Source organism: Streptomyces sp. CC224B, assembly GCF_030010595.1.
Lineage (GTDB): Bacteria > Actinomycetota > Actinomycetes > Streptomycetales > Streptomycetaceae > Streptomyces > Streptomyces longispororuber.
The window spans coordinates 1-53243 of record NZ_JASCXL010000060.1 but is presented as its reverse complement, the minus strand read 5'-3'; the positions used below and the strand labels follow the sequence as shown (position 1 = coordinate 53243).

At 70.7% G+C, this 53243-nt stretch carries 69 protein-coding genes, 3 tRNA genes and 1 pseudogene (1 of these 73 running past the window's edge); 20 read left to right on the top strand and 53 right to left on the bottom strand.

All coding sequences use genetic code 11. The annotated features are described in order from the left end of the window. The 4 genes from QK440_RS23695 to QK440_RS23680 all read left to right on the top strand — a co-directional run. Window positions 1–535, top strand: partial view of a DUF3566 domain-containing protein gene (locus QK440_RS23695; RefSeq protein ID WP_282795199.1) — the 3' portion only. The gene continues 347 nt to the left of window position 1, outside the view; 535 of the gene's 882 nt are visible here — the last part of the coding sequence; its start codon lies off the left edge, out of view; it ends in the stop codon at window positions 533–535. A 358-nt stretch (window positions 536–893) separates the two neighbouring features. Beyond that, window positions 894–967 (top strand) — tRNA-Ile (locus QK440_RS23690). Between the two features lie 630 nt (window positions 968–1597). Then, entirely contained in the window at window positions 1598–2572 is a 975-nt protein-coding gene (locus tag QK440_RS23685) for a hypothetical protein (RefSeq protein ID WP_282795198.1), read from the top strand. 358 nt (window positions 2573–2930) lie between these two features. Then, entirely contained in the window at window positions 2931–3350 is a 420-nt protein-coding gene (locus tag QK440_RS23680) for a hypothetical protein (protein ID WP_282795206.1), read from the top strand. On the opposite strand, the gene QK440_RS23675 is transcribed toward QK440_RS23680, so the two are convergent. The 3 genes from QK440_RS23675 to QK440_RS23665 are packed head-to-tail and all read right to left on the bottom strand — an operon-like array spanning window position 3343 to window position 4510. Then, complete coding sequence (locus QK440_RS23675) at window positions 3343–3849, bottom strand: hypothetical protein (RefSeq protein ID WP_282795197.1); 507 nt, start codon at window positions 3847–3849, stop codon at window positions 3343–3345. The genes QK440_RS23680 and QK440_RS23675 overlap by 8 nt on opposite strands. Next, on the bottom strand, window positions 3846–4055 hold the full coding sequence (locus QK440_RS23670) for a hypothetical protein (RefSeq protein WP_282795196.1): 210 nt from the start codon (window positions 4053–4055) through the stop codon (window positions 3846–3848). The genes QK440_RS23675 and QK440_RS23670 overlap by 4 nt, the downstream gene beginning before the upstream one ends. Beyond that, window positions 4052–4510: a hypothetical protein gene (locus tag QK440_RS23665; protein ID WP_282795195.1), complete on the bottom strand. Its 459-nt coding sequence runs from the start codon at window positions 4508–4510 to the stop codon at window positions 4052–4054. Before QK440_RS23665 ends, QK440_RS23670 begins: the two co-directional genes overlap by 4 nt. A 230-nt stretch (window positions 4511–4740) precedes the next feature. Here QK440_RS23665 and QK440_RS23660 point away from each other — a divergent pair, with 230 nt between their 5' ends. From QK440_RS23660 to QK440_RS23650, 3 genes are read left to right on the top strand one after another with little or no spacing between them, the layout of a single operon-like run. Then, entirely contained in the window at window positions 4741–4992 is a 252-nt protein-coding gene (locus QK440_RS23660) for a hypothetical protein (protein WP_282795194.1), read from the top strand. Further along, window positions 4967–5482: a DUF6879 family protein gene (locus QK440_RS23655; RefSeq protein WP_282795193.1), complete on the top strand. Its 516-nt coding sequence runs from the start codon at window positions 4967–4969 to the stop codon at window positions 5480–5482. Before QK440_RS23660 ends, QK440_RS23655 begins: the two co-directional genes overlap by 26 nt. Window positions 5483–5488: 6 nt before the next feature. Beyond that, window positions 5489–6343, top strand: coding sequence for a helix-turn-helix transcriptional regulator (locus QK440_RS23650; RefSeq protein ID WP_282795192.1), 855 nt, complete (start codon window positions 5489–5491; stop codon window positions 6341–6343). Between the two features lie 52 nt (window positions 6344–6395). Here QK440_RS23650 and QK440_RS23645 read toward each other — a convergent pair whose 3' ends face one another. From QK440_RS23645 to QK440_RS23600, 10 genes and pseudogenes are all read right to left on the bottom strand, one after another. Next, complete coding sequence (locus QK440_RS23645; RefSeq protein WP_282795205.1) at window positions 6396–6593, bottom strand: hypothetical protein; 198 nt, start codon at window positions 6591–6593, stop codon at window positions 6396–6398. A 58-nt stretch (window positions 6594–6651) separates the two neighbouring features. Beyond that, complete coding sequence (locus QK440_RS23640) at window positions 6652–6882, bottom strand: holin (RefSeq protein WP_282795191.1); 231 nt, start codon at window positions 6880–6882, stop codon at window positions 6652–6654. Window positions 6883–6989: 107 nt separating this feature from the next. Further along, window positions 6990–7604, bottom strand: a pseudogene (locus tag QK440_RS23635) (N-acetylmuramoyl-L-alanine amidase); the annotation flags it as partial. A 2-nt stretch (window positions 7605–7606) separates the two neighbouring features. Continuing rightward, a complete protein-coding gene (locus tag QK440_RS23630; RefSeq protein ID WP_282795190.1) occupies window positions 7607–7825 on the bottom strand; it encodes a hypothetical protein in 219 nt (72 codons plus the stop codon). 69 nt (window positions 7826–7894) lie between these two features. Then, complete coding sequence (locus QK440_RS23625; protein WP_282795189.1) at window positions 7895–9526, bottom strand: right-handed parallel beta-helix repeat-containing protein; 1632 nt, start codon at window positions 9524–9526, stop codon at window positions 7895–7897. 14 nt (window positions 9527–9540) lie between these two features. Beyond that, on the bottom strand, window positions 9541–12867 hold the full coding sequence (locus QK440_RS23620; protein WP_282795188.1) for a hypothetical protein: 3327 nt from the start codon (window positions 12865–12867) through the stop codon (window positions 9541–9543). 1 nt (window position 12868) lies between these two features. Continuing rightward, complete coding sequence (locus tag QK440_RS23615) at window positions 12869–15160, bottom strand: hypothetical protein (RefSeq protein ID WP_282795187.1); 2292 nt, start codon at window positions 15158–15160, stop codon at window positions 12869–12871. A 765-nt stretch (window positions 15161–15925) separates the two neighbouring features. After that, the gene (locus tag QK440_RS23610; RefSeq protein ID WP_349239315.1) at window positions 15926–16432 is read right to left on the bottom strand and encodes a hypothetical protein; all 507 of its coding nucleotides are present in this window, start codon (window positions 16430–16432) and stop codon (window positions 15926–15928) included. Continuing rightward, entirely contained in the window at window positions 16432–16905 is a 474-nt protein-coding gene (locus tag QK440_RS23605) for a hypothetical protein (RefSeq protein WP_282795186.1), read from the bottom strand. The genes QK440_RS23610 and QK440_RS23605 overlap by 1 nt, the downstream gene beginning before the upstream one ends. Before the next feature lie 11 nt (window positions 16906–16916). Further along, the gene (locus tag QK440_RS23600) at window positions 16917–17348 is read right to left on the bottom strand and encodes a minor capsid protein (protein WP_282795185.1); all 432 of its coding nucleotides are present in this window, start codon (window positions 17346–17348) and stop codon (window positions 16917–16919) included. 102 nt (window positions 17349–17450) lie between these two features. On the opposite strand from QK440_RS23600, the gene QK440_RS23595 reads away from it, so the two are divergent. Continuing rightward, window positions 17451–18038, top strand: a complete 588-nt coding sequence (locus QK440_RS23595) for a hypothetical protein (protein ID WP_282795184.1) — start codon at window positions 17451–17453, stop codon at window positions 18036–18038. 4 nt (window positions 18039–18042) lie between these two features. Here the strand turns inward: QK440_RS23595 and QK440_RS23590 are convergent, their stop codons facing one another. Genes QK440_RS23590 through QK440_RS23560 form a run of 7 tightly spaced genes read right to left on the bottom strand, consistent with a single transcriptional unit; the run spans window position 18043 to window position 21736 of the window. After that, entirely contained in the window at window positions 18043–18393 is a 351-nt protein-coding gene (locus tag QK440_RS23590) for a hypothetical protein (protein ID WP_282795183.1), read from the bottom strand. Further along, window positions 18390–18704: a hypothetical protein gene (locus QK440_RS23585; protein ID WP_282795182.1), complete on the bottom strand. Its 315-nt coding sequence runs from the start codon at window positions 18702–18704 to the stop codon at window positions 18390–18392. Before QK440_RS23585 ends, QK440_RS23590 begins: the two co-directional genes overlap by 4 nt. Continuing rightward, window positions 18698–19111, bottom strand: coding sequence for a hypothetical protein (locus QK440_RS23580; RefSeq protein WP_282795181.1), 414 nt, complete (start codon window positions 19109–19111; stop codon window positions 18698–18700). Before QK440_RS23580 ends, QK440_RS23585 begins: the two co-directional genes overlap by 7 nt. A 13-nt stretch (window positions 19112–19124) precedes the next feature. Continuing rightward, complete coding sequence (locus tag QK440_RS23575) at window positions 19125–19634, bottom strand: hypothetical protein (RefSeq protein ID WP_282795180.1); 510 nt, start codon at window positions 19632–19634, stop codon at window positions 19125–19127. Then, window positions 19634–19969 (bottom strand): hypothetical protein, encoded by a 336-nt coding sequence (locus QK440_RS23570; protein WP_282795179.1) that lies wholly within the window; start codon window positions 19967–19969, stop codon window positions 19634–19636. The genes QK440_RS23575 and QK440_RS23570 overlap by 1 nt, the downstream gene beginning before the upstream one ends. A 10-nt stretch (window positions 19970–19979) precedes the next feature. Beyond that, window positions 19980–20960, bottom strand: coding sequence for a DUF5309 family protein (locus tag QK440_RS23565; RefSeq protein WP_282795178.1), 981 nt, complete (start codon window positions 20958–20960; stop codon window positions 19980–19982). Window positions 20961–21010: 50 nt separating this feature from the next. Beyond that, entirely contained in the window at window positions 21011–21736 is a 726-nt protein-coding gene (locus QK440_RS23560; RefSeq protein WP_282795177.1) for a hypothetical protein, read from the bottom strand. Window positions 21737–21834: 98 nt separating this feature from the next. Between QK440_RS23560 and QK440_RS23555 the strand changes: the two genes are divergently transcribed. Continuing rightward, the gene (locus tag QK440_RS23555; RefSeq protein WP_282795176.1) at window positions 21835–22080 is read left to right on the top strand and encodes a hypothetical protein; all 246 of its coding nucleotides are present in this window, start codon (window positions 21835–21837) and stop codon (window positions 22078–22080) included. On the opposite strand, the gene QK440_RS23550 is transcribed toward QK440_RS23555, so the two are convergent. The 30 genes from QK440_RS23550 to QK440_RS23405 all read right to left on the bottom strand — a co-directional run bounded on the left by QK440_RS23550 (window position 22077) and on the right by QK440_RS23405 (window position 43137). Continuing rightward, a complete protein-coding gene (locus QK440_RS23550) occupies window positions 22077–23198 on the bottom strand; it encodes a phage minor capsid protein (RefSeq protein ID WP_282795175.1) in 1122 nt (373 codons plus the stop codon). The two genes, QK440_RS23555 and QK440_RS23550, sit on opposite strands and share 4 nt — an antisense overlap. Beyond that, the gene (locus QK440_RS23545) at window positions 23158–24732 is read right to left on the bottom strand and encodes a phage portal protein (protein ID WP_282795174.1); all 1575 of its coding nucleotides are present in this window, start codon (window positions 24730–24732) and stop codon (window positions 23158–23160) included. The genes QK440_RS23550 and QK440_RS23545 overlap by 41 nt, the downstream gene beginning before the upstream one ends. Beyond that, window positions 24719–24892, bottom strand: a complete 174-nt coding sequence (locus QK440_RS23540) for a hypothetical protein (protein WP_282795173.1) — start codon at window positions 24890–24892, stop codon at window positions 24719–24721. The genes QK440_RS23545 and QK440_RS23540 overlap by 14 nt, the downstream gene beginning before the upstream one ends. Next, entirely contained in the window at window positions 24889–26139 is a 1251-nt protein-coding gene (locus tag QK440_RS23535) for a PBSX family phage terminase large subunit (RefSeq protein WP_282795172.1), read from the bottom strand. Before QK440_RS23535 ends, QK440_RS23540 begins: the two co-directional genes overlap by 4 nt. Continuing rightward, window positions 26126–26623, bottom strand: a complete 498-nt coding sequence (locus QK440_RS23530; protein WP_282795171.1) for a helix-turn-helix domain-containing protein — start codon at window positions 26621–26623, stop codon at window positions 26126–26128. The genes QK440_RS23535 and QK440_RS23530 overlap by 14 nt, the downstream gene beginning before the upstream one ends. Before the next feature lie 69 nt (window positions 26624–26692). After that, window positions 26693–26944, bottom strand: coding sequence for a hypothetical protein (locus QK440_RS23525; RefSeq protein ID WP_282795170.1), 252 nt, complete (start codon window positions 26942–26944; stop codon window positions 26693–26695). Window positions 26945–27739: 795 nt separating this feature from the next. Further along, window positions 27740–28123, bottom strand: coding sequence for a hypothetical protein (locus QK440_RS23520; protein ID WP_282795169.1), 384 nt, complete (start codon window positions 28121–28123; stop codon window positions 27740–27742). Between the two features lie 155 nt (window positions 28124–28278). After that, the gene (locus tag QK440_RS23515; protein WP_282795168.1) at window positions 28279–28680 is read right to left on the bottom strand and encodes a hypothetical protein; all 402 of its coding nucleotides are present in this window, start codon (window positions 28678–28680) and stop codon (window positions 28279–28281) included. Between the two features lie 162 nt (window positions 28681–28842). Next, window positions 28843–29214 (bottom strand): hypothetical protein, encoded by a 372-nt coding sequence (locus QK440_RS23510; RefSeq protein ID WP_282795167.1) that lies wholly within the window; start codon window positions 29212–29214, stop codon window positions 28843–28845. A gap of 154 nt (window positions 29215–29368) precedes the next feature. Beyond that, a complete protein-coding gene (locus QK440_RS23505; RefSeq protein ID WP_282795166.1) occupies window positions 29369–29578 on the bottom strand; it encodes a hypothetical protein in 210 nt (69 codons plus the stop codon). Window positions 29579–29592: 14 nt separating this feature from the next. Then, window positions 29593–29727: a hypothetical protein gene (locus tag QK440_RS23500; protein WP_282795165.1), complete on the bottom strand. Its 135-nt coding sequence runs from the start codon at window positions 29725–29727 to the stop codon at window positions 29593–29595. 132 nt (window positions 29728–29859) lie between these two features. Next, on the bottom strand, window positions 29860–30459 hold the full coding sequence (locus QK440_RS23495) for a hypothetical protein (RefSeq protein WP_282795164.1): 600 nt from the start codon (window positions 30457–30459) through the stop codon (window positions 29860–29862). Further along, window positions 30456–30965, bottom strand: a complete 510-nt coding sequence (locus tag QK440_RS23490) for a hypothetical protein (RefSeq protein WP_282795163.1) — start codon at window positions 30963–30965, stop codon at window positions 30456–30458. The genes QK440_RS23495 and QK440_RS23490 overlap by 4 nt, the downstream gene beginning before the upstream one ends. Beyond that, window positions 30962–31543: a hypothetical protein gene (locus QK440_RS23485; RefSeq protein ID WP_282795162.1), complete on the bottom strand. Its 582-nt coding sequence runs from the start codon at window positions 31541–31543 to the stop codon at window positions 30962–30964. The genes QK440_RS23490 and QK440_RS23485 overlap by 4 nt, the downstream gene beginning before the upstream one ends. 62 nt (window positions 31544–31605) lie before the next feature. After that, window positions 31606–32379, bottom strand: coding sequence for a hypothetical protein (locus QK440_RS23480; RefSeq protein WP_282795161.1), 774 nt, complete (start codon window positions 32377–32379; stop codon window positions 31606–31608). A 206-nt stretch (window positions 32380–32585) separates the two neighbouring features. Further along, window positions 32586–32921, bottom strand: coding sequence for a hypothetical protein (locus tag QK440_RS23475; RefSeq protein WP_282795160.1), 336 nt, complete (start codon window positions 32919–32921; stop codon window positions 32586–32588). Window positions 32922–33026: 105 nt separating this feature from the next. Further along, window positions 33027–33719 (bottom strand): hypothetical protein, encoded by a 693-nt coding sequence (locus QK440_RS23470; RefSeq protein ID WP_282795159.1) that lies wholly within the window; start codon window positions 33717–33719, stop codon window positions 33027–33029. A gap of 99 nt (window positions 33720–33818) precedes the next feature. Beyond that, complete coding sequence (locus QK440_RS23465) at window positions 33819–34340, bottom strand: hypothetical protein (RefSeq protein ID WP_282795158.1); 522 nt, start codon at window positions 34338–34340, stop codon at window positions 33819–33821. Between the two features lie 85 nt (window positions 34341–34425). Next, entirely contained in the window at window positions 34426–34719 is a 294-nt protein-coding gene (locus QK440_RS23460; RefSeq protein ID WP_282795157.1) for a hypothetical protein, read from the bottom strand. A gap of 66 nt (window positions 34720–34785) precedes the next feature. Continuing rightward, a complete protein-coding gene (gene ssb, locus QK440_RS23455) occupies window positions 34786–35262 on the bottom strand; it encodes a single-stranded DNA-binding protein (protein ID WP_282795156.1) in 477 nt (158 codons plus the stop codon). A 25-nt stretch (window positions 35263–35287) separates the two neighbouring features. Further along, window positions 35288–36604, bottom strand: a complete 1317-nt coding sequence (locus tag QK440_RS23450; protein ID WP_282795155.1) for an AAA family ATPase — start codon at window positions 36602–36604, stop codon at window positions 35288–35290. Then, window positions 36604–37443 carry a hypothetical protein gene (locus QK440_RS23445; RefSeq protein WP_282795154.1) on the bottom strand — a complete coding sequence of 280 codons (840 nt, stop codon included), beginning with the start codon at window positions 37441–37443 and terminating at the stop codon, window positions 36604–36606. The genes QK440_RS23450 and QK440_RS23445 overlap by 1 nt, the downstream gene beginning before the upstream one ends. Before the next feature lie 83 nt (window positions 37444–37526). Beyond that, window positions 37527–37775, bottom strand: coding sequence for a WhiB family transcriptional regulator (locus QK440_RS23440; protein ID WP_282795153.1), 249 nt, complete (start codon window positions 37773–37775; stop codon window positions 37527–37529). Further along, on the bottom strand, window positions 37772–39250 hold the full coding sequence (locus tag QK440_RS23435) for a UvrD-helicase domain-containing protein (RefSeq protein WP_282795152.1): 1479 nt from the start codon (window positions 39248–39250) through the stop codon (window positions 37772–37774). Before QK440_RS23435 ends, QK440_RS23440 begins: the two co-directional genes overlap by 4 nt. An 83-nt stretch (window positions 39251–39333) precedes the next feature. Next, the gene (locus QK440_RS23430) at window positions 39334–40566 is read right to left on the bottom strand and encodes an AAA family ATPase (protein WP_282795151.1); all 1233 of its coding nucleotides are present in this window, start codon (window positions 40564–40566) and stop codon (window positions 39334–39336) included. Continuing rightward, the gene (locus tag QK440_RS23425) at window positions 40563–40859 is read right to left on the bottom strand and encodes a hypothetical protein (RefSeq protein ID WP_282795150.1); all 297 of its coding nucleotides are present in this window, start codon (window positions 40857–40859) and stop codon (window positions 40563–40565) included. The genes QK440_RS23430 and QK440_RS23425 overlap by 4 nt, the downstream gene beginning before the upstream one ends. Further along, the gene (locus QK440_RS23420; RefSeq protein WP_282795149.1) at window positions 40856–41218 is read right to left on the bottom strand and encodes a hypothetical protein; all 363 of its coding nucleotides are present in this window, start codon (window positions 41216–41218) and stop codon (window positions 40856–40858) included. Before QK440_RS23420 ends, QK440_RS23425 begins: the two co-directional genes overlap by 4 nt. Beyond that, complete coding sequence (locus QK440_RS23415; protein ID WP_282795148.1) at window positions 41215–41955, bottom strand: BN159_2729 family protein; 741 nt, start codon at window positions 41953–41955, stop codon at window positions 41215–41217. Before QK440_RS23415 ends, QK440_RS23420 begins: the two co-directional genes overlap by 4 nt. Then, window positions 41952–42554, bottom strand: a complete 603-nt coding sequence (locus QK440_RS23410; protein ID WP_282795147.1) for a sigma-70 family RNA polymerase sigma factor — start codon at window positions 42552–42554, stop codon at window positions 41952–41954. The genes QK440_RS23415 and QK440_RS23410 overlap by 4 nt, the downstream gene beginning before the upstream one ends. A 79-nt stretch (window positions 42555–42633) precedes the next feature. Continuing rightward, window positions 42634–43137 (bottom strand): hypothetical protein, encoded by a 504-nt coding sequence (locus QK440_RS23405; protein ID WP_282795146.1) that lies wholly within the window; start codon window positions 43135–43137, stop codon window positions 42634–42636. A gap of 236 nt (window positions 43138–43373) precedes the next feature. On the opposite strand from QK440_RS23405, the gene QK440_RS23400 reads away from it, so the two are divergent. The 5 genes from QK440_RS23400 to QK440_RS23380 all read left to right on the top strand — a co-directional run bounded on the left by QK440_RS23400 (window position 43374) and on the right by QK440_RS23380 (window position 45810). Continuing rightward, complete coding sequence (locus QK440_RS23400; protein ID WP_282795145.1) at window positions 43374–43799, top strand: helix-turn-helix transcriptional regulator; 426 nt, start codon at window positions 43374–43376, stop codon at window positions 43797–43799. A 199-nt stretch (window positions 43800–43998) separates the two neighbouring features. Continuing rightward, window positions 43999–44232, top strand: a complete 234-nt coding sequence (locus QK440_RS23395; RefSeq protein ID WP_282795144.1) for a hypothetical protein — start codon at window positions 43999–44001, stop codon at window positions 44230–44232. A gap of 17 nt (window positions 44233–44249) precedes the next feature. Next, on the top strand, window positions 44250–44936 hold the full coding sequence (locus QK440_RS23390; protein WP_282795143.1) for a hypothetical protein: 687 nt from the start codon (window positions 44250–44252) through the stop codon (window positions 44934–44936). Window positions 44937–44938: 2 nt separating this feature from the next. Beyond that, window positions 44939–45628, top strand: a complete 690-nt coding sequence (locus tag QK440_RS23385; protein WP_282795142.1) for a tyrosine-type recombinase/integrase — start codon at window positions 44939–44941, stop codon at window positions 45626–45628. A gap of 83 nt (window positions 45629–45711) precedes the next feature. After that, window positions 45712–45810, top strand: a tRNA-Leu gene (locus tag QK440_RS23380). 73 nt (window positions 45811–45883) lie between these two features. Here the strand turns inward: QK440_RS23380 and QK440_RS23375 are convergent. Further along, window positions 45884–46219: a DUF6344 domain-containing protein gene (locus QK440_RS23375; RefSeq protein ID WP_282795141.1), complete on the bottom strand. Its 336-nt coding sequence runs from the start codon at window positions 46217–46219 to the stop codon at window positions 45884–45886. Between the two features lie 324 nt (window positions 46220–46543). Between QK440_RS23375 and QK440_RS23370 the strand changes: the two genes are divergently transcribed. Together QK440_RS23370 and QK440_RS23365 are read left to right on the top strand one after the other, a co-directional pair. After that, a complete protein-coding gene (locus QK440_RS23370; protein ID WP_003999697.1) occupies window positions 46544–46672 on the top strand; it encodes a DLW-39 family protein in 129 nt (42 codons plus the stop codon). A gap of 315 nt (window positions 46673–46987) precedes the next feature. Next, complete coding sequence (locus tag QK440_RS23365) at window positions 46988–48451, top strand: hypothetical protein (protein ID WP_282795140.1); 1464 nt, start codon at window positions 46988–46990, stop codon at window positions 48449–48451. Between the two features lie 92 nt (window positions 48452–48543). On the opposite strand, the gene QK440_RS23360 is transcribed toward QK440_RS23365, so the two are convergent. Beyond that, window positions 48544–50214: a serine/threonine-protein kinase gene (locus QK440_RS23360; RefSeq protein ID WP_282795139.1), complete on the bottom strand. Its 1671-nt coding sequence runs from the start codon at window positions 50212–50214 to the stop codon at window positions 48544–48546. Window positions 50215–50266: 52 nt separating this feature from the next. After that, window positions 50267–50815, bottom strand: coding sequence for a DNA-binding protein (locus QK440_RS23355; RefSeq protein ID WP_282795138.1), 549 nt, complete (start codon window positions 50813–50815; stop codon window positions 50267–50269). A 185-nt stretch (window positions 50816–51000) separates the two neighbouring features. Between QK440_RS23355 and QK440_RS23350 the strand changes: the two genes are divergently transcribed. The 4 genes from QK440_RS23350 to QK440_RS23335 all read left to right on the top strand — a co-directional run bounded on the left by QK440_RS23350 (window position 51001) and on the right by QK440_RS23335 (window position 52936). Further along, window positions 51001–51073 (top strand) — tRNA-Ala (locus QK440_RS23350). A gap of 612 nt (window positions 51074–51685) precedes the next feature. Next, window positions 51686–51925 (top strand): hypothetical protein, encoded by a 240-nt coding sequence (locus QK440_RS23345; protein ID WP_282795137.1) that lies wholly within the window; start codon window positions 51686–51688, stop codon window positions 51923–51925. A gap of 199 nt (window positions 51926–52124) precedes the next feature. Then, complete coding sequence (locus QK440_RS23340) at window positions 52125–52412, top strand: hypothetical protein (protein WP_282795136.1); 288 nt, start codon at window positions 52125–52127, stop codon at window positions 52410–52412. Window positions 52413–52654: 242 nt separating this feature from the next. Continuing rightward, window positions 52655–52936, top strand: coding sequence for a hypothetical protein (locus QK440_RS23335; protein WP_282795135.1), 282 nt, complete (start codon window positions 52655–52657; stop codon window positions 52934–52936). Window positions 52937–53243: the final 307 nt, after the last annotated feature.

Here is a 53243-nt window from a genome sequence, read left to right as displayed (position 1 = left end):
CGCGGGCGAGACCCGGGGAAGCGGTGACGCCGCCGCCAGCGCGCTGCCCACCGAGCGCCCGTCCCAGCAGCAGGGCGCGCAGCCGTACCACCCGCCGCAGGCCTACCAGGCGGCTCCGGCCGGGGCGGTCCGCCGCCCGCGTACGGGGGCGCGCACGACCCCGCGCACGCGCAAGGCCAGGCTTCGGGTCGCCAAGGCCGATCCGTGGTCGGTGATGAAGGTCAGCTTCCTGCTCTCCATCGCGCTGGGCATCTGCACGATCGTCGCGGCGGCGGTGCTGTGGATGGTCATGGACGCGATGGGCGTCTTCTCCACCGTCGGCGGCACGATCTCGGAGGCCACGGGCTCGAACGAGTCCAACGGCTTCGACCTCCAGGCGTTCCTGTCGCTGCCCCGCGTGCTGACGTTCACCACGATCATCGCGGTCATCGACGTGGTCCTCGCCACGGCGCTCGCGACCCTCGGCGCGTTCATCTACAACCTCTCCGCCGGTTTCGTGGGCGGCGTGGAGCTGACACTGGCCGAGGACGAGTAACACCGTCCCCGGCCCGCACCCGCGCCACAGGGCCCCTGCCGTCGTCCGTACTCCGGACCGACGGCAGGGGCCCTTCGGCGTGTACGGACGGGCGGCGGCGCGCGGGGACCCGGGTGCGCCCGGGGGGAGCATCCTGAGCCCCTGAGCCCCTGAGCCCCTGAGCCCCTGAGCCCCTGAGCCCCTGAGCCCCTGAGCCCCGGCAGAGCCCGGGAGCATGCCCGGAAGGAGGGCGCCGAGCGGGAGCGGGGCGGCGAGACTCCCCGGGCCCAGGGGCCCAGGGGCCATCGATTTTGGGACTGGCCGCCACGTGCGCTAATCTTCAGTGGTCAGCGCGCGGGACAACCCCGCAGAGCGCGGCGGGGCTATAGCTCAGTTGGTTAGAGCGCATCCCTGATAAGGATGAGGTCACTGGTTCAAATCCAGTTAGCCCCACAGCGGCCCAAGGCCAGGTCAGAAGCCCGGTAGATCCCCAGGATCTACCGGGCTTCTACATGTGACGATCTTGATAATCCAGAATCCGTCCAAAAGCAGTAGCAGGAACCTGTTGGTGCGGAATGAGGCGCGCCGCCTCTACCCTGACAACACCACGGCCCCCTACCGCGTCGATCGGTAGGGGGCCGCTGGCATCCGACTGGAGCCCTCCCGAGCAACTGGCCGACGAACCGGGGCCTCCCGAGCACCCAGCCGCGGGCAGCACTCTGCCGGGCATCCAACCGGGGTCTGTGTCACCCCCAGCCAGGGTCACCCAGCGGAGCAGGCACCGGCGCGGGCGCCGGCGGCTCCTGGACGACATCCTCGGCCGCGCTCGCCACGGCCGGAGACGCCGACGCCGTCGCGCTGAAACCCACGGACGCCGCGACGGCCAGCAGAACAGCCGCGCAGAGCGAACGGACCCTGAACATGTGGCACCTCCGTGATGACCGTGAGGATTCAGGAGGAACGTTCCGTCCCCCCTGTCACCACCGTAGGCTGACATGATCCTGACCCCAGCCCAAGGGGGGCGCGCGCGGGAAAACCTGCATCTGCGGGAAGTTGCACTGTGAACGAACAAGGGGTAGCTGGGTGGACGACGAAACAATCAGAGCCCTGGCCGAGCTGGGCCTGACACAGAAGGATCTTGAGGCCTACGCGGCGATCTCCGCCGGAGCAACCCCGCCCCGACGGTGGACACCGCACCGCCTCCTCAACCTCGGCCTGATCGAGGACAGCCCCGAGGGCTACATCGCCTGCGACCCGCGCGCCGCCGTACGCCGCCTCCTCACCGCCGAGCACGAGATGCTCAGCCGTACGGTGCAGCGGCTCGCCCTCCTCCCCGCGCTGGAGCAGCTCGCCGCGCACTTCGAGCCACACCGCATGTACAGCGGGCCCGGCTCCGAGTTCCTGCCGACCGGCGACGAGATGAACACCCGCATAGGCGAGATCCTGAAGGCGGCTACACGGGAGCTGTGCACGGCGCAGCCCGCTCCGCCCGAAGAACGGGACCCCTCGGTGCGGCAGATGGGACGCCAGCGGGGCAGGGCCGCGGTCAGCCACGGCGTGGTCCACCGGGCCCTGTACAACAGCGCCGCCCTCAAGGACGAAGCCACCGCGGAGTACGTCGCCGAACTCCTGGAGGCCGGAGGCGAGGCGCGCGTCACCGCGGCCCGGATGCCCCGCATGGTCATCGTCGACGGCGCCCACCTGTTCATCGACAACGTCCTGAGCGGGGAGCACAGCGAGCCGGACGCGGGCTGGCACGTCACCGACCGTGCGATCGTCGCGTGGGCGAGATCCGTCTACGACATGTTCTGGTGGCAGGCGACCCGCTGGCAGGACCTCGCCCCCGCAGCCAGCGACGCCACGAGCACCCAGCTCCAGCGCCGGATTCTGCGCGAGCTGGAGGCCGGCGCCTCGCAGTCCCAGGTGGGCCCGAGGTTGGGGCTGGCGGAGCGCAGCGTGCACAAGGCGCTCGCGGACCTGCGCGAGGCGCTGGGGATGATGTCCATCTACCAGGTGATGACCTGGTGGGGGCGAACGCCGGAACGCGAACTTCCCTGACACCCACACGTGTTGATGTAGTGCGCGTGCTATAGATCGGCCCCTGCGCTGGGTACAGTGCCTGGTGGGGAGGCCGACGTGGCCATTCCGTCGGCCTGACGCACTACCCCAGGCGAGCCCGGTCAGCAAGCTCGGAAGGCACGCTGGCCGGAAGAGCGCCCCCTGCCGAATCACGCGGCAGGGGGCGTCTGCGCGCACAGTAAACCGCCCCGCCCCCCATACGGGGGACGGGGCGGGCGCGCTCAACCGGATGGCTGAGCGCAGCGGAGGCGGCGGACGCACATCACACCGACTCCGCGGTCCTCGTCAATACCCGAACTCGCTCGGGCAGGGCAGAAACAGGATGACCAGCGTGGACATGCAGAGGGCCATTGAAGACGTGGCGCTGGAAGCCGAACGATTGATCCGCGATCAGGTGTGGGTACTGACCCCCGCCGAGCGTCTCGTCGTGGCGAAGGCCGCCACCGAGTTGGAAGCCGCCGTGGGCACCCCGCAGTCCCAGCAGTCCCTGCCCGCCGTCGATCGGCTGGAACACCTTCGAGAAGCGCTCGCTGCTGTGGCTATCGCTCTCGCCCACGTCCACGGACGCCTAGCCTGGTTCCTTGGCGCGGCAGCCACTGCCCTCACGCCAGTCTTGCACTGGCGCGCCTTGTCAGCCGAAGACGGCCCCACCTTCGGCGCCGTCTCGCCAACCCTCCAGCAGTACACGGATGCCGAAGAGGCGATCCGCCGACTCCGAAGTGCCCTCGCCAGCATGGCCGACATTGTCATCACCTGATGCCGTCCGGCTCGGCCGACGAAGCTTCATGCTCGCTCGGACGAGACCTGGGTGAGCACGAGCCGGTGTGCCGGTAGTCGAGTTCGGGGCCGCGGCGGCTCTGCCAGAGGTGTGGCTCCCACACCGCGCCCGGTCGCATGATCGTCAGGCAGTTCATGCACCAGACCGACGGTCGGCCGACGGCGGTCCGCGCTTGGACGTGTGCCTCGCGTAGTGTCCGCGCGGAGTCGCAGGGGGCGCCCTGGAGGCACGTGGTGCAGGTGAGGAGGTGGTCGTTCCAGTCGGCATACGTGGCGATGACTTGGGTGCGGGCGGCGTGGCAGGGCGGGCAGGCGTGTGGGCACCAGTAGGCGTCGCCGCCGAGGCTGATGCCCTTGCCGGTGTGCAGCGTCGTCGGGCACCAGATGCAGGCGTTGCCCTGGGCCTGTGGAACGGTGAGCGCGGGCCCGTGCTCCACGGTCGCCAGGAGCAGGCGTGCGACGACGTCTGGGGAATTCACCGGCGCCTCGGCTGTCGCGGGTGTGGCTCGTACCGCAGCACGGCTGCCCGGGCTCGGCGTAGATCGTCGCGCAGGTAGGCGGCGCCGCGGCACCGTTCCTTGGTCCAGCCCGTGCCGCAGCGGGGGCAGGTCCGCAGGTGCTCCATGTAGATCAGGTAGGCGGCTTCGGCGCGCCGCTCCAGCGGGGACTGGTCACGGGTGATCACGTCCCCACCCCCTTCATCACCTCGTGCGCGGCCAGGTAGGCGGCGCGCAGCTCGTCGGGATCCGTGAGGAACAGGGGCGCCGTCGGGGCCACGATCCAGGAGCGGGTGCGGGCGGTGAGCGGGGCGACGACGGCCGGGTCCGGGGCGGAGACGAAGTCACCGCGGGCGAGCGTCGTGGTCTGCGGGGCGTACCAGGACCGCGCCGTGTCCGCGGGCACGAGGGCCTCGACGTGGGTCACGGTGTGCAGCACGGGCCCGAGCAGAGCGCCGTCGGCGCGCAGACGGTGGACAGTGCGCCAGCCGACGCGCTGCGGCATGCGCACCACGTCCCAGGCCACCCCGGCGGGGACCGGCGCGAGGTCTCCGCGGTCCCAGGCGGCGAGCGCTCTGCGCACGTCGGCACGCGCTCCCGTGAGCCAGGTGACAGCGCCCGCGGTTGCCGTACTCTCGCCCATGTCGACTCCATTCAGTCGGCCACGCCCCGGGGCCGTGACAGCGGTCGCCGGGGTCTTGTCGTAACTACCGACGCTAGAAACTGACGTGGAGCCAGCGCCACGAAGTTGCACCGAATTACAGGCGTGTTGAGGCTCATGAGGTGCGGGTGCACGCCCCCTTGACCGCACGACGCGTGGGGATGAACGTGGTGCAAATCTCTGCAACCGAGTAGCGCGGAAAGCGGGGCACCATGACCATTCACTTCGTCGGTATCGACCCTGAAACGGATGAGGACGGATGCCCAACGGTATGGGTCGACAGTGCGACGTCAGACCTGCTGATCCAGGGGTACGAGGCCGACGAGAGGACGGTCACCCAGTGCGAGGCCCTGTCGCCTGCGCGGGTCCCGATCCCACCCGGCGAGGGGATCATCAGGGTCCCGGCCCGTATGGTCTCGATCATCAGGAAGGCGTGCGATGAGCTTGATCCCGGAGTTCGCTGAACTTCTCGTCGGCACCACGAAGTCGGCCGTCCACCTGGAGATGCGGGATGCCTACTACAGCAACCCTCGCTTCGAGGCTTGGCAGGAAGGCCGCCGAGTCGACTGGTCTGACCGCGCCTCGTGGTGGCGGCCCTATCATCAGAGCGTCGCGGATGCTGTCGCCCGCGGCGTCCAGGTGCGCCGGGCCCGAATCATCTCAGAGCCGGTCAGCGCGTACATCCGGTGGGAGCACTACCAGACCCGCGCCAACATCGAGGCGGGCGAGCAGGTCCGCTGGCTGCCCCGCCACCGCACGTGGGACATGCTGCTCCCCGGCACCGATCTGTGGATCTTCGACGAGCGGCTGATGCGCGTCCACCACTTCTCGGGCGACGGCGAGTGGATCACCAAGGAGCTGCGCGACGAGCCCGCCGTGGTCGGCCAGCACGCAGCCGCGTTCGAACGGGTCTGGGAGCGAGCCGTGCCGCACGACCAGTACGAGGTCAAGTAACCGCCGATGCCGCCCTTCCCGACGTCCAGCGCGCAGGAAGCGCGCGCAGCTCTCGCGGGCCGCCTGCGGGAGCTGCGCCTGGACGCGGGGATCACCGGCAGGGAACTCGCCCGACGCTGCGGCTGGTCGGTGGCCAAGTCGTCCCGCATCGAGAACGCCGTCACCGCCCCGTCGGACGCAGACGTCCAGGCCTGGTGCACGGCCTGCGACGCCGTCGACCAGGCCGCGGACCTGATCGCGGCCAACCGCCAGGCCGACTCCATGTACGTTCAGTGGAAGCGCCTCCAGCGCAGGGGCATGAAGCAGTTGCAGGAGGCTTCGACCGCGCGGTACGAGCGCACCCGCCACTTCCGGGTGTACGCCTCCCACGTGGTGCCCGGCTACCTTCAGACCCCTGGCTACGCCACAGCCCTCATGGGCACCATCGCGGCCTTCCGCGGCACCCCCGACGACGTGAGCGAGGCCGTGAAGGCACGCATGGAGCGCGCGCGGCTACTGCACGAGGGAGATCACCGGTTCGCGACCCTCATTGAGGAGCACGTCCTGCACCACCGCGTCGGGGACACGGACGTGATGGCGGGCCAGCTCGGGGCGCTGCTCGCTGCGATGGCGTTGCCCTCCGTGTCCCTGGGGGTCATCCCCACCACGGCACCACGGGAACAGGTCATGTGGCCGCTGGAACAGTTCACGATCTTCGATGACGCGCGTATCCACGTGGAACTGCTCGCCGCGAAGGTCACTGTCACGGCACCGGGCGAGATGGACATCTATCTGCGGGCGTTCGCGCGGCTCTTCGATCTGGCCGTTCATGGGGCAGAGGCGCGCGCCCTGATCTTGCGGGCCATCGAGGCCCTGCACTGACCAGGCAGGCCGAAGGCCCCCTCCCGCCCGAAGGCGGGAGGGGGGAAGCGTTTTAGCGGGCCAGCAGAGCGAACAGACCCGACCCGGCACCGATCACCCCGGCCAGCGCGGCGATCGTCGGCAGCGGCCACCGGCCGCGCTCCAGCGCGTCCAGGCGCCGCTCGTGCTCGTCCAGCGTCTTGTCCGTCTGGTCGCCGCGCTGCACCAGGAGCGCGAGCTGCCCGCGCTGCTCGGCGAACCCAACCTCCATCGTCCGCCGCAGCTCGGACAGCTCCAGCGCGACGTCACGCGACTCCGGCAGCGTCACGTCACTCCCGCCTCCGCACCGTCTCCAGAACCCCCGGCCCCTCGGCGCCGCCGCTCGTCGCAACCGCGGTCAGGAGCGCCAGGACGGCGGCGAGGCCGGCAGTGCTGAGCGCGGCCGTCCAGGGCGCGTCGAGGATGCCGAAGCTCCCCGCGCCGAGGACGGCGAGGAGGGCCTGGGCGAAGGTGCGCACGACGCGTTCAGCGGTCGCCTTCCAGAATGCGGCGGTGTTCACGAGGGCCTCTTCTCCAGCGCGGTGACGCGCTTCTCCAGGGTGGCCAGCCGCTCCTCCACGGTCGGAGGCTTCGGCTTGGGGGTGTCCGGCTTGCCCGGGGTCCAGCCCGCGGGGTGCTTCAGGCGTTCGGCGACGCGGGCCCGCATGGCGGGCATGGTGAAGCCCTTGGGGTCGATCTTGTCGGCGGACCACTCCAGGTGCCCGATGACCGACTTCGCTCCCCAGTTGTGGATGCGGCACACCGCCGCGGTGGCGCGCTCGATCGCGTCGAGCTGTGCGTCTGTCCAGGGGTCGCGTCCGTCGCCGGCGTTCTCGCACTCGAAGCCGTAGAAGCGCGCGTTGCCGTCCAAGCCGTTCGCGTTGCCGCGGGTGGGGGCCGGTGGGCGGGTGCCGTAGTCCTCGGCGATGACGCGGTCCAGGACCTTCGGGTCCCCGCCGCCCGCGTGGTTGGTACGGCCGTAGCCAACGAGGTGGACACGCCCGTCCTTGGTGATCACGCCGTGGCAGAGCGGGCCGGGCAGAGTGGCGTAGCCGGTGCGGCAGAGGGCGACGGGGTCGGTCGGCCGGCGGGTGACGGTGTGATGGACCAGGACGCCGTGCACGGGCCCCCAGAGTCCCTTGTGGTTGCGGTTGTGGGTGCGCCAGTTGCCGACTTCCACCACGGTCAGGCCCTCATCGCGCAGGGCATCGAGGAAGCGGGCGGCGGACGGTGGCTGGGCCATCGTCAGGCCTCCTTCGCGGGGAGGGCGGCACGCACGGCCGCGTCCTTGGCCTCCAGGAGCTTGCGGAGCGCCACGGTCAGCTCCGGCCCGTCCAGGCTGCGGCGGGCCAGCTCGGCGGCCAGGTCCTCGAAGAGGCCGGCGACTTCCGCCAACGGCGGGGGGAGGTGGGTGGTGTCGAAGTACCGCAGCACATGGCGCGCGGCGGGGTGGAGATCGGCCATGAGGGCCTCCAGACATGAGAAAGGCCCCGGGCCGGGGTGGCGCGGGGCTGAGGGGAAGCGCGGTGAGGGTCAGGTGGTGACGTCGGCGGCCGAGGTGTTGGAGGTGACCCCGGACCCTTCGGCGACGGGCGCGACGGTCCAGGAGCCGCGCCAGTCGTTGCCGTAGCGCTGGATCAAGGTCACGGGGTTGGTGCCGCCCTCGGCCGAGAAGGCGTGACTGGCTTCGTTGCCCGAGCCGTGGGGGCGGACCTTGTTGCCGGACAGGGAGATGGAGGAGCTGCCGCCCTGGAGACGGATGCCCCAGGCGTCGCCGTTCTTCGCGCGGCTGGGGCTCTTGATGTAGTTGTCCCGCAGGTGGATGTTGTTGCTGTTGGCCGTGACGAGGATGCCGCTGGCTCCGGGCTCGCGGACCTGGTTGGCGACGGCGCTGGAGTGGTCGCAGCCGGTGAAGGTGATGCCGTTCGAGCCGACCAGCCACACCTCGTTGCCGGTGATGACCAGGTTGCCGCTGTCCTCGGTGCTGATCCCCGTGCCGTCGATGTTCGCGATCACGTTCCCGCTGATCGCGGCACGGGAGACCTGCTGGAGGCGGATGCCGTTCTGCCCGCCGCTGCTGCCGTCGATGCTGTTCCCGGCCACCGTGAGGTTCAGGATCTGCCCCGAGGTCTCGCCGAGCGCGACGATCGGTTCGTCGTAGCCGCCGCCCGCCCGGAAGGTGTTGCCGGTGATCGACAGGTTCCGCATCACCTGGCTGGCGCTGGTCTGGGTGCCGTCGGGGAGCTTGGTGTCCTCGGTGTCGGAGACGATCACGGTGCGCAGGCGTACCCCTGAACCGCAGCTCAAAAAGGTGTTGCCGGTGATCGTCGTGTCCTCCCAGTTGTACGCGCTGACCGCGTACTGGAGGAGGTTCTCGAAGGAGCAGTCCGAGATGCGCACCCGCCGGTGGTACTTCGTGATCGTCGCGGAGTGCGAGCCCACCCCGCGCGGCCATGCCGTCGTACCGGGGGTCCCGGACGCACCGACGTGGCAGCCCGTGATCAGCACGTCCTCACACGGCGTGTGATCGTAAGGCCCAAAAGCGCCGAATGCCCCCGATGATTTTGCGAGATCCATCTGGATGGCCTCGCTGAAATCTCTTCCACCCGGGTCCGAATAGCCCCGGAATTTGCAATTTCGGATTACCCCGTGACTGGTGCTGTTCAACTCAATAGCGTGATATCCCGGGGTGTCGCGCACCTCCAAATCCTGAATAGTGATGTCCGTGGCGTGGCCGATGGAAATACACATCGCGCTCCCGGTAAGGCCGGGAAAGGTTCCGCGCATGTTCCACAAGCCACCCTCGATCGTGATCCGCGAGTGCCCGGTGTAGCCGGGGAAGGCCTGCCCGAAGTCCCCGTTCACGATCATCGTTCCGGCATGAGCACGGCGGAACTCGGCACCCGCCATCAAGGTCAGCCGCGTGTTCGAGTAGATCCGCAGCGTCTGCCCGATCAGGTACACCCCGGGCGGGACCAGGACCCAGGCACCCCCGAGGTCACGCGCGTAATTCAGCGTGGCCTGGATGCCGGGCGCGGCGTTCGTCGCCCCGCTGCTGTCGGCCCCCAGGTTGGTGACCATCAGCCAGGAGCGCTGAGCCATCGCCTCCAGCCGACGCGCGGTGACGTCCATCCCCGGCAGCCACTGCTCGAAGGGAGTAGACACGCAACCCTCCTCTCCTACAGTGATGCGATCGCGGGATAGGCCAGCCGCACACCGGTGCCGACCGGGTGCGCTTTCACGACGCCGTTGAGCGAGCGGGTCACGGTCAGGCGCTGTCCGCCGACGACCTCGAAGGCGCCGAAGCGGATCGTGGGAGCCGTGTTGGTGTTGCCGGAGAACCCGGAGGCGCCGAGGCCGACGGCGCCCTCAGCGATCGGCGCGTCCGTGACCGTCGCCTCGTGCTGCCACGCCGCGGGCTCGGGCGAGCCGGTCTTCCAGGCCCGCATGCGGATGCGGTGCCCCTCGATCCGCACCCTGAGTTCGACCTCATCGCCTGGCGCGTAGGTACCAGGCACCTGCGGGGCGCCGCCGATCTGCGTGGCTCCCCGGGTGATCGACAGGGCCAGGTCGCCGCCGGGGGCGAAGTGCAGGCGGGCCCGGTAGCTGTTGGTGACGCTCGCGTACCGGAGCAGGACGGCCGGGGTCAGGCTGGCGCCGGTGGACACCTGCCCGGCTTGGACCCGCACGCGGACCTCGCAGTCCCGGACGCCCCCGAGCAGGGTCTGAGCGCGCAGCGTGCTGACCGCCGAAGGCAGGGTGACGACGCCGCGGGCGCCGTTCACGGACCGGTCGGCGGCGGCCCCGCCCGCTGTCGCCCAGGGCAGGCCGCTGGAGGTGGTGCCCCAGCCGTCCGTCACCGAGCGCGTGAACGTGTCGGCGAGCGCTGACACCGACGTCGCGTGCACGACTTCCCCACCGAGCCGCAGCGGAATCGGCATCTCCGCCGGGTCGCTCGTCCACGGCAGGCCCGCGCTCACCACCTCCAGCACGGGCGCCGTTGAGGTGGCCGGGACCAGCAGCGCGCAGCCGTCCGTGTCGGCCTTCCCGTACAGGGGGTGGTCGGCCTTGGCGGTCATCCACGGTCCGGCCGCCTCGCACGTCAGCGTTCTCTCCCACGTGCGCGGGCGGAACGTCTCAGTCCAGCCGGTGACGATCAAGTCCACCTCGTCGTGGGAAACCCACGGCGGGAGTCCGGTGAGGCGTACGACATCCCCCTCGCGCAGGGCGAGCACCGCCGGGATCAGGGACGGAGCGCGGTGCAGGAGAATCCGCACGGACGGGTACCGTGCGGCGTCGTGCGTGCCCAGGTGCAGCCGCCAGTAGGCGTGCTGGGTCGGCTGGAGGTCGTCGTCCAGGGCGAGCGTCACGGCCTCGTCGTACCGACCGATCCCCGCAGGCGGCACCTGCACGGACAGCGGCCCCTCCTCGAGGACCGCGCGCGCCGAGCTGCCGCCCTGCCTGGTGATCGTGATGTCGTTGCGGGTGCTCGTGTCGTCGTCCACAGGCTCCAGCGGCGGAGCCAGGTGCCCCGCCCGGTAGTCCAGGACGAGGGCGGGCTCCTGCGTGTAGAGGCTGGAGCGGTCGCGGTAGACCAGGCCGAGCCGGGCCCGGTCTTCGACGAGGAGTCCGCCGTCCACGTCGGCCGCCGCCTGGAGCAGCGCGAGCAGGGTCTCGGGCCGCTGCGGGCCGACCCGCTCAGGGGTGAGCGGGCCCGCGATGCGCCCCAGCGGGATGGACTCCTCGGAGGCCAGGCGCAGCATCCGCGCCCACGCCGTCTCGCCCGCGTAGCCGTCATCGCTGCCCGTGTACAAGCTGGAGTTGGCGGTGCGCAGGACGGCCAGGTGGCCGATGGACCACCCCTCGGTGGCCGGGCCCCAGGTGGCGGTAACGGCGGTGACCCGGCCCGCCGACGCGGAGGCGAGGGTGCCGCCGATGCCGCCCGCATCGCCGCCGACGTCCTGAAAATCGAGGCGCCACTCGGTCTGCCCGGCGCCGGTGTCGCGCGCCCACAGGCGAAGACGCACCCAGCCGTGGAAGACATCGCTCCCCAGCCCGACGACCGTGAAGATCACGTCGGTGCCGGAGGAGTCGTAGCCGTAGATGCGGGCGGCGCCGGCCCGCATGGCGATGACCCAGCGGCGCACCGTGCCGGTGGTGGAGATGCCGATCACCTCCGCCCACGGGCCCGTGCCAGCGGGCGCCTTGTCGTCGGCGGTGTACACAAACTCCACCTGCCACTGCCCGGCCGCCTCGTGGGCGGGAACGATCGCGGACAGGGTCGCGGCCGCGGTCAGGCGCGGCAGGGCACGGGAGCTGGGGAGGGTGTCGGCGGCGCCGAACTCCACGCCTGTCACGGCGGCCGGCCGGATGCCGGGGATGGGCGAGTAGGCGCGGGTGGCCTCCCGCTCTTCTTCCATCGGCCAGTACGCGATCGGACGCCCGGAGGGGATGCGCCGCCGCAGGGTGGAATCGAGGGCCTTGGCGCCCTGGCCGTAGCGGCGCAGGATGCCCGCGGCCTGGACCGGGGACCAGACGTCCTGGCCGGACGGCGCCCAGCGCTGCGGCCAGGAGGAGATCTCACCGACGAAGAGTTCCTGCCGGTCGGCGACGGCTGCGGCTCCGCTGTAGGACCACGTCCGCCCGGCGGAGTCCGTGAAGGCCACAGCGCCGAGGGGCTGGGCACTGAACACGGGGCTGGCAACCACGGGGCCGTCGATGCCCGAGCGGACCTCGGCCGCGTAGACGCGACCCTCGACGGGCCGTCGCGGCACGGCCGCAGTCAGGTCGGTGGGGCCCACGGCGAGCGGCGCCGTCCCTGAGTGGAGGCTGATGGTGCCGGTGAGGGTGGAGGTGGTGCCGAACCGAACCCACGGCCCGGCCAGGGTCTCCGCCCAGTAGAAGCGCACGTCCCGGCCACCGCTGCCGTTGTCGGCGTCAAGGGTGGCGCGCAGGGCCGCGCGGCGCGGCAGCGCGGGCAGCGCGCGGGAGTGGAAGAACGCGGTGGAGCGGTCCCCGCCGGTGGTGTAGGTGAAGTACAGCAGGCCGTCGACCACCTGGAGCAGGTACGACCGCTGGTCCCCGGCCGTCTCCCACTTGCCGATCAGGGTGTGGGTGCCCGGCGCGTACCAGGACGTCTCCGCCTCAACTCGTAGGTCCAGGTCGCCGGTGAGGTCCAGGGCAGCCGTGGCGGGAGTGGACGCGCAGGTGCCCGGGGTGCCGTCAAGGTTGAGGAAGCGGGGGCCGCCGGGCAGCCAGAGCCGGACCGGGGTGTTGCGGCCGATGAGCCCGAAGTACGGGCTCATCGCGTTGCGCGGCGAGTACCGGCCGTCGCGGTTGTTGATCGTCAGCGGCACGGAGGCCGGGTCCGCGCCCGTGCTGCTGTTCCGGATGCCGCGCGCGTGCGTGATCGGATCGCGGGTGCGGACGTCGCCCGTGATGTCCGTCCACACCCCGCCCACCTGGATCTCGATCCGCAGCCCCAGCGGCGTCTCCGGGAAGGCCATGTCACCTCCCGAGGACGAGCTGGACGTCGCCGCCGCGCACCGCGACCGCGTCGCGGAGGATCTCCAGCAACATGTCGTCGACCCGGCTCCCGCTGGAGCGCAGCTCCACGACCGTCCGGCCGCCGCCCGCGGCCGGGGCGCCCGCGCGCGTGCCGGCGGCCGTGCCTGCCTGGCCCGGCGGAGGCGTGGTCACGAGGTTGGCCAGGCCCTTGTTCATGGCGGGCGCCTCGGCCTCGGCGCCCTGGAGGATGCCGGGCGGAATCCACCGGCCGATCTGATCGGCCATGAGCTTGGACGGCGAGCCGATGCGCAGGGCGCGCGCGATCGGGCCGGGGATGATCCGCTTGGCGAAGGACATCAGGCCGGACTTCAGCCAGCCGCCCATCGAGCGCACCCCCGCCATCAAGCCCCTGACCAGGTCCTTTCCCTTACCGACGAGGAGGTCCTTGAGGGAGCCGATCGCGGACGAGATACGGCTGGGCAGGGTGCGCATCCAGCCGAGGAACGAGGACACGCGCGCCGATGCCGCGCTGCGGAAGGCGTTGAACCCGGTGGTGGCCGCGCCACGCAGGACGCCGAGCAGGCCCGAGATCGCGGAGCGGACCCGGCCGGGAAGCCCGGCGAGCCACGCGACGAGCGACCGCATGGCGCCCACGGCCCCGTTCTTGGCGCTGGTGAACCAGCCCAGAATCCAGCCGGGGACCCGGCCGAGCCAGGCGACGACGGCCAAGACGCCCTGGACCGCCGTGGCGACGCCGGTACGCACGGCCGTCCAGGCGATCACGGTGTACTGCTTGACCAGATCCCACTTCGCGATGACCAGCGCCACCAGGGCGGTCACGGCCAGGATCACCCAGCCGATCGGGCCCATGGCAATCAGCCACTGCGCGGCCATGACCGCGGCCCAGGCGACCGCCCGCGCGGCCATCAGCACGAACTGCGCGATGGTCACCGCGGCGACGCGGATCACCTGGGCGGCGAACGCCGCCATGGACCGCAGTGCCGCGCCCGCCCACGCGGCCGCGGTGCGGGCCGCCGAGAGGACCGCGGCCTTCGCAATCCGCGCGTAGGCCAGCACGCCGACGGCCATCATCCGCAGCCAGCCCGCGATCGCCGTCCAGGTCGAGGCCGCCATGAGCCGGTTGGCGACCGCGACAACGCGGGCGCCCACCGCCCACGCCTTCATCCCGACGACGACCAGGACGATCGCGGTCGCCAGCGCGCTCAGCACGCCCGGCGGCAGCGCGTTGACGACCCGCGCCAGCACGAGCGCCACCTGCGTGGTCAGGCCGATCAGCGGTCCCAGCGCGATCAGCAGCCTGCCGGCCGCGATGGCGAGCTGCCCCAAGGTGGCGCCGCCCTCGCGCGCCATCTCCAGGAACTCGGCGAACCCCTCGCTGTCTTCCAGCGAGGTGCCCCAGCGGGCGAACGCCGCCGACATGTCCACCAGCCCGCCGGTCACCCCGGCCGACATCGGGAGGAAGGCGTGCAGGACCCCGGCGAAGCCGACCACCAGGTTCCGTAGGACCGTCAGGAAGTTGCGGAGCGCGGGCCCGGCCGCCGCCGCGGTGTCGGCCACCCACTCCTTGAAGCGGTCAGACCTCACCCCTTCTTCGAGGTCGTCGAAGAAAGACGAGAACGCGCCCGCCGCCGCGCGGACGAAGGGCGTCAGGCTCGGCAGCAGGCTCCGCAGAAGCTCGATGCCGCGCGTGACCAGCGGCATCGTGGTCGGCGCCAGGCTGTCCGACCAGGCCTTGTAGTCGTCCTTCAGGCCGATGAAGGCCTTCGCGGTCGCGCGCGTCGCGGGCGGAAGCTCGGCGAGGGCGTCCGTGTACGCCTTCTGCTTCTCGGCCGCGTCCGCCGCGCCGGACGCCGCGGCCTTCTGCGCCTCCTCGGCGAGCTTGGCGACCTCAGCGACGCCCTCCATCTGCGGGCCGACCGCGAGGCTGAACGCCTTCACGGCCAGCCCGGCCGCCACGGCGCCTGCGGCGATCGCCCCCAGGACCGTGACGACGGCGGCCCCCGCGGGTGCGGCGGCCCCGATCGCGGCCACTGCGGGAGCCACCTTGCGCAGCGCGGAGGCGGCGAGCTGAGCGTGCGCGCGGATGCCGTCCGACAGGCCCCGGCCCGCGGCCTCACCCTCGGAGACGAAGCGCCCGCGAAGGTCGCGCAGCGTGCCGTCAGTGGAGCGCTGGAGGCCGCGCAGGCGCAGCTCGGCGGAGGACAGGCCCGCGCGCCAGCCGGAGTCGTCCGCGCGGATGAAGCCGACCAGCTCGCCGAGGCGCAGGGCCATGGCGCCCACCTCCCGTCGTGCGTGGTGGTGGGCGGGGCGCGCTTGCCGTGAGGAGGCGCTGGGTACGCTGTGCGCCTATGGCGGTGGCTGGGTGTGGCACCGCGTGCTGTTGGATAAGTGCCGGTGTTCAGCCGCCGGTTGGGGTGTGCGCGAGGTGGCGGGGTTGGTTCTTACTTGTCTGGAGTGCCGGTCTCACAAGAAGTGAGGGAAAAGTGGGCAGCGGCCGGGTAACGTCCCTGGTCGGGGCCTGTGGTCCCCGCGCACGCGGGGGTGGTCCCAAGTACGAGCTACAGCCACTTGACGAAGTTTTGTGGTCCCCGCGCATGCGGGGGTGGTCCCACGCACAGCGCAGCGGTGAAGGGGTCCTTGCCGTGGTCCCCGCGCGTGCGGGGGTGGTCCCGTCAAGAAGTCGCTCAACGACTTGACGGCGAAGTGGTCCCCGCGCGTGCGGGGGTGGTCCCACGCCGACCTCGGGCGGCGTATCCGCCAACTGGTGGTCCCCGCGCGTGCGGGGGTGAGGACTCAAGCAGAACCGCTAACGCCCTGATCGGCCTCGTGGCCGGTCAGGCAGCGGCAGCCGGCCCCGGTCGTCCGCGGGCGCGAAGTGCCGGGCCAGCCGAGACTCGGTGCTGAGCAGGCCAAGGATACGGATCTTCAGCCAGCGCCAGGAGCGGGCCCGTAGCAGGCCGGTGCCGACGTCGATGCCGTACACCTCGTGGAGGTCCGCCTCGATGAGCGGCCACTGCTCCAGAAGCCTGGCCCAGGTCAGTCCTTCGAGGCCTTTCGGGCGCGGCTGGTAGCCGGGCGGACGCTCGTACCACTCGTGGAGCCCCGTCGCGGGGTCGACTTCGCCGCGCCCGATCCACCCTTGGTGGCCTTCGCCGTCGCGCGCCGCGTCTCCCGGTTCGGGGCCCTGCGAGAAGGGTCGCCAGCCGCCCTCCAGTACGCCTGTGCCTGCTCCACGTCAGCGATGATCCAGAACATCGCGGTCAGGCCCGCGTGCCTGATCCAGGCCCAGTCGACACCGTCGGCCAGGAGCTGCTCGTACACAGGTCCCAGGCACATCTCCAGCAGGTCGCGCTCCTCGGCGTCGTCGAGCTGCTCGGCATCGAGGGCCTCGCCCCCGGCGATCAGCCGCGCCGCCGTGGTGGTGATGCGCTGGACCCTCAGCCCGTCCTCGCCGGACGGGGACGGGATGCGGTACGTCTTGCCCTTGATCGGCAGAGTCAGGCTGTCGTCGAACAGCTCGTCCAGGGCTTCGAACGTGGCCATCAGGCGGCCACCGGGTTCGTGATCGGCATCAGCGGCCCGGCCCCGGTGAGGGTCACCTCGACCTGGTCCAGGTCGTTCTTCTCGCCGCCCTCTGGCGCCCAGGTGACCAGCGCCCGCCCCTGGTAGGCCTCGGGCAGACCGTCGCGGTCCATCCACCGGACCGGGATCTTCGACTCGGCACCCCAGGCGAACGCGGTCAGGCGCAGCCTCTCGTGGACCGGGTGGTAGACCGTGGAGTCGGCCGACTTCTTGCGGTTGAACTTCACGGTGACCGTCCAGCCCATGCCGGTCTTGTCGTTGTCGTCCCAGCCCTCGTCGTCGTAGGTGCCGGAGTCCTCGTGGTTCGGCTCGAACTCGGGCTGGAACTCCACAACGGCCGGACAGAGCTGCCAGTCCGGCGTGGCCTCGCTGCCCATGTTGACCTCCAGCCGCCAGCGGCGGGCGAGAGCGGTGACATCGGTCGGCGTCGACATGACGCGGCCTCCTATTCGTACAGGTGGGGTGAGGGCCGCGTGGCCCGGAGGTAGTAGGTGGCGGCGATCTCCTGGCGGCCGTGGACGTCCTGGCCCATCGGGGCCTGCGCCTGCCGCCAGATCAGCGCCACGTGGACGCCGTTGAGGACCAGGCCGCGGCGGTTGTGGAGCAGGTCGAAGACGCCGTCGGCCAGGTCCTCCACGTCGCGCGGGTCCCGGCCGCGCCGCATGCGCACCTGAACGCCTGTCACGACGTCCGTCAGGTCGGTGTCCTCGACCGGGTACGCGGTAAGTACGACGGCGCCGTCCGGGGCGTCCGGCAGAACGGAAAAGAGGAGCCCGGTCTCGCTTGCCGTGTACACGCCGTCCGCCCGGTACACGGCCAGCCCGGCCTCGGCGATGAGAGCGGCGAGGCCATCCAGGAGCGCGGTCGTGTAGCGCACGGTTCACCTGCTTTGGGGGAAGAAACCGTTCACGGAGGGGGACTTGTGGCCGTCCGTCGCCTAGCGTCTATGGCGTTGATCCGGTCTTGGCTGAGGAGGGGCATGGAGTCGCACCGGGGTGTGATTTCCGTCGATTACAGTCAGTTTTATGTGATGGAGGAGCCCGACTCGGATTTTGATGTCCCTCAGGTAGATCGTGATTTCGCCAGCGGGAAACCAGTTCTGGTTACACCTGGAGAAATAACGATTTGCAGTAAGGTGCAGTGGCACTATGCGCCTGTAACTCTTTGCTCGGCATCCGTCGGCGTCGAATCGCCGCCCATTGCCGATGAGTGGGTACACCTTGATTCAGTGGAGTACCGACCGGTGTATCGCGGCGCAATGAGGGTCTTCGGGTGTACTACAGGCCCGGCGACCCCAGAAGTGCGACTGGAGTTATCCCCGAACCGGACTTACACGGTGCACGTATATGCCAAGGGGCGTGAAGATGCGCATGCCCGGTGGGATGAATACCTGGCCAACGACGTATCTGCTGACGATGACGAGGACACCGACGATGACGATGACGAGTACGGCGAGGTAGACAACTTCCACGAGCAAGTTTTTGAAGAGTACCTGATCGCTTTTGTCCCTCTCGGCTACCAGGAATCACCGCAGCCAGCCGAAAGGCCTTGGCGACGTCAGCCATGAAGCGCTAGCCCCGTAGCCAGCGGCGAAGCGGGACCGCCATGAGCCGGAGCATGGCCTCCCTGGAGTCGTTCATCGCCGACTCCAAATACTTCGCCTGGCGTCCGGGCAGGTGCCGCCAGGTCAGCTCCTCGTGCTGGCGGACCGCGTACACGGTGTCGTACGAGATGGCCCCGTTCAGCCCGTCGACGTCGACGCGGCCGGAGCGCTCCAGCGTGCCCTCGTCCAGCGGCACGCGGCTGTTGGAGACGCCGAGCGCGTGCTCCAGGGCACGGGAGAGGCCCTCGCTCGCGAGGCGGCGGCCGCGCGCGGTCCACAGCCGCCGCCCCTGGAAGTTCATGCGGACGTACTGCGTCACTGGAGCTGCACCTCCAGGTGGTCGGGGGTGGGCAGGCCACCGCCGTCGCGAGCGAGGGCGGCGATGACGGTCGTCTGACGCCCGTCAGGCAGCGTGACGCGCGAGCGCGCCGGGCACCGCGCGTCCGGCAGCGCGTAGACAGTGGAGGAGGAGGTGACTTCCTCGCCCGCCGGGTTGCGGACCATGCGGGTCTGCTCGTCGAGGAAGCACCGCATAGCCGTCGGGGGCCCGTACTTGGACCCGTACGGTCCCTCGCCCTCCCACGCCTCCACGACCACCTCGTGCCGGAGCAGGTAGTCGGGGATCAGCACTGCACCAGCTCCCCCAGCCGGAAGACGTCCGGGGTCAGGTCGGGGCCGCGAAGGGCTTCCAGGGCCGCGTCAGCGACTCGGCGGCCCTGAGCCGCGCCGTCGGTGCCGCCCGAGGCGCCGGACAGGGCCACCGAGCCGATCTTCACCGAGCCCCACAGGCCCGCCGTGCCCAGCTCGTCGCCGGTCGCCGCCCACCACTGCGCCTGCGCGCACACCGCGTCCGCGAAGGCCTCCCGCACGCGGGCGTGCGACGGGTAGCCGTCGCCGTCCACCCGGTACCAGCACAGCCGGAACACCTCGCTGTCGAGGAATCGCGAGGCGTGGCCGAGCCGGGCCGCGATGTCCGCCGGGGCCGACTGCCCGGTGTACGTCTCGTACTGCGCCTGTGTCGCGTAGATCCTGGGCACCGGGCCACCTCCTCTACGCGGACGTGCCGACGATCACGACGTCGTACGTGACGCCCGTGCCGCCCGCGGAGTTGGCGACCTTCAGCAGGTCCCCGGTCCCGGCGGTCACCGGGTACGCCGTCGCGTCTGCCGGGCCCGTCATGACGCCCAGGCAGGTGCCCGGCCGCAGCGTCACGGTGCCGGTCGCGCCGAGCAGCGCCGCCCACGCGTTCGTGCTGGCGTTGCCGAGGATCACGTTGTTCGTGTTCGCCGCGGCGGCCGCGATGAACAAGCCCTTCACGCGCCCGAGGGTGAGGGCCTGGCCGAACGCGTCGGTCAGCGCTCCGGCCAGGTCCAGCTCCTCGCTCGCGGATGCGGCCAGCGTGCGCCGGTCGTGGAAGACCCGGTCCGCCTTGCCCGCGGTGGTGCCGTCCACGAGCTGGACCGCGCGTCGGAACGCCAGCGGGTCGGATGCCGTGGTCAGGTCCAGGGGCTTCGTCTGCTGCACGGTCGCGGCCACGGACAGGGACGCGGTCAGGCCCATCAGGAGTCGCCTCCGTCCGTGTATTGCGCGGCCAGCTCGTCACGGCTGGCCTTCTCCGTGGCGTCCGCGTCCATGCCCTGGCGGACGGCGTACGCCTTCCAGTCGGCTTTGGACGCGGAGCGGGCCGGACGCTGCATGCCGTCCGGCCCGCCGCCGTTCCCCTCGCCCGCCCCGTCCGGCGGGTCCTGTTCGCTGATCCCGTACGCCGGATCAGCGGCGAAACTGCGTAGCTGCGCGAGCGCCTCCTTCTGGGACGTCTCGCACACGCCGTCGATGAACCGGACGATGCCGCCGATCTCCAGTTGCGGGTAGGTGGTGCAGGTGAAGCGCGCCACGGGGCACCTCCTAGGCGGTCGTCTTGAGGTTGGTGATCTTGCCGTGGGTGCGCTCGTTGCCGTACTTCAGGCCCACCTCGCCGTAGAGCTGCGTGCGGTCCTTCGCCCCCGTCCGCGCCAGCGGCTCGGCGAAGAAGTGCCCCTTGCCCGGGATCTCCTGGTACACGGGCATGCACTGCTCCAGCGACACCACGGCCACCTGGTCCGCGGGCATGTGGCGGTTCAGCATGACGTTCAGCCGCCCGAAGTCCGTCTCGATCGTCTGCACGTGGACGCCGCCGACGCTGCGGGTCTCCTCGCGGTAGTTCTTGTCCGCGACGAAGATCTTCGTCAGCATCCGCTTCTGCCAGGAGTTGCACATCAGCGTCGCCGTCTCAGACTCCTGGATGCCGCCGTTGTCCCACACCTTCTGGAGCAGGTCCAGGACGAGGGACTCCGTAAGCGGCGACGGCTGGGTGCCGGCCGTCCCGCTGTCGCCGTCCGGGGCCGCGATGACGTTGGTGGTGATGGCCGGGAGGATGCCACGGGTCCGGCGGGCCTGCGTGTTGTCCGCGGGCTTGAGGTAGGTGCCCTGGATGAAGGAGTACTCGACGTCGCGGACCATCTGCTTCAGCATCTGCTCGACCTGCCAGTCGAGTTCGTTCAAGACGGGGTTGGTCTCGGCGTTGTTGAGTCCGGCCTTGATCTGAGTGGCGGCGAGCTTGGTGTAGGACACGCCCACGGTCTCGTGGTGGATCTGCACGATGTTGGTGACGTTCGCCCGGACGCGCTCTTCCTCGCCGGGGGCGTCCGCGCCCTCCAGCTTGGCGTTCTGCCCGGCGGCGCGCAGGTCGTAGGTCTGCCACTCGAACTCGATCGAGTTCGTCTGTCCGCCGCCCGTCAGGCCGCCGATCGCGGAGAAGAACGGGGTGTCGGCGGGGGTGAGCAGATGCAGCACGCCCGTGTAGTTCGGCAGGTTGTACGTGGTACCGAGCCCGGTGATCTGGGCCATGGCTCTCCTTCAGGAGGTCTTCGAGGGCGCGGCCACGGCCGGGCCCGGGGCTACTGCTGGGCGGCCTCGACGGCGGCCAGCTTGGAGTTCTCCAACTGCATGACCAGGCGCCAGTTGCCGTCGGCCCTGGCCTGCGCGATCTGCTTCTCCAGGGAGGCCGGCTGGTCGCCGGAGGCGCCGGGGAGGTCGGCGCCGGAGCGGCCGGGGCCCTTCGCGGGGGCGAGCCTGCCGAGCTTCTCCACGGCCTTCTTGATCGCCGCGTCGTCGACCGTGCCGTCCTGGCCGACGAACTTCGCGAGGTCGATGAAGTCGGCGAGCGGGGCGAGGTCCACGCCCGCGCGGGCGGCGGCGGCTTCGAGGCGGGCCTGAGCGATCCGGGGCGCGGCTTCAGCCAGAGCGGCCGTGCGGCCCTGCTTCTCCGCCGCGGCGACGGCCTTCTCCTGCTCGCTCATCTGCGCGGCCTTGAGCTTCTCCAGCTCGGTGGCCGCGGCCTTGTTCTCCTTGGCACGGGCCTCCCACTTGCGGGCCTCCGCCTTCCAGTCCGGGCCCTCCCCGCCCTCGGAAGGGGCGGGGGCTTCAGGCGCGGGCGGGGCTGGTGTGGGCGGCGCGGGGACCGGGTCACCGGCCCCGGGTGCGGGCGGGGCTCCGGTGCCGGAGCCGCCTTCTCCCTCGCCGCTGCCCCCCGCGATGGCGTAGATCGGCGAGCCGTTGCGGCGGTAGCCGAGGAGTGCTCCGGCCCGGTGCGTGGCGAGCGGGTGCTGGAAAGGGTGAGGCATGGGTGATCTCCCTTTGCGAGAGCGGCCGACGGTTGCCGTGCGGCGGATGTCGGGGGTCTCTGCGTGCCCGAGTAAGGGCATCGAGTACGTTTCACCAGATGAAAACGCAGACTGAAATATCTGTAGAGATCAGGCTGATCAACGAGCCTGAGTCCGTCATCTGGAAGGGAAAGCGAGGTGTAGTGCACTACGACTACGAACTGCTCGATGGCGGTGCCCTCGCAGTGAAGGCGACGGTCTACCAAGGGAAGGGCGACGCGATGACCTGGCATAAAGGGGTGTCGACCATCTACGGTCCGGCGGCTTGGCTGGAAGTCCGCCGGACGGACGCGAAGAAGGCTTAGCTCCCTCCGCCGACTTGCTCGCGTTGCCGCTTGCGGGCAAGGCCCTTGGCGTCCGTCAGCTCACGGATGCGGGCCTGGTAGTCGCGGACGCGCGCGTTCGCCCGGCGGCGTGCCGCGTCGTTCATGGCCGCAGCGCTCCGGCGTTTCCAGGCGCGTACCTGCCGCTCCAGGTAGCGCTGGTGCTGGGTGTCCTCGTAGGTGGCGCCGTGCGGGTGCGGGGGCGCCTGCGGGCGCCTGGTCACACCGGGCAGGAACGCGCTCAGCGCGTGCCGGCAGTTCGGGTGGAAGAGCCCTGCGGCGCGCGCCGCAACGAGCGACCCGGCGACGTGCACCACGACGGTGCGCCCGTCCTCGACTGCGTGCTCCACACGCAGCGCCTGCGGCCCGGAAGGACCGGAGAGGGTGAGGACTTCCCCCTCCCAGGGCGCGCACAGTGGGCACTCCAGCGGGGCGGCTGACACGACGACCAGGCCCACGCCGACCTCGGCCAGGGCATCCACGTGGCCCTCGACGGCGGCGCGCGCGGTGATGGAGCGGACGGCCATCTCGGCGTACGCGGCCATGTCCCAGCGGCGCCCGGCCCGGTCCACGAACCCGGTGATCCCCCGGTGGGCGAAGGCGTCGAGTGCCCGCTGGCTGGCCTGGCGCCGCGTGACGGCTCCGAGCAGCACACCGCCGGACACCCGGGCGACGATCGCCCGGTAGGCGTCCACCACCGCGCGCGTGATCCGCACGTACAGCGGGCGCGAGTCCTGCGCCATCGACGCGGCCAGCCGGTCCACGGCCGGGGCGCCGGGCAGCGTCGCGCGGGCCACCAAGCTCCGGCCGATGTCCACCGCGCCGAGTTCGGCGACGGCGGCCTGGCGGCCACGCGTGTACGCCTCGATCAGCGCGCGCCGTACGGCGCCGTCGGCATCCTGCTGGAGCGCGTCAGCGACGCGTTCGACGGCCTCGCGGAGGTTCCCGACCGCGGCGAGCTTCAGCTCCGCCCAGCGAGGCGACTCGATGTCCGCCTCCAAGGCGGCGGCGAGCTTCTCCAGGAGCACGGTCTCCGCGTCGTCGTACAGGCGCCGGACCTCAGCCGCGAGGTCCTCCGCCATCGCCGGGGACACCGGCATGGGGCACCCCCTCGGCTCCGGTCTCGAAGGGGTCGGCGACGGCGCGGCCGGACTCACCGAGGATCTCGTCGACCTCCTTGCGGACCTGCTTGTCGTCCCAGTCGGGGTGCATCATCCGCACGAGGGTGTCCGTGGAGGCGGCCTCTGCGCGGCGCAGCAGCTCGGCCGTGGTCGCCAGCTCGCCAAGTCCTTCGGACACACTGTCCTGGAACTCCACCTTCGGCGGGGCCAGGTCCAGGCCGCGGACGCCGAACCGCGGCCCGGCCTCCACAGCGAGCTGCGCGGCCGTCGCGCTGGCGAGCGCGGGGTCGAAGTACAGAGTCTTGCGGGAGCGGGTGATGTCCGAGCGCCGCTCGCGGGCCTTGATCTCCGTGGCGGTGACGGCCTGGCCCTCGCCGTGGTCGCCGAAGGTGGAGGCGGAGTATCCGGCCTGGCGGGCGGCCTCCGCCGCGAGGGCGGCGCAGGTCTCCTTGTGCTCCTGGACGCGGATCTCGAACTGCACGACCGTGAGCGGGTTGGGGTCGCCGGGCCGCTGGAGCATGTTCAGCCCGCTGTAGAGCCGCCGCTCCTCCGACCAGGCGGCGCCCTGCCCGGGGCCAAGGGACTCCAGCATCGAGTTCGGCACGACCACGCGGCCCTTGCCGTTGATGATGTCCCGCATCCACGACGACCAGACCTCATCCAGAGCGTCCATGACCGGCTCGATGCCCTGGAAGTCGGACTGCCCCCAGTACGCGGCGGCGGGGAGGTGCCTCCACGCGCGGGCCGGGCGCACGTTGGGCGCGTAGGAGGCGGTCAGGTGCTTCGGCGCCCCCGTGTCGATCCAGTCGTCCTGGGTGATGAACGGCGCGATGCCCTCGGTGGCCGGTAGGTCTTGGAGCGGCCGCCGCTTGCCGAGCATGCCGGGAGTGCCGGCGTACAGGCCGTGCAGGATGCGGCCCTTCTCGTGCCGTTCCAGGTGCCGCCACACGGTCTGGCCGTCGACGTGCACGACGGTCCAGAACGTCACGGCCCGCAGGTGCCCGTAGGAGAACTCCGGCACGGCCGAGTCAGCCGCGACCGCGGACAGCCAGGGCCGGTCGCTGACCTCCTCGTCCCAGACCACCCGCAGGTACGCGCCGCCGAGTGCCGCGCACAGCTCCCCGGCCTCCAGCAGCGTCGGGTGGAGCCCCTCCTCCACGATCTCGTCGAGGCGCTTCTGGGTGGTGTCGTTGGCGCCGGTGAGGGCGGGCGGCTCGGAGAAGAGGAGGGCCGAGCTGGTGCGCGCGATGTCGCCCGCGAGCGGGATGTGGATCTTCTCGCGCTGCTGGCCGGGCGGTGTGGGCTGGCCCCAGAACCAGCGCGCGACCCGGCCGACCACGCCGCCGCGCATCTGCGCCGGACGGTTCTCGGGGAGTTCGCGCAGTCCGCGGTTGAGGTAGCGGTCGCCGAGCCGGTCGGGGTCGGCGGAGTACCAGGCGTCCCAGTCGGCGAGGGCGTTCTGGACGGTGGGGTCGGTGGGCGGCCAGGCGATGTCCCGGTCAGGCAGAGGCATCGGGCACCTCCTCGAGGTCGCTCGCCCGCGCGACCGCGTCCGCGAGGTCGCGCAGCAGCGCGGGCAAGGCCTCGCGCATCTGGGGCCACGTGTCGCCTTCGGCTTCACCAACGACAGCGTCTGGTTGTCCGACGGTGCGCAGGACGACTTCGACTCTCACGCGGCCACCTCCAGAGCGAGCGGGATGTGGGGCCGCCACAGGGCCTCGGTCGTACGCACGCCGTAGCGCAGGGCGTCGCACGAGTGGTCGTCTACCTTGATCGGGGCGTCCTCGCCCTTCTCCGCTTTCTCGTCGTCCCAGGAGTAGCCGGGCAGCTCGTCGATAAGCCCGGTGCAGGACCGGTGGATGCGCAGCCGGTCGGCGGCGAGCAGCGAGGCGACGGTGCGGATGCCGTCCAGGACGGTGTTCTCCGCCGGGACGACGCCCGGAGTGTTGTCGCGGTGGAGCTGCTCGATGAATGAGGCGGCCGACGGGTCCACGACGGTGAACTCCGGTCGCACGCCGTGCCCCGCGAGCCAAGCGCGGCGCGCGGCGGAGTACTCGGCGTCCGTCATCTGCCGCCGCGCGGTGCGGGAGTCGTGCCGGTACTCGGACACGACGTAGAGCCGCTGGTCCGCGCCGAGCCCGATCAACAGGTCGGCGAAGGGGTTGACGGTGCCGTAGTCGATCGCGTCGCACAGCCAGCGCGTGATCATGGGGACCTGGTCCACGACGTGGATCGACGAGTCGAAGGCCTCGTAGATCGCGCCCTCGGACATCACCCAGTGCCCCAGGATGTACCGGCGGTACCAGAGGCCGGTGAACGCGGCCTTCATGCGGGCCACGTACTCCGGACTCAGCGCCGGGTTGTCCTCCAGGGTGAAGTGCCAGGTGCGGATCCCGAGTTCAGCGGCCCTGTTCAGCCACTCCTTCTTCGCCCAGTGGCCCGGGTTGTCCGGGTTGGTCGTGGCGAAGATCAGGGCGCCGGGCACCGACTGGCGGTCGATGAGCCGCTTGAAGAACTCCTTCGGGAGCAGCGTCAGCTCGTCGATGTAGGCGCCGGCGCCCGTCAGGCCACGCAGGCGGGCTTCGGCCTTGGCGTCGTTGGCGGTGATGACCTCGATCTTCCGGCCGAGAATCCAGGCGATCGGGGCGCCGCGGGTGTAGCGGACGTGCTTGGCGGCGTCGCCGAAGATGCTCGGGTCCTGGAGGGGCTCGAAGACGTTGCGGCCGACGGTGTCGTAGGTCTTGCCGACGACGACCAGGGCACCGCCGCGCGGGGCGGTGACGACGTACATCAGCCAGCGGAGCAGGCTCGCGATGGTCTTGCCGGACCGTACGGAGCCTTCCCAGACGTTCAACCAGGCCGTGGAATGGGCGATGGACCGCGCTTGCTTCTCGGAGAGCTGGGCGTCAGCCGTCGCCATGCTGGTTCCGGAGCCGGTCGAACAGCGACGTCAGCAGCGAGCCGACTTCGCCGGAGCCGTCCTCGTCCTTGGGCGGGACCAGGCGCAGCGACTTGTCCACGGCGATGCCGATGCCGCGCAGGATGTGGACGGCCTCGGCGTTCGGCGGGGTCGGGAAGGTGTGCTCGGCGTACTCGTTGTCCTTGCCGCCGAAGGAGTAGACGGTGCAGGGCTGGCGGAGGCGGGCGCGGAGCTGCTCGGCGTCGTCCTGGAGGAGTTCGGCGAAGCGGGCGCGGCGGTCGGCGAGGTCGGCCTGGCGAACCTCGGTGGCGGCGCGGACTTCGGCGGCGCGGGCGAAGGAGAGTCCGAGGTCCTTGGCGATGGCGCTGATCGTGCGTCCGGAGCGGCCGAGTTCGGCGGCGATCTCGTTGCGGCCCTTGCCCGCGGCGTGCAGCTCGCGGACGCGCTGGCGGTCCTGGTCGGTGACGGGGCGGGCCTTGCCCATGGGGGCCACCTCCCCGGACGTGCGGGGGCCCGGCCGCGCGGGGGCGGGGCCGGGCCGGTTGGTGCGTGGTCAGCGGCGGCGGAAGAGGCAGATCAGGGCGGAGCGGTCGCCGGAGAGGGCTTTCCCTTCGGCGGCGCACATGTTGTAGAGGGCCCAGCCTTCGGCTTCGATGGCTTCGATCTGTTCGCCGACGCCCGTCATGACGCCCGTGGTGCGGTGGCTGACGTTCGCCTCAATGATCTTGAAGGTGAGGACCTGCCTGCCCTGCTGGTAGGCCTTCTGAGCTTCCCGCGTGGCGACCTCGGCCTTGGCCTGGTTCATGAACCCCATGCGTACCCCCCTGGTACCGATGGTGAAGGTGGTGTGAGGGGTTCAGGGTTTCAGCGAGGCGCAGCCGTGCGTGTGGTTGTCGCTGTTCCGTGACATGACGAAGGCCCGCACTCGGCGGGCCCATCTGTATCCGGGCACGCCGGACTTGCCACCTATGATCCATGGCCGGTCAGGCGTTGGCAAGCGTCCTCACGGCACTACCGGTGCCTGCACTGCAACAACCCGCAGTGCTTAAAGGTCAGTTGAGCCCCAAACCTGCGTCTCGCTGTGAGTACTATCGATCCCGTTCCGCCTGTTCCTCCGCACCCACTTCGCTTCCCTCATGACTGGGGGAGGCGAGGCGCCCTGATCAGCCGGTCGGGGATGTCACCGGAGGGACGGGAGGATGCATGGTGAGATCGGACGAGCAAGAGTCGCAACGGCACTGGTCTGCCCCTGAACGATGGCAGGTGGGCCTTGCTGCGGCGGCGCTGCTGGTGGCGATCATCGCCGTCGTGGGGCAGTTCGTCCGGTAGGGCGCCCACGCACGAGGCCGTCGCGGCCGAGGCTTGCGGTACGCAGCGAGCCCGGTCTCTCCGTTGGCGACCGGGCTCGTGAACTACTGCGGCGGAGGCTCGACCTGGCGGCAACCGGGTCGGGCCCTTCGTCGTAGATGGCGTGTGGGGTGTCGGTACGACTGTCAGCCATCGAACCATCGAACCACCGAGCCATCTAGACAACGGAACAGTACAGCAAGGTGAATTGAGAGGCAGGGCCCTGAATTACTAAAAAGCAGCGGCTGTGCCCTCACTTCCTGTACCCCCGTCGACTGGCCAGTGCCATAGTGGCCGTCTCGCCGTACCAACGATTAACCCCCCCCTCGACATCGTCCGGCTCCGGCCAGCGGCCGCGCGTCCGGTCCGCGCGTATCGTGCCCGCGCTGATGCCGGCGGCATCAGCGATCTCGCGCGCGGTGTACAAGCGGCGCGGCTCCAGTGCGACGGCTGGACGGGCTACGTGGTTGTACACGAAGGTCTCGATGTGCCAGGGGGAGTAAGCCTTGTACCGGCCGCGCTTGCCGATCGCGTCGGGCCAGGCGGGATGCTGCGCCCAGCTCTTCGTCACGGTGTGGATGCTCACCCCGTACTTTTCGGCGATCTCGGGGGCGGTGAGGGTGGATCGGTCTACCATGGTGGGGAGGCTCCTTTGTGGAGTTTTCAACTGGTGGGGCCGACGCTCTCTCACCCCAGCTTGCTGGGACACGGCGTCGGCCCCGTTTGTCTGTGCGGGGCTCGGGGAGGAGAGGGTGCCCGCCCCGGGCTGGCTGCACGAGGCGGGCGGTGCGGCTAGGACTCGTCGAGGTCGAATCCGAAGTTGTCGACCTCGCCGCTCTCGATCAGCTCGGCGAGGGCGCCGAAGCGTTCGAGCGCGTACTCGGCGATGTCGAGCCGCCAGGGAGCGGGTCCGGCGATCTTTCGGAGGACCAGGATCTCGTAGGCGGTGAACCATTCGAGGATCAGGTCCCTGTACACGATCTTGGCGTGTTCGGAGATCGGTTCGTCATCGATCAGGGCGCGGGCCCGGTTGAGGCTGAGGACTGCCTCGGGGGCCATCGTCGTCTCGGTGACGAGTTCCGGTACGACCACCGGGATGGGAAGCTCTGCCAGGAACTCGCGCACGAGGTACGTGGCTCCGAGCGTGGCCTCCATCAGGATGGTGGTCCGCTCTTCTTCGTCATGGTCAGCCATGACGTTCTCCTCTCTGGAATTTTCAACTGGCTGCCAGGTCCGGGGCTCTCACCCCCCGGCCCGACACATCTAACTTTACAGCAGTGGGTTCTAGTTTTGCAACGCCCTTAGGGTGGGAAACGGGGACGCCCCCCGACTGGCTGCCGGGGGGCGTTCGCTAGGTCAGTCCGCCTGGCTTGCGAGCCAGGCTCCGAGGCTCACCAGTGCCTCCCTCGCGTATATGAGGTTGGCTCCCGCTCCTTCGGCCCGGGTCTCGACCCAGTTCGCGGCGCACAGGCCGTACAGGTCCATCGCCGCCAGGAGGTGGATGCAGCCGGTGAAGAGCTGCGCTTCCTGGGTCTCGCCCATCGGCTGATCCTTGGCCAGCTTCGCCACCCGCCGGATTGCGGGAATGGCGTCGGTCGCCGGGATGTGCTGGTCGGTCGGGAGGCCAATCGGCACGGGGAGCATCTGGCAGACGTCGACCAGGATCGAGTAGACCACCGAGATAGTGGCGGCGAGCGCCTCCATGATCTCGTCTTCGCGGTCAGCCATGGTGACTGTCCTCTCTGTGGAGTTTTCAACTGGTTGTTGTCGGTTCGGGCTCTCACCCCCGCCTCGACGCATCTAACTTTACAGCACTAAGTTCTATATTTGCAACACCAGGCTTGAGGGAATGGGCAGCACACACCGCCCCCATAACCCCAGGTCAGACCCTCTCGAAGCCCTTCAGCTCCCCGTCATCCCCAACGATCGCTACCAGCTCGGCTCCCGCCAACCTCTCGCGGGGGATGCCCGTCTCCGCGACGAGCCGCTCCACCGGCACGCGCTCAGGGTCGGTGTGGTCGCGGTCGGAGGTCGTCAGCTCAGCCTGGTCCCCGAACAACAGCAGGACCTTGACGTTCACGCGCTCGCTCATGAAGTGAGCCTCTCTCAGCGGCCCGGCGGGTAGTGCCCGCCGCGCTCCGGGTCGTACACGGTCTCGAACCTCGGGTCCGGCTCCGGCTCACCCTCCGGCGGGCCGGGCGGGGGCGGCGGCACGGGGATGCCCCGGGACTGCTCTGCCACGATGGTGCTCCTGTCTCTTCGCGGGATGGGACCGGGGCGGCCGGACGGCTGCCAAGCGACGGCCGCCCCGGTGGGTAGATGGCCCGGTAGACACCGGGGAGATCGCGGTAGATGGCGCGGTAGACATGCAGGTCAGACACCGGTAGACGGCACGGAAGACGTCTCCTGGGCGGCATCCGGGGAGGGGGCCTCAAGAGCGGTCCGCCGCACCCCCCACGTCGGCACCCCACGAACCTTCACGTTGCGGTCCACCGGGACGCCCAGGCGCTCCAGCCGCAGGCGCATATCCGTGACCGTGCGGCCCTCCCACTGACCGTGCTCCTGGAGGTGCGCCAGGACGGTGCGCAGGTGCACCGCCGAGCCCCCCTTCATCAGCTCCAGTAGCAGCCCCCGAAGGGCCTCCCGCTCCGCCTCCGCGCGGTCCTTCGGAGCGGCACCGCGCTGGTCATCACCGCGACGCCAGGCCAGCCAGCACCACAGGGCAGTGAGCGGGGCGAGCAGCAGCGGGAGCGCGCGCACCATCAGGCACGCGACGAACAGCGCTCCGGCGAGGCCGCTGGCGCGCGCGACGGGCCCGAGCGCGGCCCGCCAACCGTCAAGGTCATCGCGGCGCCCGCGCGCCACCCACACGGCCGCGCGCTCCCACAGGTGGTTCGCCACGGCGGCGGAGCCGGTGCTCAGCCGCTCAGCCGCGCCCGCGCGAGCATCCCTGTCCAGGCGTAGTCGGTTCACCGGCTCTCCCCGCCCTTGCTGAGCAGCGCACGGCCCTCGGCGCCGATCCAGTTGACGGTGTCAGGCCACCAGCCGAGCAGCGAGGCGACGCCCGGCAGGAAGCCGAGCACCGCGAAGCTCACGGCGCCGCCGACGATGCGCCTCTTGTCCTGCTTGCCGGACGAGCGGAACAGCACGATCACGCCGAGCAGGAGCAGCGCGGTGACCACGCCGCCTGGCTCCGTGAGCACTCCCATGCGACCGGTGGGCATCGCGTCGCTGCCGCGCGTCCCGGTGGCGGTGGACACGCCCTTGGAGCCCGCGGAGGAGAACAGGCCAGCCACGCGCGCCGCGCTCCAGCCGAGCGCACCGCCCACGCAGATGGTTGCCAGGGAGCCGAGGCCGGCCCCGGAGGCGTACGGCAACAGGGCCTTGGGGTCGCGGCCTCCCTTCCACCAGGGCCTGATGTTGAGCCAGAGGATGCCGAGGGCGACGGCGACGCCACCGAGGTTGACGGTCGCGGTCACCGGTCGACCCCCGTCAGGAACCAGACCGGGTCGTACCAGTCGAGGACGCCGAGGCCGCCGACGAGCGCGGTGATGCTGATGAGGCGGGTGAGCCAGCGTCGGCGGTTCCAGTCGAGGGCGACGGCGACGGCCAGGGCGAGGGCGGCGGTGCTGTAGGCGGCGCCGACTCCCGCGTCATCGCGCATGGAGTGCAGGGTCACGGCCCAGCCGGTGACCATGCTCCAGCCGCCGAAGACCGGCACGAGGGCGACGGCGCCCGCGGTGAGGGTGTGCAGGGGGCGCAGGTGTCCCCACAGCCAGGACCAGTCCCGCCGGGCCTGGTGCTGCTCGTGGTCGGTAATGGGCTGGTCGACGGTGACGCGCACGTCCACGTCCACGGCCGCGGGCTCCGGGGCGGGTGCCGGGGACGGGGTGGCGTGGTCGTCGAGGATGTCGTCGAGCCAGTCCCGGGGCCGGGGTGGGGTGCCGTGGGGGCGGTGGGCGGGCGCGGGCGGGAGTTGGGCGTCGGGGCCGACGCCGTGCCGGAGCAGGTGCTGGCGGACGCGGCGTTCGTCCGGTCCGGGGGTGGAAGTGGGCATGGGGTCCCCAGGTCATGAGGGCGCGGCTGTGCGACAGGCCGCGCGCGGAGGGCGGCGGTCGTTCAGGCGCTGATGGCGACGGGGGCCGGAGGGAGCTGGGCGAGGCGCGGCTCGTACTGCTCAACCTCGGCGCGGAGTTGCCCGCGGATCACGCCGTCGGAGGGCGACTCGAAGCCTGCGGCGACGATGGCGGCGCGCATGGCCTTGGTGCCGGGGCGGAGGCCGTTGTCGTAGAGCGGGCGGATGGCCGCGCACCGGGGGTCGCTGTACGTGATCGGCTTCGGCGCGGTCGCGGTCGCGGTCGCGGACGCGGGCTCGGGCTCCTCGGCAGACTCGGACGGGGCGACGGGGGTCGTCACGGGCTGCGCCTGGGTGCTGACGGGCGTCACGCGCACGGGCGTCGCGGCGAGGTGCAGCAGGTGGCCGAGCACGAGCGGCGGGATGCACGAGACGGCGACGACCAGCCACACGGGCGGGCGCGGCTCGGCGGTCCAGTGCCCGGTCACGAACATGTGGGACACAGGCTGGGCAGACATGGCGGTCGCCAGGGACAGCCAGGCGCCGAGGACGGCGGAGGTCTTGCCGGGGGCGCCCTTGGGGCGCTTGCTGGCGACGGCGGCGGCGATGCCTGCGTAGGCGGCGAGGACGCCGGCCATGCCCCAGGCGAGGGTGTCGTTCCAGCCTGCGAGCTTGCCGAGGTGGTGCTCGCCGGGGGCGCACATGATCATGACCCAGGCGGCGACGACGGGGCGTCCGATGTCGGTGAGGAGGGAGACCCAGCGCGGGGTTGGGGTGTCGTACGTGGTGGTGGGCGCACTAGTGTGCAGCTCAGCCATAGGAGGTCACTCTCCTGTGGTTAGAGCCCTGGCCGGACCCGGAATGTCCTTGGCCGGGGCTCGCTTCGTTGGAGGTGACGCCCTACGGGGGGCATCTGCCGTCACGACGGTACCGCGCGGTGCGCGGGTGGTGCTACGGGTTCAACGGGGGGGCGGGGTGTGACGGGCGTCGCGAAGGTGCTGTGCCAGCAGGCCGGGGAAGTCTGTTAACGGCGCCCGTAGTCCGAAGGCGACTTACCTAGCCGCCAGGTAGGCGGCTTGTGCCCGCGCATGGATTCCTCGGCCGCCGCGTCTGAGAGAGCTTCTCGCTCCTCGCGCTCAGCGGTGCGCTGCGCCTGGTTGTTCGAGCTCTTGGCCTGAGCTTTGAACAAGCAGGCGAGGTGAAACACACGGTGTCGGCGCGATGTCTTGGTGACTTGGCCGGGCTTGATGAGCGTGTTGCAGTAGGCGCAGCGGGGTGGCTTCACCGGGTTGGTTCGTGTGACGCGCGAGGTGTTGGTGCCGCCACGTACCAAACCGGCAAGAACCTGATCTTTGGCCATCCGAACCCCCAGGGACACGCGACTCAGCACCTCATATTCGCTCGAACTGGCGTACTCTGCACTGCCTTTGCAGAAGGCAGCCTCGAATCCAATGGACGGATCCCGTCACGCCACGTCGTCCGCTACGGTCTCCGTCCACGTCCGGCCGCAGTCCTCACAGGACACAACCGGCGGTGCGCCGTCCCCTCCCTCGACGACGAGCTGCCCGCCGCACGGCGCCGGGCACGGCTCCGGCACAGCCTCCCTGCGCCGCTCCTCGCCGAGGGTGCGCCGGATCAACTCCGCGCCCATCGCCGCGACCCGCGCGACGGCCTGCTGCTCGCCGTCGTCCAGCGCGCGGAACGGGCCCGGCGCCACGCGCACCCGCAGCGCCAACCACTCCGCGGCGGCCGGCGCGTCCCGCTGGCCCGTGAAGCGCCACCGCCGGGGATCCGCGCCGTCGCGCGCGGCGAGGAGCGCGACCTGGCGGTGAAGCTCGTCCCCCCAGCCGCGGCCCGTCGCGGCCGTCACGACGGGCCGCTGCACGCGCGACGCGAGCCAGTCCGCGGTCGTGATGAGGCCCTGCTCGATGGTCGTCATGACGTCCAGGACGTCGATGTCGACGGGCGCCGGGCGCGGGCCGGGGGCGTCCGGGTTGGTGTCAGCGCGCTCTTCGGCGAGGGCCTGGCGCTGCTCGTCGTCGAGGATGCGGGCGATGCCCATGGCGGGGGGCCAAGTCGTAGTCGGGCGGGTGCCGGCTGCTTCTTCGAGGGCGGTCCAGCGTTCGGTGATGGTGTCGAGGTCGTCGGCTGCGGCCACGGAGCTGCTCCTGTGGTGTGTGGGGCGGTACGGTGATCGGCAGCACGGGGTGCGCGCCCTGGTCCGGGAAGACGTTGCGGCGCGCGCCCCTCTTGGTGCTCAGGCGTCGACTGGGGTCTCGTCGAGGACGGCTCGGATGTGAGCGACGGCGTGCCGGATCCCGGCGAGTGCAGTGGGGTTCTTGTTGCGCGCGTCGCTATCGAGGGCGTCGCAAGCTGCGCGCACGCGCTTGATGACGGCCTCGGCGCGCTGCCGGGCCTGGTGCGGGGTGAGGGCGCCGGGGGCGACGCGTTGGAGGACGAACGCGAACCGCTGGGGGTCCTCGCCCACCTTCACCTGCATCTCGATGGGGGTCTCGGTGTAGTTCGGGGTGTCGCCGAGCATGGCGCGGGCGGCGCCGACCCAGTGGGCGACCATCTCGCGGGCGGGCTCGATCTCCATGGACATCCCGTCGCGGAAGTCGGCGGCGCGGAGGGCGGTCTCCTCGAGCTGCTTCTGAATCCAGCGCTCGCGGGCCTCGGCGTCGCGGCCGCCAAGCTCGGCGAGCAGCGCGTCCCGCTCGTCGTACAGCGCGTCGAGGGCGTCGCTGGTGATCGTGTCGACGGTGTGCCGCTCGCTCATCGCTTCCTCCAGGACGCGTGAGTCCAGTGGGCGAAGGGGAGGCCGGCCGTGACGACGACCAGGACGACGAAGGCGACAACGTCGATCACGTGAGCGCCCCCTCCCACTCGGCGAGGCGCGCACTGGCCTCGGCGTGAGCCGCGGTGAGGTGCTCGTGGTCGCGGAGCAGGTCCTGGAGGGCGTTCCAGTGGCGCGCGGCCTGGACGTACAGCTCACGTTCACCAGCGGTGGCGAAGCGGCCGGGCACGGGCGTGAGGCCGGTCGTGAAGCGCATGGCCCGGATCTCGTCGAGCCGCTCCGGCGCGAGCTGCTCGCGCATCGCGCGCGTGGCTGCGGGGCGAACCGGTTCCGGTTCCTGGTTCCTGGCGGGGTTGGACATGGGTGCCTCCGGTGTGGTGCCGGGGGCGGGTCCCTGCGTGGGGGCCCTGTCCGTGGTGGTGTGGGGTTAGAACGGGGGCTGGTTGGTGGTGGGTCCTTCGACGGCCCAGGGGTCGTCTTGGGGCGGGGCCTGGCGGTGCTGCTGCTGTGGCGCGGCGGGTCGCTGTTGCCCGCCACTCTGCTGCTGAGTGCTCGCCTTCGTCACGGACGCGGTGGCGTACGCGAGGTTCGGGCCGATGCTGCGGATGGTGAGCGATGGCTGGGAGTGCTTCTGGCCGTCCTTCTCCCAGGACTCGGTTCGGAGGTCGCCGGTGACGAGGACCTCCATGCCCTTGGCGAGGGTCTCCGCGATGTGCTCGGCGAGGTGTTCCCAGGCGGTTCCGCGAATCCAGAAGGTGTCGCCGTCGACCCATTCACCGCGGTCGTCGCGGCGGCGGGAGTTGAAAGCGAGGCGGATGGTCACGACGGCCTTCTGGGATTGGGTGAAGCGGAGTTCGGGGTCGTCGACGAGGCGTCCGACGCCCGTCATGGTGGGCAGAGACAAGGTCGTTTCTCCTTCGGTTGGTGGATCAGCCGGTTGCGCCGGTTGGGCTGTAGCCGCGGATGTCGGTGTCGATGGGGGTGTAGGGGACCCAGGGCCAGGAGCCGCGCTGGCCCTGCCGGAGGAAGGGCGGGAACTGGCGGTCGTCGCGGAGTCCGCGCCAGGGGACGAGGCGGCGGGCGCGGTCCTCGTCGGCGCTCTTCTCGTCCTCGACGGGCCGGAGGCCGAAGCCGAATTCGGGCCAGCGCAGCCACAAGGACGAGCCTGCGGGGCGGAGGGCGCGGGGGCCGAAGCCGCTGCCGTGCGGGGCGTGCGCTTCGAGGACCATCGCGCAGTTCGCTGTGGTGCGGGCCTCGTTCAACGCGGTCGTGACGCGGCGGGCGTGATCCTCCGAGGAGGGGTCGCCGGTGTGGAGCTGGTAGATGGGGCCGATCACGAGCAGGTCGGGCATGACGGTCTCCACGCGACGCATCAGCCACGCGCGGCCCTGGGCCTTGGTGAGGTCGACGCCTTCGGGGCGGCAGTCGATGTGGATCTGTCCCCGCTTGACGGGCATGTGGGCGCGGGCGGCGGCGTTCATCAGCGGCCGGTAGTGGCGCCGGTTCTGGGGCTCGCTGTTCTCGCAGTCGAGGACGAGGACCTTCTGGGGGCCGTACTCGCTGGTGTTGATGGTGAACGGGTTGACCCCGGCCGCGGTGGCGACGGCGATCTGCCGTAGGAGGACGCTCTTGCCGCCGCCCTCGCCCGCGGTCAGGATCAGCCGGTCGCCGTGCTCCAGGAGGCCGGGGATCACCCAGTCGTAGGTGTCCTGGACGGTGAGGAAGTCGTGCATGTCCGTCACGGGCGAGTCGTGGGCGGCGCGGCCTTGGTCGCGGACGTCGCGGGCGAGGGCGACGGCTTCCTCGGCGAGGTCGCCGGGGTCGCCGGCGGTCGGGTCGAAGCCGGACTGCATGATGCGGTGTCCGGTCTCGATGAGGGCGCGGCGTTGGGCGAGGCTGCGGATGATGCTCGCGTAGTGCTCGGCGTCGCTGGGGGCGAGGATGATCTGGCCGAGCTGGTGGATGTAGGGGGCGCCGCCGACCTTGGAGAGGGTTCCGGCGGCTCGGAGGGCGTTGGTGAGGGTGATGGGGTCGACGGGGTCGTTGCGGTCGATGAGGGCGCCCGCGGTGGCGTGGATGGTGGCGTGGGCGGGCCGGTAGAAGTCGGTGGGGGTGACGAGCTGGTGGACGCGGCGGGCGTCGCGGGCGGCGAAGAACAGGGTGGCGAGGTAGGCCTGTTCGGCGTCGAGGTCGTGGGGCTGGGTGCGGGCGAACAGGTCGTCGTCGGGCGCGTGGTCGTGCGTCATCAGAAGATCCCTCGTTCTGCGGGGTCGGTGTAGCGCGACGGCGTGGCGCCGGGGAGCGGCGGCTGGGTGGCGGGCGGGGTGGGGTCGGTCTCGTCGTCGTATCGCTCGCTGTTGAGCCAGGTCGCCGGGTAGGGGATGAAGCGGGGCTCGGTGTGTGCGGCGCGCCACTGTGCGGCGTGGCGGGTGGCGGCTGCGGTGATGGCGGCCGGGTCGGCGCCGCGCTTGAGGGCCCTGGCCCAGGCGTTGCGCGCGGCGCCCTTGGCGACGCGGCGGGGGTAGGCGGCCCAGAAGTCGTCGAAGCCTTCTGGGGTGGGTGGGGCTGGAGGGTGTGTATTAACACTCTCTGTATTTAGGGGTCCCGGATTCCGGGACACTGAGACCGGCTCAGTGTCCGGGTTTTCGGGACACTGAGGGGTCCGGCCGGTCTCAGTGTCCGGAGATTCGGGACACTGAGCGGCCGTGTCAGTGTCCTGGATTCCGGGACGCTGAGGAGCGTCAGTGTCCGGGTTCCCGGGACACTGAGACGTGGGGTCAGTGTCCGGGAATTCGGGACACTGAGCGGGGGCGAGAACCGCGACCCTGTACTTCGCGGCGGCGTTCTTCTGCCCGGCCGTGACCTTCTCCAGCACGCCCTTCGCCGTGAGCGCCTTCAGCGAGGCGTACAGGCCGGAGCGGGACACGTCCGCCCGGCGGAGGATCTTCGGGTCCTCGACACGGCTCCAGGTCGTGCGCGTCTCGTCGAGGGCGTCCTCCGCCAGCACCGCGAGGAGCAGCCGCTCCCGGTGCGTGAGCGTCGAGGGTGCGTGATCGAGCACCTCGACGTACAGGCGGTGTCCCACGTCCTGCCCTTCGGTCGATGGTTCTGGTGGTGCTGGTGGCCGTGGGCCCGGCGGCCGGTCTCATCCGCCAGGCCCACGGCGGTCTATCCGGCGCGGCCCTGCCCCTGCTTCAGGGCGAGGTCGAACCGCTGGGCGCCGGTCAGCCCGGCGACGATGCCTCTGCGCTGCACCCTGGCCAGGCCCTTCTCACGGGCCAGCGCCGCCGTCAGGCACTCGCCTCGCACGACGCAGGAGTGGCAGGTACTCAGCGCTTCCGCCCGGGTCTTGCCGGAGAAGAAGAGATCCGGGTCCTTGTCACGGCAGGCGGCTTTCAGCTCCCACTCCCGCGTCATGCCGCTACCGCCTTCACGTCGTCGACCCACGCCAGCGCGCGGTCATCGAGAACCTCGCGGGCCCGCGTGACGGCCACGTACGCCAGCCGGGCCTCCTCGCGGCGGACCGTCGCGAGCCCGGTGACGGGGTCCGGCGACGGGGCGCGGAAGTCCGTGTGGATCTGCACGCGCGGCCACTCGCGGCCCTTCGAGCGGTGCGCGGTCGACACGACGAGCTGCGCCTGGTCCTCTGCGACGAGCCGCTCGGTGGCAGCGACGACGGCCGCGGGGCCGTGGGTATCGACGAGGCGGACCAGGACGCGGAGGTCGGCGCCGTCGGCTTCTTCCTCGGCGTACTGGCGGACCGCGTCCCAGGAGGGGAAGCCGCACAGCTCCGGGTGGTCGGTGTCGTGCCCGGCCTGGAGCGCGGCGGCGGCCTCGGCGAGGCGCTTCATGTCGGAGCCGCCGCCGACGAGCGCCACGCGGACGCCGTGCGCGAGGGCGTCCAGGACGACCTCCATCGCGCCCGCGTTCGTCCGGCAGAGGACGGCGTCCGGATCAGCGAGCGGACCGAGGCGGGATTCGACCCGCTCGAAACCTTTCAGCCGCAGGGCCGTGCCCACGACGTATAGCCAGGCGTTCGCGGCCTCGGCGATGGCCGGGCCGAACCGGAACGACTGCGACAGGGTCAGCTCCTGGGCGCCGTCGGCCGCGAACTTCGCCAGCGCGTCGTTGGCGCCGCGCCACTCGTAGATCTGCTGGGCGGAGTCGCCGACGACGATGCGCTGCGCATGCTGCTGGGCCTGGACAACGGCCGCCAGGACGTCGTTCGTGTCCTGCGCCTCATCGAGGAGCACCACGTCGGTGTCCAGCTTCGGGCCGCCGAGCTGCCACATCTTCAGGTAGTGGTCGTGGGCGAACTTCAGGACGCCGTCGGGCTTGAGGAGGTCGCGCCAGGCGGCGCGGGCCACGGGCAGCACCAGCTCGGCGAGCTGTTGCACCGTGGCGGCCTTCTTCAGGCCCGGCTTGCGCGGGATGTGCCGGGCCGCGACCTCCGGGTCCGCCGAGTAGCACCAGGCGGCGATCGTCTCCAGCGCGTACCGCATGATCCGCTTCGACGGCATCGCGACGACCTCGCCGAGGTCGCCCGTGATCCGGGAGACGCCGGGGCCGATCAGGTCGGAGACACCGAGGAGCTGGGCGGCCCTGTGCGCGGTCTGGCGGGGGCCGTTGAGGCGGTGGGCGAAGTCCTTGCCGATCGCGCGGAAGGCGAGGCTGTGCGCCGTGGAGCACGAGGCGTTGCCGGGGAAGGACTTCTGTGCGTCGGCCGCGATGCTCTTGTTGTACGCGACGTACAGCATGCTCGCGCGCGGGTCCGCCTTCGCGATCATCTTCAGCGTGCTCGATTTGCCGCACCCGGCGCCGGCCTGGAGCACCAGGTCCGTGCCGTCGCCGTACGCGGCGATCGCTTCCGCCTGTTCTGGGGTGGGGTCCACCACTGGGGTGCACCTCCTTTCTGGGAAGGTGCGGGCCCGCCCCGCATGGGGGAAGTCGGGGCGGGCCCGCAGTCAGTGGCGGATCAGGCGGCGGACCGCTCGTCGTCCTCATCGAGGCCGTCGAGCATGGCCACGAAGTCGTCGGCGCCGTTCTCGCGCGCCGCGAAGTTTGTGATCGTGTCAAGCAGCGTCTTCGCCTCGGCGGCCGTCAGGTCGTTCGCCGACGGGACGTCACGGCCGACGATCAGCGACGTTGCGCGGAGGCGCTCGTCACGCCCCTTGAGGCCGAGCTGGTTGAAGGTCGCGTGCATGAGCCGCATCTGCGGAGGCGTGACGCGCTCGCTGTCCGGGGCGCCCGGCGCCTTTGCTGCGGCGGACTCCGACGGTTGCGGTGGCGAGGGCTGGCTCGTCGTGACGGGCGTCGCACCCAGCTTGACGGCCTGCCCGTACTCCCGGATCAGGTCCCCGAGTGTCGTCGGCTCCCCGGACTTCGGGTGCATGAGACCGGAGGCGAGGATGCCCCGCGCCTTCGCCCGGCCGTGCAGCTCCAGCGCCCGCTCGTACGTCAGGCCCTCGCCGACCAGCTCGTCCACGATGAGCTGCACCGGGTCGACGCCCTGCCCGAGCTGCTCCAGGATCAGCTCGGCGACGTCCTCCCCCGGGTGGTGGATGATCTGCCCGTTCAGCGGCTCGTAGCGGGTCTTCGTGACGGTGGCGGTGCCCTCCACCATGTCCATCACGACGTCCAGCTCGTACTCGGCGCCCTCACGCTGCACGGCCTTCACGCCGACCTTCGTGACCTTCTTGCCGTCGATCACGTAGTCGCCCTTGGTGCGCATCGTGACGATCAGGTGGCCCCGGAAGTTCAGCAGCGCGTCGAGCATCTCCTGCTCGATCGGGTTGCCGGTGCGCCAGCCGCCGAAGGTGCCTCCCGCGCCGCGCTGTGATCCGGCTTCTTCGACGATCTCCAGCAAGCCTCCCCGGCCGTTCCAGAAGTGGCTCCAGGAGTCGACGATGAGGACGGCGAGCCCGGCCTCCTCGGCGGCCCGGACGACCTTGATGAGGTCGCGGGGGTCGTGCCGGTCCATGGGCAGGTGGCCGAAGACGTGGCCGCCGAGTTCCGGCTTGCCGGGGACGACGGCGTACTTCAGGGCGGAGCCGCGCTCGGTGTCGGCGACGCCGATCTGTCCGCCCTGGGCGAGGCCCTCGGCGATGCGCAAGGCGGTCTTGGTCTTGCCGGACCCGGCCGGGCCCTGGAGCCCGATGCGGGCGCGGGCCTGCTCGCGGGTCGCGGGCTGGAAGGTGAAGGTCGTCATGACGTGCTCCGGGTGCGCTGACGGGGCGGGAAGAGAGGGGAAGGGGAGGCGGCGAAGAAGCGGAAGCGGTTCACGACGGCCATGGAGGCGCCGTAGGCCCGCCGCTTGCGCCGGAATGAGCCGTCGGTGTCCGTGGCCGTCCGCCGGTACTTGCCGGACAGGTCCTGCTCCACGGCGGTCGCCAGCTCCTCGGCGTACTCCTTGCGGACGGCGGCGAGGAGCGCGGCGGCGTCGTCGGGGCGGAGCGCACGGTCGCTGGTGAGCGCGCGGTACGCGGTGGTGTACGCGGTCACTCGTCGACCTCCCACTCCGCGGCCTCCCGGTCGAAACGGGTGAGGACGGTGATCGGGGTGACCGTGTAGCCGGTGGGCTGCTCCTGGCCGTTGATGACCAGGTACAGCTCCTCGGCGTCCTCGGTGTCGTCCGGGTCGGGCCCGTCGATGACCCAGCGGTGGGCCGGGGGCTCATCGGGCAGGCGCGAGGGGGTGACGAGCAGGGGGTCGTTCTTGGCCTTGTGGAGGCAGTGGGCGCGGGCCTGCTCGCGGTCGCTGTAGTGGGCGAGGGTGAACCCGTCGTCGTCGGCACGGAAGACGAGCGGCTCGGCGGCGCGGGTGGAACGCACCTCGGGCAGCGGGCAGTCGGGAGCGCTCATGCCGCCTCACCGCCCTCGCCCGTGACGGGCGTCGCCTTCGTCCTGACGGGCGTCAACGGGCCGATGTGCGCTACCACGTTCGCCAGCGAGCAGCGCTCCGGGCGGCCGTCCAGCGACAGCAGCGGCATCCCGTCCTCGGCCCGCTGGCCCTGGAAGAACCAGACGCCACCACGCGCGTCCCGCTGCGGGAGCGCCAAGTCGTACACGATCCCCCCGAGCCGGAACGGCCGCGCCGCGACCTCGCCCGCGCGGGCCCGCACCTGCGGCACGTCGTACGCCACGACGGACACGCGGACCCCGTCACGACGGCCCTCGCCGCACACCGCGTACGGCAATGGCCGCTCGCCGTCGTGCGTGATCCCGAAGTATTGCCGCCATTGCGCCCACTGGGCCTGATCCGTGATGTGCAACGCCACCAGGACGCGGTCGCCGTCCGTGTGGACGCTCTGGAACTCCGGGTGCTTACCGACGTGCTCCTCGATGGCGGCCGCGACCTGCCGGGCCCGCGCACAGGTCTCGTCCCAGGCGCGCGCCTGACGCTCCAGCTCCGTCACCTGCGGCTCACGGGACCACCCGCCGTCGGCCGTACGACGCAGGATGACGCCGTAGGACCGCTCCGGGTCGACCAGGAGCCGTGAGGCTTCCAGCGCGTGAGCGACGGTGGCCGCCGGGTCCGCGCCGCCGGAGGCGATGGCAGTGCGGATCACCTTCACGGCTGTGGGGAGGTTCGTGTTCACGCCGACACCTCCGCCGAGGCCAAGGCGCGCTGCATGCCCTTCATCGCGCGGTGCTGGATGGACTTCACCGCGTTGACCTGCTTGCCCATGCGGTCGGCCGTCTCCTGCACGGACAGCTCGTGGAGGAACCGGAGCCGGACGCACCGCTGCTGGGCCGGGGTGAGACTCCGCATCGCTGCCGCCACGGTCACAGCCGCCTCGGCGACGCTCAGCTCCCGCAGGACGGAGGCCTCGGTGCTGCGGTCCCGGGCGGCGTCGGTGTCGTGCATTCCGGCGACCGGGATCTCCCGCTGCACGCGGGGCTTCCGGACGTAGTCCAGGTGGAGGTTCTTCGCGATGATCGTCAGCCAGGCGGCGAAGTTGGTGCCGCGCCAGGCGAACGTCTCGATCTTGCGCAGCGCCCGCACGAAGACTTCCTGCGTGAGGTCCTCGGCCAGGTGCCGGTCGCGGGTCCGGTGGACGAGGTAGCGGTACACGTTCTCGCGGTGGGCGTTGTAGAGGAGGGCGAAGGCTTCGCGGTCCCCGGTGCGGGCCCGCCTGATCAGCTCGGGCTCCGCACCTCCCAGTGGGCTGATCTTGCCGATAAGCTGGTGTGACACGACCTGAATCTCCTTTGACGTAGGGGTCCTTCGGGTTGTTCAGGGCCGTCCGGGTCGCATCCGGGCGGCCCTGCGTGTGTCAGGCGGCGGTGCGCTGCTTCCGCATCGCGGCGAGGACGGCGTGCGGATCGAATCGCCGACTGCGGCCCACGTAGATCAGGCCGGGCCACGTCTCACCGCGCTCGTCCGCGAGCTGGATCTGCTTGTCGATCCAGCTCGGGGACTTGCGCAGGAAGTCGGACAGCTCCCGCTGATCCATCAGCCGCTCCGGCAGCTTCTCCACCACGCGCTTCGCAATATGCGATCTACGCGCATTTGTAGATTCCCCGAGGAAAAAAAGGGGCTCCTCGCGGAAAAGCTCCGTGATCTCCTTGCCGAGGGCCGCCGAGACAAGCTCGGCGGCGCGAGGGCTGCACTCCTCGCGAGCCGTCTTCCCGCGCCCGGTGATGAAGCCGATGTACGCCTTCGACAGGCCCTCTCCTGAGGGGTCGATCTCTTTCGTCCTGGCGGCGAGGCGCGGGATGTCCAGCCCGGCCGCCTTCATGGCGGCCCGCAGCGGGGCACCCTTGTCCAGTCGTCGCATGATGAACCTCCGGCGCATACGCATGGCCGAATCGATGTCGTGCCAGTCCCTCTGACCTGCACTGTCTACAATCTACGTGTAGATGCATATCACGTCAAGGGTGGCGCACAGGGGTGAGGGTGGGGTGGGGAGGGGTGTACAGGGGGTCGTGTAGACGCCCCTGGGTAGCGTCAATTACGGGTCATCGGTATGCGATCTACTTGCGTATGTAGATGCAGATGGCCGATCCTCATCCTGTGACCAGCCACCAGCACCACCCCGGCGAGCTTGACCACCCCGCCGAGGACCGAGCCCCCCGGGGCGAGGACCTGGCGGCCCTACTCGACCGCCTCCTTGGGGAGGTGCCTGACAAGACACAGAAGGATCTCGCCGCGGCGGCGAACATCTCCTACCCGACGCTCAATGCGTGGATGAATCGGAACCGCGGGACCTCCCGCATCGCTCCGGACACCCTCAGGGCCATGGTGGACGTGTTCCGCTCCTGGGGCGTGGACGTCACGCCGGCCGAGATGTTCGCCTCCGTCGGGCGTGCTGTCCCCGGCAGCAGCGATTCGGCGCGCGAGGCCCGACTGCTCAAGCTCTACCGGCAGTTGCCGAAGGACAAGCAACGCGACCTGATCAAGGATGCCGAGGCGATGCTCCGGATCAGTCGTGTCCCGTGACCCTCGGTAAGGCCTGAGAAAGGAGGGGTTTCTGAGACACACGGGGTGCGAATGAAACTCGCCCCCGCGCATATGCCAAACCGACTCCACAACGTGCTCACACACAGGTACGATCAGTGACCCGCTGTCCTCCCGGAGCGGACCACACGCCATGCCATCGCGCATCCCTGGGGGGACTCCTGTGTGCATCCGCATCGCCGTGGCCGACGATCTCCCGACGATCGCCACCTGGGACCCGGACGAGGTCACCATCCTCGTAGACAGGGGCACCCACCCCCACGACCTGATCAGAGAACTGCACGCGATCCTGACGATCGACCTCGGCGCACCCGACATCCCCGGTGCCGGACTGTGCTGCTTCTGCGGTACGCGCGTAGACCTCCCGCGCGAACTCGCTCTGACGCCCACCGCGGCCGGCGCCTCCACTCTCTGATCAAGGCAGGTCGAATCGTGGGGCGACCCATCACGAACAACCCGCGCCCGGTCCCGTCCAAGCGGTGCGGCTGCGAGCCGTGCCTGGAGAAGCACCCGGCACCCGCACGGAAGAAGAAGAAGGAGCACACCGGTTCCTGGCAGGCCCGATGCACCGGGCCCGGCGGCGAGACGCTGTCGAAGAACAAGCCGACCTACGACGACGCTGTGGCGTGGTTGGAGAAGACTCGCACAGAGATCCGTGAACGGACCTGGCTCGACCCGAAGCGCGCCGAGATCACGCTGTGCGGCTGGCACGAGCTGTGGTGGCCCACCCAGGTCAAGCAAGCCCCGGACGCCGTCCACCCGGAAGCCTGGAACCAGGCGCAGATCCGCGACGACGGGATGTGGCGCAACCACATCGCGACCGTCTTCGGCAGCTATCGGCTCTTCGAGCTGTCCTGGCTGGAGATCCAGAACTGGGTCTGGGCCCTGCATGACGAGAACGGCGGCCCGCTCGCCGCGTCGAGCGTAGCCAAGTGCTTCCAGGTCCTCGACCGCATGCTGAACGCGGCCAAGCTGGACAAGCGCATCCCCTACAACCCAGCCGAGGGCATCAAGCTGCCGACGATCAAGAAGCAGCACCCGGAGGACCGACGGCCGCCGACGTACGCGATGCTCTGGCGCATCCGCGCCTTCTCCCCAAGTACCTGCACGCCCTGCTGATCGTGGCTCAGGAGACGGGGCTCCGCTGGGGCGAGCTGGCCGGACTGCGCTGGTGCCGCATCGACTTCACCAAGCGGGTGATCCACGTCCGGGAGGTCCTGACCGAGACCCGCGGGCGCATCCGGCGCAAGGCCTACCCCAAGAGCGACGCCGGCCTGCGGTCCGTGCCGCTTACCGGGCTCGCGATTCGCGTGCTGCGCGAGCTGTTCGCGGAGGAGGAAGGGGCCAGCCGCGGCGTGTCGCAGCCGTCCGACGGGCTGCGCGTGGACGAGCTGGTCTTCCACGGCCGGAACAAGGTCAGCCGGACGACGCACGAGCCGTACCGGCCGCCGCTCCGCCGGAGTTCCTTCCGGCGGGTGTGGATCAAGGCGATCGAGCTGGCAGGCGTCGCGCGCAAGACGGTCAAGAAGGTATGGGTCACGGTCACCGACAAGGTGACCGGACGGAAGCGCCAGGAGCAGAAGGAGCGCGTCGACTGGTGGCCGGACTTCCACGACATCCGGCACGCCTACGCCTCGCGGCTTCACGCCCGCGGCGTGCCGGAAGCGATCACCCAGGAGATCCTCGGGCACGAGCGCGCGGGTGAGGTGACGTGGCTGTACACGCACGCGGCGGCGGACTACTGCGGGCAGGTGCTGGCGGCGATGGAGGACTGGAAGGCGCGGAAGGCCAGGTTGCGGCTGGTGGCGTGAGTCCAGCCGGAGTCCAAAACTCGTCCAAGATCACGGTAAGCCGGACAGGGGTGGGGCGACGCCGTGTGATGTAGACGGATGTAGAGGCTGGCTGGAGCTTGATCCACTGACCTGCGCAGACGCCCTGAGCTGCACTGTCCCTGATAAGGATGAGGTCACTGGTTCAAATCCAGTTAGCCCCACAGCGAGAAGACCCCCAGCCGGTAGCGGCTGGGGGTCTTTCGCGTCGGTGGGGCGCGGCGGCGTCCGTCGTCTCTACGGCTCCGCGGCGAGGCTCGCGCCGGACAGGGCGCCGGCGTCGTCCGTGGCGGCGTCCGAGTCCGTCGTGGGGAGGTGGCGGCAGCTCGGCGTCGAACCGTGCGCCTCGGCGCGGATGCGTTGCTTCATCGTGGGCGGCAGCGACCGTTCGTACGCCATCGCCCAGGCGGCGAGCACGGGTGCCGTCGCGCTCGGCGTGCTCTTGCACGTCGTCGTGGTCTGCTGTACGGCCTCGGCCGCGGTCGCCGGGGAGGCGAAACCCAGGGCGGCGAAGAGCGCGAGTACGGCGCTGACGAGCGTGGTCCACAGCTTCATGGCCTTGTTGGCAGGCATGACCTCTCACTTTCGGGTTGGGCGATTTGCGTACTTTCCTCATGATGTGTATGAGGCGCCGCGAGTGCGGGACCGACGCCCCTGTCGCGTCGATGTTCCGATGAACACCACCCGGATGGGTGCAGGTGCCCCGGGAAAGCCGGGGGGCGGGGCGAGGGTGACGGCCCGGGGTGGGGACGGAGCGTAGGCGGTCCGATTCGGTCCGCATCTACTGCTCTGTCACGCAGGGGAGTTGGGGCCGATCCAGGTCACCGATCGATATCGGTCGGTGTGTATAGTCGGGCGCCAGAAGTCCCCTACGTCAAGGAAAGACGAGGTCGCGCGGTGAAGAAGCTTCTCCTGGTCGCACTGGCCGCCATCGGCGGGCTCCTCGTGTACCGCCAGATCCAGGCGGATCGCGCCGAGCAGGATCTGTGGACGGAGGCGACCGACTCCGTGCCCACGGGTTCGTGAGTATCGACAGCAGTCTTCGCGGGGCCCCGATCGCTGGAGCGATCGGGGCCTTGTGCTGTACGGGGGGCTTTTGTCCCGCTTCTTCTGGCGTACGGGTGTGACGTCCGCGTCCCGGGCGGCTCCTCGTCGCGGCGGCCACGGGAAGGCGCTGTCGCTGCGGTGGCCCCTCTAGTTCACTGACGCAATCTCATTGCTTGCTTGGGCAAAGCCGGGGAGGGTGAGGTGGAGAGCGGCGTGACGTGGCGCCGGGCGGGCCGCTGGACGGCGCGTCGAGCAGGGAGAACGGGACGAGCGGGCCGGGGGACGGCGGGGGAGATGGCCCACCGGAACGGTCGGCGGGCCGTGCGGGGCGCTGGCCGCCGGGCGGTGGCGGGCGCGGGAGCCGCCCTCGTGGGCGCGGCGTGGTGCGTGGTCGCACCCGGCGGTGCGGCCCGGGCGGAGGAGACGCCTCCGCCGTACGCCTTCGCGGACGACGCGCGCACCGTCGCGGGGACGCCGAGCAGCACCGGCAGCCACACCCTCACCCCCGGGACGACGTACCGGAGCGCCATCGAGCACCCCGGCGTCGGCGGCACGACGGCGCTCTACTACCGGCTCGAACTGGGGGCCAAGGACAACGTCCACGCCTCGGTGACCGCGCTGCCCACCCCTGGCAGCCGGGTCGGCTTCGCGGACGGCATCCGGGTCGCGGTGGAGGACGCGAACGGCTTCGACTGCGACGCGGGCTCCGCCCGCTTCGGCGCCGCGCGCAGCCCGCGCCCCCTCACCGCGTCGGCACTGCGTACCGTCGGGACCGACGACAGCCGCTGCGCGGCCGCTGGTACGTACTACGTGGTGGTCGAGCGGACCGCGGCTTCCGGCGCGTCGGCCGCGGCCAGGTCCGAGAAGCCGTCCACCCCGGAGGAGTGGGACCTGGAGCTGTACGTCACCTCCGAACCGGCCGTGGCCGAGCGGCGCGCGACGAGTCCGCCCGCGCAACAGGACGCCCCCACGCCGGCCCCGCCCGCGGGACCGGCCCGCCCCCGCGAGGGCGGCAGCGGCTTCAGCACGGCCGAGCCCCTGGGCCGGGGCGTCTGGGGCGACCGGGTGGTGCCCGGGCAGACCCGCTACTACCGCGTGCCGGTGGACTGGGGCCAGCGGCTCACCGCCACGGTGGAGCTGGGCGGGGCGCGGGGCACCGGCGTTCCCGGTGGTGCGGGCGACGGTGGTGCCGCTGCGGGCGGCCGGGCCGGCGGGCGCGAGTACGTGACGTCCGCGCTGGTCGTGTCCGTGTTCAACCCCGCGCGGATGCCGGTCCAGGACATGGACACCGCGTACGACGGCAGCCAGAAGTCCACCACGCTGCCCCCGCTGGTCCCGGTCGCGTACGAGAACCGGCACGCGCCCATCGACCGGGTCGCGACCGTGCGGTTCGCGGGCTGGTACTACCTGGCGGTCACGCTCCACCCGGATGTCGGGGCGCGCTTCGGCGAGGGCGCGGTCGGGCTGACCTTGCGGGTGGGCGTCGCGGGGGAGCGGCGCGCCGGGCCGGAGTACGCGGGGACGGCGCGGCCCGCGGACGCCTTCGGGGTGACGGGGCGGGAGGAGGCAGCGGCGCGTGACGGGACCGCGGGCACCCCCGGGCCCACGGGAGCGGCGGCCTCCGGCAGGGGTGGCAGCGCGGCCATGAAGGCGCTGGCCGCTGCGGGCATCGGCACGGGCACGGCACTGCTGGCCGTCCTCGGGGTGTGGACGCTGGTGGGGCGGCGACGGGCTGCCGGACGGCGGGCTTCGGTGTGAGGGAGAGGGCTGCGGCGGGCCCTCGGTACGGCCTGGGCGCCGAGGGGCGGGGAGCACGGACGCCCTGACGCCGTGGGCCCGGCGGTGGCGCCTCAGATGCGGGCCAGCGCCCAGAACCCCACCGCGAAGCACGCCAGCGCCGCGAGCAGCATGGGCAGGGCCACCCGCACCGGCGGGCCGGTGTGCCGGGGCCGGGCGGCGTGGGAGCGGGGGGCCCGGGGACGCGGGGGCCGCGCCGCTTGTGGTGCCTGCGACGACTGCGGCGGCTGTGTCGCTTGAGGCTGGAGCCCGACTGCGGGGACCCCAACCCACCCGGTGGGTCCGGCACTTGGCGCGCTCGGGTCGGCCACCGGCTCCGGACGAGCGCCAGAGGGCGAGACCGGAGCGGAGGCGTACACGGCCTGCGGCACGGGGCCGGGCATCGGAGTCGGGGGGCTGGCCGGCTGCGGGGGCGGTGGCAGAGGCGGAGGCAGGTGGAAGCTCCCGGTCTCCGACATCGGCGGATGCGGAGGCGGAGGCGAAGACGGAGGCGGGCACGGAGGCAGGCCCGAGGGCGGGGTCGGAGGCGGGGTCGGCGGGCGAGCAGGTAAGGGCGTACCGGTGTGGGAGCCGTGCGCGGAGACCGGATGATCGCCGAGCGGTGACGTGGAAGACGGCGAAGCGGCGGTCCCTGGACCCACGGCCCCCGGACCAACGGCCCCCGGACCAACGGAGTGCGGACCAGCGGACCCCGGACCAGCGGAGTGCGGACCAGCGGCACCCGGCGACGCGACGGACGGCGGAGCACCGACCGGCGACGCGGCGGGCGGCTGCGGAGGTGATGGCCGCAGTGGTGGTGGCTGCGGAGGTGGCAGCTGCGGAGGTGGCGGCTGGGGCGCGGGGGCGAGGGGCCCGTCAGGGCCGAACCCTTCGGGCAACGGCCCGAGTTGGTCGAAGATCTCGATGCCCTCGTCGTCGGTACCGGGCTCGGGAAGCAGTTCGACGGCGGACGCGAGTGCCTTGCGCGCCCCGGTGGCGGTGCGGAAACGTGCCTGCGGATCGGGTCGCAGCAGCGTGGCGACGACCTGCCACAGCGATTCCGGCACGCCCTGGGGCGCACGCGGCGTGCCATGGGCCGCGAAGTGCTCGATGAGGGCCTTGGCGTCCGGTTTGCTGCCCTGGATCAGATAGAGGGCGACGAGGCCGACGGCGAAGAGGTCGGCGGGGAAGTCCGGTTCGGCGCCCAGTACTTGCTCGGGAGCGACGTACCCCGGCGTACCCACCACGTAGTCGGTGGCGGTCAGCCGCGGCTCGCCCTTGCGCATCGAGATGCCGAAGTCCGAGAGCCGCAGGTGCGGCCGCCCCGTCCCGGTGGCTTCGAGCAGGATGTTGGCGGGCTTGATGTCGCGGTGGACGACGCCTTCCGCGTGCACGGCGGCGAGGCCGGAGAGGAGCTGGTCGAGCAGAGTGCAGCAGAAGCGGGGCGGTAAGGCCCCGTAGTCACCGATGACATGGGCGAGCGACCCGCCGGTGACCAGGTCCATGGTGAACAGGACCTGGTCGTCGTCGGCGGCCCAACTGGCGGGAGCGAGGACGTGCGGATGATCGATCCGCAGTGCCTGCTCCCGCACGAAGCGCAGCAGCGTATGAGCGTTGCGCTGCTGGAGGACCTTGGCGGCCACGTACCGGCGGCGCCTGTGGTCCCAGGCGCGCCACACGGCACCTACTCCCCCACGACCGATCGGATCGACGAGTTCGTACCGGCCGGCGAAGACCTCACCCATGGTCGTGCCCCGCTCCCCTTCCGGGCCGCCCGGCAGCGGCCCGGCCGACGGCTCAGCTCTGGTGCGCCTCGTAGTGGGCGACGGCGTCCGCAGTGCGGCCCGCCCCGTACACCCGGAGGAACTCTGCCAGTTCCGGGTGGGTCGGGGCGAGGGAGTCCGCGGCATCGATGATGTCGCCCGCGGCGGAGACCGAGCGCAGCAGCGACTGGATCTCCCGCACCACGCGTTTCACCGTGGGCGCGCCCGAACTCGTCGTCGTCTGCGTGGTGTTGGTCAGGACCGACCCCCCCTGGGACTTCTTGATCTCGTCCATGCGGTTCGTCGCCTCGGCGGCGCTGACGCTGCCGTCCGCGACCTGGCCGGCCAGCTCCTGGAGCAACTGGACGCGCTGAACGACGGCCGGATTGCCGATCTTGGCGCGCTGGCCGCTCATGAGCTGGGACAGCATGGGTGCTGACAGCCCCAGCACCCCTGCCAGCCGGGCCTGGTTGAGGCCCAGGTCATCGATGAGCCGGCGGAACAGCGCCCCCAGTGGTTCCCCGTACCAATTCCGCTGGAGTTCCCGTGCTCTTGCGGTTGATTCTTGCTGTGCAGCGTCCATGTTGCGTCTCCCCATCGCTTCCCCATAGGACTGCGGTTCGCTGCCGCGAACCACGTCAGGCATCTTACGGAGAGTGGTCGCGCACGGGGACCCCCAATCCTTTTGCGAGATCCCCCGGGGGACCCGGTACTCTGGTCTGCGACGCTCACCGGGACGCGGTCCTTCCGCACCGGTGGTGGTGTCCCGGGGCCTTAGCTCAGTTGGTAGAGCGCTGTCTTTGCATGGCAGATGTCAGGGGTTCGACTCCCCTAGGCTCCACACTCCAGAGCCCCTCTGACCTGTGTCGACGCAGGACAGAGGGGCTCTTTCGTACAGAGCGAGGCAGTACCGCTCCGACGACGTCCGGGTACGTGGCCCCGCGGCCGGAGCCCGCCTGTCCACCGACAGACCCTGGATGATCACGGTGAGCTACTGACGGTGAGCGGTCTCCCGCACTCCGCCGCCGCGTCACCTGCCCCCGTGGCGACAGGAGCTGAGGCACCACAGGCATCCCGCCACCAAGCCCTGCCCCCGAGCGGCGAACCGTCCCCTCCTTCTCCGCCTGCTCCTTCTCTCCATACTTCTTTCTCCGCACTCTCTCTCCGCACCTCCTCTCCGTACTGTCCCCGTACTGCTCCCGCAGCGGGTCAGTGACGACGTACGAACGGGAGCGGCGCGGCCACGGTATTCATACAGGCGGAATATCTGAGTACCGCACTGACCGCGGGACGGCGGCTGGGCCCGACAGCGACTGGGCCCGATAGTGGCTGGGCTCGATAGTGACTGTGCTCGGAATGCCTCGTTGTCCGGTATGGCGCGCAATGCGTGCAGACATCAGGGCCTCCGGCCGTCCCCGGCCGGTTGGCAGGCAGCTCATCTTTAAGGACTTTCATGCGACGAGCTTTCATGTCGGCCTTCATGACCGTGGCGACCCTGACCGTGGGAGCCGCGGGCAGCGCCCACGCTGTGGACGTAGCCGACGCTTCCACCCTGCGTGACCTGCCCGTTCTTGCCCCCGACACGCTCACGGAGCCGGTGGAGGGGGCCGCGGGCAGGCCGACGGGCCTGGTGACGGGCACCGCCGGCCAGGGGGTGCGGCAGATGCTGCCCTCGACGGTGCAGATGGTCTGATTCCCTCCCGGTCGTCCTCCCTCCGCGGTCATCGGCTCGGGGGGAAGAACTCCGGCCATGCCTTCTGTCACTAAGGCATATGAATCCGGCGACCGGGTGATTACCCACCACACACAGAAACGCCGCACGCCGCGCTCCGTTAATGCTGGTGCTGCTGTCTTCACCGAGACGCCGCCCGCACGCGAGGAAGGTAAACACCATGAGCATGAAGAAGATTGTCGCTGGTTCCATGCTGACGCTGACGGCTACGGGGATCGCCGTCACGCCGGCCGTGGCCGACGAGGAGGTGCACGGTCACTACTCGCAGAACATCGAGATCATCCGTGACATCTGCCCGACCATTCAGGACATCGACGTCCTGACCATCGAGGTGCTGGACGAGGCCCGTGCCTTCCAGTGCAACGAGATCCGTCAGAAGTCGAAGGTGCACGACAGCTCCTCCGCCCCCGCGCTGCCGCTCCTCGGCTCGGTGCAGAACCACGGCTGAACTCCCGGTCACCAGCCAACGGTGTTCCTGGAGTAACCCCGTCGAGGGGAGCGAGCCCCGGGTCACGTGCTCAGCACGTGCCCGGGGCTTTCCCGTGCTGCGACGTTCCGGTCACATTTTTGTTGCTGCAAGAGGATGAATGGCGCGCCCGAGCCGGAACCCCGTGGTCGTGAAGCCGGTTAGCCGACTGTCGGCGCTTATCACTAAGAGCCGCAGCATTCGCACGCAAGGAAGGCAACTCCATGAACGCCAAGAAGATTCTGGCTGGCTCGATGCTGACGCTGGCCGCTACCGGCGGAGCTGTGACGCCGGCCATGGCCGACGAAGAGGCGCACGGCCACTACTCCCAGAACATCCAGATCGTCCGCGACATCTGCCCGACGATCCAGGACATCGACGTCCTGACCATCGAGGTGCTGGACGAGGCCCGTGCCTTCCAGTGCAACGAGGTCCGTCAGCACTCGAAGGTCCACGACGACTCCTCCGCCCCGGCGCTGCCGATCCTCGGCAAGGTCATCAGCTAAGGCTTGGACACCTGACCCGGCGTTCTGCGATGCCCTTTCGGTTAGGGGCTCAGGGGCCCCGGACCGTGTGCTCGCCACGCGGCCCGGGGCTTTCCGCCGAATCCTCGCCACACGGGGCATGCGCGGCACCCGCATTACTGAAAGCGGGTGAATCGGCGCCATAGTGCAGAACCCCCCGGGCGGGAAGTCGGTTAGTAGGCTGTCGGCGCTTATCACTAAGAGCCGCAGCATTCGCACGCAAGGAAGGCAACTCCATGAACGCCAAGAAGATTCTGGCTGGCTCGATGCTGACGCTGGCCGCTACCGG

Excerpts from the sequence above, each read along its gene's own strand:
- QK440_RS23680 (WP_282795206.1), top strand. The coding sequence starts at position 2,931 with ATGCAGAGGGCCATTGAAGACGTGGCGCTGGAAGCCGAACGATTGATC.
- QK440_RS23665 (WP_282795195.1), bottom strand. The coding sequence starts at position 4,510 with ATGGGCGAGAGTACGGCAACCGCGGGCGCTGTCACCTGGCTCACGGGA.
- QK440_RS23660 (WP_282795194.1), top strand. The coding sequence starts at position 4,741 with ATGACCATTCACTTCGTCGGTATCGACCCTGAAACGGATGAGGACGGA.
- QK440_RS23655 (WP_282795193.1), top strand. The coding sequence starts at position 4,967 with ATGAGCTTGATCCCGGAGTTCGCTGAACTTCTCGTCGGCACCACGAAG.
- QK440_RS23650 (WP_282795192.1), top strand. The coding sequence starts at position 5,489 with ATGCCGCCCTTCCCGACGTCCAGCGCGCAGGAAGCGCGCGCAGCTCTC.
- QK440_RS23645 (WP_282795205.1), bottom strand. The coding sequence starts at position 6,593 with ATGGAGGTTGGGTTCGCCGAGCAGCGCGGGCAGCTCGCGCTCCTGGTG.
- QK440_RS23630 (WP_282795190.1), bottom strand. The coding sequence starts at position 7,825 with ATGGCCGATCTCCACCCCGCCGCGCGCCATGTGCTGCGGTACTTCGAC.
- QK440_RS23620 (WP_282795188.1), bottom strand. The coding sequence starts at position 12,867 with ATGGCCTTCCCGGAGACGCCGCTGGGGCTGCGGATCGAGATCCAGGTG.
- QK440_RS23615 (WP_282795187.1), bottom strand. The coding sequence starts at position 15,160 with ATGGCCCTGCGCCTCGGCGAGCTGGTCGGCTTCATCCGCGCGGACGAC.
- QK440_RS23610 (WP_349239315.1), bottom strand. The coding sequence starts at position 16,432 with ATGGCCACGTTCGAAGCCCTGGACGAGCTGTTCGACGACAGCCTGACT.
- QK440_RS23605 (WP_282795186.1), bottom strand. The coding sequence starts at position 16,905 with ATGTCGACGCCGACCGATGTCACCGCTCTCGCCCGCCGCTGGCGGCTG.
- QK440_RS23595 (WP_282795184.1), top strand. The coding sequence starts at position 17,451 with ATGGAGTCGCACCGGGGTGTGATTTCCGTCGATTACAGTCAGTTTTAT.
- QK440_RS23575 (WP_282795180.1), bottom strand. The coding sequence starts at position 19,634 with ATGGGCCTGACCGCGTCCCTGTCCGTGGCCGCGACCGTGCAGCAGACG.
- QK440_RS23565 (WP_282795178.1), bottom strand. The coding sequence starts at position 20,960 with ATGGCCCAGATCACCGGGCTCGGTACCACGTACAACCTGCCGAACTAC.
- QK440_RS23560 (WP_282795177.1), bottom strand. The coding sequence starts at position 21,736 with ATGCCTCACCCTTTCCAGCACCCGCTCGCCACGCACCGGGCCGGAGCA.
- QK440_RS23555 (WP_282795176.1), top strand. The coding sequence starts at position 21,835 with ATGAAAACGCAGACTGAAATATCTGTAGAGATCAGGCTGATCAACGAG.
- QK440_RS23550 (WP_282795175.1), bottom strand. The coding sequence starts at position 23,198 with ATGCCGGTGTCCCCGGCGATGGCGGAGGACCTCGCGGCTGAGGTCCGG.
- QK440_RS23545 (WP_282795174.1), bottom strand. The coding sequence starts at position 24,732 with ATGCCTCTGCCTGACCGGGACATCGCCTGGCCGCCCACCGACCCCACC.
- QK440_RS23535 (WP_282795172.1), bottom strand. The coding sequence starts at position 26,139 with ATGGCGACGGCTGACGCCCAGCTCTCCGAGAAGCAAGCGCGGTCCATC.
- QK440_RS23530 (WP_282795171.1), bottom strand. The coding sequence starts at position 26,623 with ATGGGCAAGGCCCGCCCCGTCACCGACCAGGACCGCCAGCGCGTCCGC.
- QK440_RS23525 (WP_282795170.1), bottom strand. The coding sequence starts at position 26,944 with ATGAACCAGGCCAAGGCCGAGGTCGCCACGCGGGAAGCTCAGAAGGCC.
- QK440_RS23520 (WP_282795169.1), bottom strand. The coding sequence starts at position 28,123 with ATGGTAGACCGATCCACCCTCACCGCCCCCGAGATCGCCGAAAAGTAC.
- QK440_RS23515 (WP_282795168.1), bottom strand. The coding sequence starts at position 28,680 with ATGGCTGACCATGACGAAGAAGAGCGGACCACCATCCTGATGGAGGCC.
- QK440_RS23510 (WP_282795167.1), bottom strand. The coding sequence starts at position 29,214 with ATGGCTGACCGCGAAGACGAGATCATGGAGGCGCTCGCCGCCACTATC.
- QK440_RS23505 (WP_282795166.1), bottom strand. The coding sequence starts at position 29,578 with ATGAGCGAGCGCGTGAACGTCAAGGTCCTGCTGTTGTTCGGGGACCAG.
- QK440_RS23485 (WP_282795162.1), bottom strand. The coding sequence starts at position 31,543 with ATGCCCACTTCCACCCCCGGACCGGACGAACGCCGCGTCCGCCAGCAC.
- QK440_RS23480 (WP_282795161.1), bottom strand. The coding sequence starts at position 32,379 with ATGGCTGAGCTGCACACTAGTGCGCCCACCACCACGTACGACACCCCA.
- QK440_RS23475 (WP_282795160.1), bottom strand. The coding sequence starts at position 32,921 with ATGGCCAAAGATCAGGTTCTTGCCGGTTTGGTACGTGGCGGCACCAAC.
- QK440_RS23465 (WP_282795158.1), bottom strand. The coding sequence starts at position 34,340 with ATGAGCGAGCGGCACACCGTCGACACGATCACCAGCGACGCCCTCGAC.
- QK440_RS23460 (WP_282795157.1), bottom strand. The coding sequence starts at position 34,719 with ATGTCCAACCCCGCCAGGAACCAGGAACCGGAACCGGTTCGCCCCGCA.
- QK440_RS23450 (WP_282795155.1), bottom strand. The coding sequence starts at position 36,604 with ATGACGCACGACCACGCGCCCGACGACGACCTGTTCGCCCGCACCCAG.
- QK440_RS23440 (WP_282795153.1), bottom strand. The coding sequence starts at position 37,775 with ATGACGCGGGAGTGGGAGCTGAAAGCCGCCTGCCGTGACAAGGACCCG.
- QK440_RS23430 (WP_282795151.1), bottom strand. The coding sequence starts at position 40,566 with ATGACGACCTTCACCTTCCAGCCCGCGACCCGCGAGCAGGCCCGCGCC.
- QK440_RS23420 (WP_282795149.1), bottom strand. The coding sequence starts at position 41,218 with ATGAGCGCTCCCGACTGCCCGCTGCCCGAGGTGCGTTCCACCCGCGCC.
- QK440_RS23405 (WP_282795146.1), bottom strand. The coding sequence starts at position 43,137 with ATGCGACGACTGGACAAGGGTGCCCCGCTGCGGGCCGCCATGAAGGCG.
- QK440_RS23375 (WP_282795141.1), bottom strand. The coding sequence starts at position 46,219 with ATGCCTGCCAACAAGGCCATGAAGCTGTGGACCACGCTCGTCAGCGCC.
- QK440_RS23365 (WP_282795140.1), top strand. The coding sequence starts at position 46,988 with ATGGCCCACCGGAACGGTCGGCGGGCCGTGCGGGGCGCTGGCCGCCGG.
- QK440_RS23360 (WP_282795139.1), bottom strand. The coding sequence starts at position 50,214 with ATGGGTGAGGTCTTCGCCGGCCGGTACGAACTCGTCGATCCGATCGGT.
- QK440_RS23355 (WP_282795138.1), bottom strand. The coding sequence starts at position 50,815 with ATGGACGCTGCACAGCAAGAATCAACCGCAAGAGCACGGGAACTCCAG.
- QK440_RS23345 (WP_282795137.1), top strand. The coding sequence starts at position 51,686 with ATGCGACGAGCTTTCATGTCGGCCTTCATGACCGTGGCGACCCTGACC.
- QK440_RS23340 (WP_282795136.1), top strand. The coding sequence starts at position 52,125 with ATGAGCATGAAGAAGATTGTCGCTGGTTCCATGCTGACGCTGACGGCT.
- QK440_RS23335 (WP_282795135.1), top strand. The coding sequence starts at position 52,655 with ATGAACGCCAAGAAGATTCTGGCTGGCTCGATGCTGACGCTGGCCGCT.